Origin of the sequence: Martelella endophytica (genome assembly GCF_000960975.1) — a bacterium.
GTDB lineage: Bacteria > Pseudomonadota > Alphaproteobacteria > Rhizobiales > Rhizobiaceae > Martelella > Martelella endophytica.
The window spans coordinates 3,588,452-3,644,879 of record NZ_CP010803.1; the positions used below are offsets into that span (position 1 = coordinate 3,588,452).

54 protein-coding genes and 1 pseudogene (2 of these 55 cut by a window edge) are annotated in these 56,428 nt (G+C 62.6%); 19 read left to right on the forward strand and 36 right to left on the reverse strand.

Annotated features, from left to right (window positions below):
• Positions 1-382 carry the 3' portion of a DsbA family oxidoreductase gene (locus tag TM49_RS16455; protein ID WP_045682877.1) on the forward strand. Its footprint begins 263 nt before the window's first position, so the window shows 382 of its 645 coding nt (coding positions 264-645); its start codon lies off the left edge, out of view; its stop codon occupies positions 380-382.
• Between the two features lie 60 nt (positions 383-442).
• Here the strand turns inward: TM49_RS16455 and TM49_RS16460 are convergent, their stop codons facing one another.
• The 5 genes from TM49_RS16460 to cysG form a co-directional block, all read right to left on the reverse strand.
• On the reverse strand, positions 443-1,255 hold the full coding sequence (locus TM49_RS16460) for a ferredoxin--NADP reductase (protein WP_045682878.1): 813 nt from the start codon (positions 1,253-1,255) through the stop codon (positions 443-445).
• Positions 1,256-1,396: 141 nt separating this feature from the next.
• The gene (locus TM49_RS16465) at positions 1,397-1,900 is read right to left on the reverse strand and encodes a DUF934 domain-containing protein (RefSeq protein WP_045685366.1); all 504 of its coding nucleotides are present in this window, start codon (positions 1,898-1,900) and stop codon (positions 1,397-1,399) included.
• An 11-nt stretch (positions 1,901-1,911) separates the two neighbouring features.
• On the reverse strand, positions 1,912-3,567 hold the full coding sequence (locus TM49_RS16470; protein WP_045682879.1) for a nitrite/sulfite reductase: 1,656 nt from the start codon (positions 3,565-3,567) through the stop codon (positions 1,912-1,914).
• On the reverse strand, positions 3,568-3,885 hold the full coding sequence (locus TM49_RS16475) for a DUF2849 domain-containing protein (RefSeq protein WP_045682880.1): 318 nt from the start codon (positions 3,883-3,885) through the stop codon (positions 3,568-3,570).
• On the reverse strand, positions 3,875-5,326 hold the full coding sequence (cysG, locus tag TM49_RS16480) for a siroheme synthase CysG (RefSeq protein WP_045682881.1): 1,452 nt from the start codon (positions 5,324-5,326) through the stop codon (positions 3,875-3,877). The genes TM49_RS16475 and cysG overlap by 11 nt, the downstream gene beginning before the upstream one ends.
• Before the next feature lie 191 nt (positions 5,327-5,517).
• Here cysG and TM49_RS16485 point away from each other — a divergent pair, with 191 nt between their 5' ends.
• From TM49_RS16485 to TM49_RS16500, 4 genes are all read left to right on the forward strand, one after another.
• A complete protein-coding gene (locus tag TM49_RS16485; protein WP_045682882.1) occupies positions 5,518-6,105 on the forward strand; it encodes a nucleoside deaminase in 588 nt (195 codons plus the stop codon).
• Between the two features lie 30 nt (positions 6,106-6,135).
• Complete coding sequence (gene mazG / locus TM49_RS16490) at positions 6,136-6,972, forward strand: nucleoside triphosphate pyrophosphohydrolase (RefSeq protein ID WP_045685368.1); 837 nt, start codon at positions 6,136-6,138, stop codon at positions 6,970-6,972.
• A 101-nt stretch (positions 6,973-7,073) separates the two neighbouring features.
• The gene (locus TM49_RS16495; protein WP_045682883.1) at positions 7,074-7,460 is read left to right on the forward strand and encodes a MerR family transcriptional regulator; all 387 of its coding nucleotides are present in this window, start codon (positions 7,074-7,076) and stop codon (positions 7,458-7,460) included.
• On the forward strand, positions 7,444-7,833 hold the full coding sequence (locus TM49_RS16500) for a carboxymuconolactone decarboxylase family protein (protein ID WP_045682884.1): 390 nt from the start codon (positions 7,444-7,446) through the stop codon (positions 7,831-7,833). The genes TM49_RS16495 and TM49_RS16500 overlap by 17 nt, the downstream gene beginning before the upstream one ends.
• A 12-nt stretch (positions 7,834-7,845) precedes the next feature.
• On the opposite strand, the gene hflX is transcribed toward TM49_RS16500, so the two are convergent.
• The 8 genes from hflX to dusB all read right to left on the reverse strand — a co-directional run bounded on the left by hflX (position 7,846) and on the right by dusB (position 18,535).
• Positions 7,846-9,186, reverse strand: coding sequence for a GTPase HflX (gene hflX / locus TM49_RS16505; RefSeq protein WP_045682885.1), 1,341 nt, complete (start codon positions 9,184-9,186; stop codon positions 7,846-7,848).
• Positions 9,187-9,199: 13 nt separating this feature from the next.
• Entirely contained in the window at positions 9,200-9,442 is a 243-nt protein-coding gene (hfq, locus tag TM49_RS16510; RefSeq protein WP_045682886.1) for an RNA chaperone Hfq, read from the reverse strand.
• 158 nt (positions 9,443-9,600) lie between these two features.
• A complete protein-coding gene (trkA, locus tag TM49_RS16515; protein ID WP_045682888.1) occupies positions 9,601-10,977 on the reverse strand; it encodes a Trk system potassium transporter TrkA in 1,377 nt (458 codons plus the stop codon).
• A gap of 57 nt (positions 10,978-11,034) precedes the next feature.
• Positions 11,035-12,399 (reverse strand): nitrogen assimilation response regulator NtrX, encoded by a 1,365-nt coding sequence (ntrX, locus tag TM49_RS16520; protein WP_045682890.1) that lies wholly within the window; start codon positions 12,397-12,399, stop codon positions 11,035-11,037.
• Positions 12,389-14,653: a sensor histidine kinase NtrY-like gene (locus TM49_RS16525; RefSeq protein ID WP_045685370.1), complete on the reverse strand. Its 2,265-nt coding sequence runs from the start codon at positions 14,651-14,653 to the stop codon at positions 12,389-12,391. The genes ntrX and TM49_RS16525 overlap by 11 nt, the downstream gene beginning before the upstream one ends.
• Positions 14,654-14,920: 267 nt before the next feature.
• Positions 14,921-16,378 (reverse strand): nitrogen regulation protein NR(I), encoded by a 1,458-nt coding sequence (ntrC, locus tag TM49_RS16530; RefSeq protein WP_045682892.1) that lies wholly within the window; start codon positions 16,376-16,378, stop codon positions 14,921-14,923.
• A gap of 1 nt (position 16,379) precedes the next feature.
• Positions 16,380-17,522, reverse strand: coding sequence for a two-component system sensor histidine kinase NtrB (locus tag TM49_RS16535; RefSeq protein ID WP_045682893.1), 1,143 nt, complete (start codon positions 17,520-17,522; stop codon positions 16,380-16,382).
• Entirely contained in the window at positions 17,519-18,535 is a 1,017-nt protein-coding gene (dusB, locus tag TM49_RS16540; RefSeq protein WP_045682895.1) for a tRNA dihydrouridine synthase DusB, read from the reverse strand. The genes TM49_RS16535 and dusB overlap by 4 nt, the downstream gene beginning before the upstream one ends.
• A gap of 145 nt (positions 18,536-18,680) precedes the next feature.
• Here dusB and TM49_RS16545 point away from each other — a divergent pair, with 145 nt between their 5' ends.
• Both TM49_RS16545 and TM49_RS16550 read left to right on the forward strand, forming a co-directional pair.
• A complete protein-coding gene (locus TM49_RS16545) occupies positions 18,681-19,883 on the forward strand; it encodes a bifunctional 2-C-methyl-D-erythritol 4-phosphate cytidylyltransferase/2-C-methyl-D-erythritol 2,4-cyclodiphosphate synthase (RefSeq protein ID WP_045682897.1) in 1,203 nt (400 codons plus the stop codon).
• Positions 19,880-20,380, forward strand: coding sequence for a CinA family protein (locus TM49_RS16550; protein WP_045682898.1), 501 nt, complete (start codon positions 19,880-19,882; stop codon positions 20,378-20,380). The genes TM49_RS16545 and TM49_RS16550 overlap by 4 nt, the downstream gene beginning before the upstream one ends.
• Here TM49_RS16550 and TM49_RS16555 read toward each other — a convergent pair.
• From TM49_RS16555 to TM49_RS16615, 13 genes are all read right to left on the reverse strand, one after another.
• Complete coding sequence (locus TM49_RS16555) at positions 20,371-20,817, reverse strand: type II toxin-antitoxin system RatA family toxin (protein ID WP_045682900.1); 447 nt, start codon at positions 20,815-20,817, stop codon at positions 20,371-20,373. The genes TM49_RS16550 and TM49_RS16555 overlap by 10 nt on opposite strands.
• Before the next feature lie 9 nt (positions 20,818-20,826).
• Positions 20,827-21,390, reverse strand: coding sequence for a P-loop NTPase family protein (locus tag TM49_RS16560; RefSeq protein WP_045682902.1), 564 nt, complete (start codon positions 21,388-21,390; stop codon positions 20,827-20,829).
• A gap of 305 nt (positions 21,391-21,695) precedes the next feature.
• Complete coding sequence (lipA, locus tag TM49_RS16565) at positions 21,696-22,667, reverse strand: lipoyl synthase (RefSeq protein ID WP_045682904.1); 972 nt, start codon at positions 22,665-22,667, stop codon at positions 21,696-21,698.
• A 63-nt stretch (positions 22,668-22,730) separates the two neighbouring features.
• Positions 22,731-22,982 (reverse strand): GlsB/YeaQ/YmgE family stress response membrane protein, encoded by a 252-nt coding sequence (locus TM49_RS16570; RefSeq protein WP_045682906.1) that lies wholly within the window; start codon positions 22,980-22,982, stop codon positions 22,731-22,733.
• A gap of 67 nt (positions 22,983-23,049) precedes the next feature.
• Positions 23,050-24,495: a dihydrolipoyl dehydrogenase gene (lpdA, locus tag TM49_RS16575; RefSeq protein ID WP_045685372.1), complete on the reverse strand. Its 1,446-nt coding sequence runs from the start codon at positions 24,493-24,495 to the stop codon at positions 23,050-23,052.
• A gap of 64 nt (positions 24,496-24,559) precedes the next feature.
• Positions 24,560-24,796 carry an HP1242/YdcH family protein gene (locus tag TM49_RS16580; RefSeq protein WP_045682908.1) on the reverse strand — a complete coding sequence of 79 codons (237 nt, stop codon included), beginning with the start codon at positions 24,794-24,796 and terminating at the stop codon, positions 24,560-24,562.
• An 86-nt stretch (positions 24,797-24,882) separates the two neighbouring features.
• Positions 24,883-25,521, reverse strand: coding sequence for an SGNH/GDSL hydrolase family protein (locus TM49_RS16585; protein ID WP_045682911.1), 639 nt, complete (start codon positions 25,519-25,521; stop codon positions 24,883-24,885).
• Positions 25,522-25,538: 17 nt separating this feature from the next.
• A complete protein-coding gene (locus TM49_RS16590) occupies positions 25,539-26,918 on the reverse strand; it encodes a pyruvate dehydrogenase complex dihydrolipoamide acetyltransferase (protein ID WP_045682913.1) in 1,380 nt (459 codons plus the stop codon).
• A gap of 12 nt (positions 26,919-26,930) precedes the next feature.
• Complete coding sequence (locus TM49_RS16595) at positions 26,931-28,316, reverse strand: pyruvate dehydrogenase complex E1 component subunit beta (protein ID WP_045682915.1); 1,386 nt, start codon at positions 28,314-28,316, stop codon at positions 26,931-26,933.
• 16 nt (positions 28,317-28,332) lie between these two features.
• Positions 28,333-29,355, reverse strand: a complete 1,023-nt coding sequence (pdhA, locus tag TM49_RS16600) for a pyruvate dehydrogenase (acetyl-transferring) E1 component subunit alpha (protein WP_045682917.1) — start codon at positions 29,353-29,355, stop codon at positions 28,333-28,335.
• A 149-nt stretch (positions 29,356-29,504) separates the two neighbouring features.
• Positions 29,505-29,822, reverse strand: a complete 318-nt coding sequence (locus TM49_RS16605; protein WP_045682919.1) for an FtsB family cell division protein — start codon at positions 29,820-29,822, stop codon at positions 29,505-29,507.
• A gap of 185 nt (positions 29,823-30,007) precedes the next feature.
• Positions 30,008-31,387 (reverse strand): class II 3-deoxy-7-phosphoheptulonate synthase, encoded by a 1,380-nt coding sequence (locus TM49_RS16610; RefSeq protein ID WP_045682921.1) that lies wholly within the window; start codon positions 31,385-31,387, stop codon positions 30,008-30,010.
• A 155-nt stretch (positions 31,388-31,542) separates the two neighbouring features.
• On the reverse strand, positions 31,543-32,448 hold the full coding sequence (locus TM49_RS16615; RefSeq protein WP_045682922.1) for a LysR family transcriptional regulator: 906 nt from the start codon (positions 32,446-32,448) through the stop codon (positions 31,543-31,545).
• A gap of 147 nt (positions 32,449-32,595) precedes the next feature.
• On the opposite strand from TM49_RS16615, the gene TM49_RS23680 reads away from it, so the two are divergent.
• On the forward strand, positions 32,596-32,751 hold the full coding sequence (locus TM49_RS23680) for a hypothetical protein (protein WP_158498652.1): 156 nt from the start codon (positions 32,596-32,598) through the stop codon (positions 32,749-32,751).
• On the opposite strand, the gene gor is transcribed toward TM49_RS23680, so the two are convergent.
• The 5 genes from gor to TM49_RS16640 form a co-directional block, all read right to left on the reverse strand.
• Positions 32,748-34,136 (reverse strand): glutathione-disulfide reductase, encoded by a 1,389-nt coding sequence (gor, locus tag TM49_RS16620; protein ID WP_045682924.1) that lies wholly within the window; start codon positions 34,134-34,136, stop codon positions 32,748-32,750. The two genes, TM49_RS23680 and gor, sit on opposite strands and share 4 nt — an antisense overlap.
• 154 nt (positions 34,137-34,290) lie before the next feature.
• Positions 34,291-35,565 carry a phosphopyruvate hydratase gene (gene eno, locus TM49_RS16625; RefSeq protein ID WP_045682926.1) on the reverse strand — a complete coding sequence of 425 codons (1,275 nt, stop codon included), beginning with the start codon at positions 35,563-35,565 and terminating at the stop codon, positions 34,291-34,293.
• A 202-nt stretch (positions 35,566-35,767) separates the two neighbouring features.
• Positions 35,768-36,607 (reverse strand): 3-deoxy-8-phosphooctulonate synthase, encoded by an 840-nt coding sequence (gene kdsA / locus TM49_RS16630; RefSeq protein ID WP_045682928.1) that lies wholly within the window; start codon positions 36,605-36,607, stop codon positions 35,768-35,770.
• Position 36,608: 1 nt separating this feature from the next.
• A complete protein-coding gene (locus TM49_RS16635; protein ID WP_045685373.1) occupies positions 36,609-37,490 on the reverse strand; it encodes a VOC family protein in 882 nt (293 codons plus the stop codon).
• An 86-nt stretch (positions 37,491-37,576) separates the two neighbouring features.
• Positions 37,577-41,455: an autotransporter domain-containing protein gene (locus TM49_RS16640; protein WP_045682930.1), complete on the reverse strand. Its 3,879-nt coding sequence runs from the start codon at positions 41,453-41,455 to the stop codon at positions 37,577-37,579.
• Between the two features lie 268 nt (positions 41,456-41,723).
• On the opposite strand from TM49_RS16640, the gene TM49_RS16645 reads away from it, so the two are divergent.
• The 5 genes from TM49_RS16645 to TM49_RS16665 are packed head-to-tail and all read left to right on the forward strand — an operon-like array spanning position 41,724 to position 47,162.
• Positions 41,724-43,619 (forward strand): SurA N-terminal domain-containing protein, encoded by a 1,896-nt coding sequence (locus TM49_RS16645; protein ID WP_045682932.1) that lies wholly within the window; start codon positions 41,724-41,726, stop codon positions 43,617-43,619.
• Between the two features lie 8 nt (positions 43,620-43,627).
• Entirely contained in the window at positions 43,628-44,650 is a 1,023-nt protein-coding gene (gene trpD, locus TM49_RS16650) for an anthranilate phosphoribosyltransferase (protein ID WP_045682933.1), read from the forward strand.
• Positions 44,651-44,664: 14 nt separating this feature from the next.
• On the forward strand, positions 44,665-45,468 hold the full coding sequence (gene trpC / locus TM49_RS16655) for an indole-3-glycerol phosphate synthase TrpC (RefSeq protein ID WP_045682935.1): 804 nt from the start codon (positions 44,665-44,667) through the stop codon (positions 45,466-45,468).
• Positions 45,465-45,950 (forward strand): cyclic pyranopterin monophosphate synthase MoaC, encoded by a 486-nt coding sequence (moaC, locus tag TM49_RS16660; RefSeq protein ID WP_045682937.1) that lies wholly within the window; start codon positions 45,465-45,467, stop codon positions 45,948-45,950. Before trpC ends, moaC begins: the two co-directional genes overlap by 4 nt.
• 3 nt (positions 45,951-45,953) lie before the next feature.
• Positions 45,954-47,162: a molybdopterin molybdotransferase MoeA gene (locus TM49_RS16665; RefSeq protein ID WP_045682939.1), complete on the forward strand. Its 1,209-nt coding sequence runs from the start codon at positions 45,954-45,956 to the stop codon at positions 47,160-47,162.
• Between the two features lie 4 nt (positions 47,163-47,166).
• On the opposite strand, the gene TM49_RS16670 is transcribed toward TM49_RS16665, so the two are convergent.
• Complete coding sequence (locus tag TM49_RS16670) at positions 47,167-47,487, reverse strand: DUF1476 domain-containing protein (RefSeq protein ID WP_045682941.1); 321 nt, start codon at positions 47,485-47,487, stop codon at positions 47,167-47,169.
• Between the two features lie 253 nt (positions 47,488-47,740).
• Here TM49_RS16670 and TM49_RS16675 point away from each other — a divergent pair, with 253 nt between their 5' ends.
• The 4 genes from TM49_RS16675 (at position 47,741) to TM49_RS16690 (ending at position 50,401) form a co-directional block, all read left to right on the forward strand.
• Positions 47,741-48,505, forward strand: coding sequence for a phosphoribosylaminoimidazolesuccinocarboxamide synthase (locus tag TM49_RS16675; protein WP_045682943.1), 765 nt, complete (start codon positions 47,741-47,743; stop codon positions 48,503-48,505).
• A gap of 17 nt (positions 48,506-48,522) precedes the next feature.
• On the forward strand, positions 48,523-48,765 hold the full coding sequence (gene purS, locus TM49_RS16680) for a phosphoribosylformylglycinamidine synthase subunit PurS (protein ID WP_045682945.1): 243 nt from the start codon (positions 48,523-48,525) through the stop codon (positions 48,763-48,765).
• Positions 48,766-48,784: 19 nt separating this feature from the next.
• The gene (gene purQ, locus TM49_RS16685) at positions 48,785-49,459 is read left to right on the forward strand and encodes a phosphoribosylformylglycinamidine synthase subunit PurQ (protein ID WP_045682946.1); all 675 of its coding nucleotides are present in this window, start codon (positions 48,785-48,787) and stop codon (positions 49,457-49,459) included.
• Positions 49,460-49,813: 354 nt separating this feature from the next.
• Positions 49,814-50,401 carry an acyloxyacyl hydrolase gene (locus TM49_RS16690; protein WP_144409588.1) on the forward strand — a complete coding sequence of 196 codons (588 nt, stop codon included), beginning with the start codon at positions 49,814-49,816 and terminating at the stop codon, positions 50,399-50,401.
• 170 nt (positions 50,402-50,571) lie between these two features.
• On the opposite strand, the pseudogene clpA reads toward TM49_RS16690, so the two are convergent.
• The 3 genes and pseudogenes from clpA to TM49_RS22700 form a co-directional block, all read right to left on the reverse strand.
• Positions 50,572-52,887 (reverse strand): annotated as a pseudogene (gene clpA / locus TM49_RS16695) (ATP-dependent Clp protease ATP-binding subunit ClpA); the annotation flags it as partial.
• Between the two features lie 10 nt (positions 52,888-52,897).
• The gene (gene clpS / locus TM49_RS16700) at positions 52,898-53,251 is read right to left on the reverse strand and encodes an ATP-dependent Clp protease adapter ClpS (RefSeq protein ID WP_045682948.1); all 354 of its coding nucleotides are present in this window, start codon (positions 53,249-53,251) and stop codon (positions 52,898-52,900) included.
• Positions 53,252-53,587: 336 nt separating this feature from the next.
• Entirely contained in the window at positions 53,588-54,610 is a 1,023-nt protein-coding gene (locus TM49_RS22700; RefSeq protein ID WP_052699894.1) for an extensin-like domain-containing protein, read from the reverse strand.
• 130 nt (positions 54,611-54,740) lie between these two features.
• Here TM49_RS22700 and TM49_RS16710 point away from each other — a divergent pair, with 130 nt between their 5' ends.
• Together TM49_RS16710 and TM49_RS16715 are read left to right on the forward strand one after the other, a co-directional pair.
• The gene (locus tag TM49_RS16710) at positions 54,741-55,133 is read left to right on the forward strand and encodes an acyl-CoA thioesterase (protein WP_045682950.1); all 393 of its coding nucleotides are present in this window, start codon (positions 54,741-54,743) and stop codon (positions 55,131-55,133) included.
• Between the two features lie 2 nt (positions 55,134-55,135).
• Positions 55,136-55,987: an RDD family protein gene (locus TM49_RS16715; protein WP_045682952.1), complete on the forward strand. Its 852-nt coding sequence runs from the start codon at positions 55,136-55,138 to the stop codon at positions 55,985-55,987.
• Between the two features lie 16 nt (positions 55,988-56,003).
• Here TM49_RS16715 and TM49_RS16720 read toward each other — a convergent pair whose 3' ends face one another.
• On the reverse strand, positions 56,004-56,428 hold the final stretch of the coding sequence (locus tag TM49_RS16720) for a DUF1501 domain-containing protein (protein WP_045682954.1). It continues 745 nt past the right edge of the window; 425 of the gene's 1,170 nt are visible here — the last part of the coding sequence; its start codon lies beyond the right edge, outside the window — the gene reads right to left on this strand; its stop codon occupies positions 56,004-56,006.

Below are 56,428 nucleotides of genomic sequence, written 5' to 3' on the forward strand. Positions count from 1 at the left end.
GTTCGATTTTGCGAAGATCGCAATCCGGCCGAACACGCTCGATGCGCATCGCCTGCTGCTCTGGGCGCACACGGAGAGCATCGCCATGCAGAACAAGGTCATCGACAGGCTTTATCGTGCGAATTTCGAGGAAGGCCGCAATATCGGCGACCATGGCGTTCTTGCGGATATTGCCGCGGAAGCCGGCATGGACCGCGACATGGTCGCACGACTGCTCGCCACCGATGCGGACCGCGAGACCGTGAAGACCGAGATCGCCCACGCCCAGGACATCGGCGTCACCGGCGTGCCCTTCTTCGTGTTCAACAGCCAGTATGCGTTGAGCGGCGCCCAGCCGGTGGAAGTGATGCAGAATGCATTGCAGCAGCTTGCGGATGCCTGAGGATAGATAGCGCCCGCAACGGACATTCAGGGGGCAGGTCTTGAGCCTGCCCCGATATGCTTAGCCCACGAAGGCGCGTTCGATGACGAATTCGGACGGCTTGTTGTTTGCCCCTTCATCAAGGCCGGCTGCTTCGAGCAGCGCCTTGGTATCCTTCAGCATCTCCGTTGAGCCGCATATCATGCCACGGTCGGTTTCCGGATTGAGCGGCGGAACGCCGAGATCGGAGAAGAGCTTGCCGCTGGCTATGAGATCGGTGATGCGGCCCTGGCGCTCAAAGGATTCGCGCGTGACAGTCGCATAATGCGTCAGCTTGTCGCCGACGACTTCACTGAGGAGCTCGTCGTTGCGGATTTCGGAGACGAGGTCGAAACCATACTGCAGCTCGGCAATGTCGCGGCAGGTATGGGTCAGGATGACCTCATCGAATTTCTCATAGGTCTCCGGCTCGCGGATCAGGCTTGCGAAGGGCGCAATACCGGTTCCGGTCGAGAACATGTAGAGGCGCTTGGCCGGCGTCAGCGCGTCGAGCACCAGCGTGCCCGTCGGCTTCTTGCGCATCAGCACCGTATCACCCGGCTCGATCTTCTGGAGATGCTGGGTCAGCGGACCGCCCGGCACCTTGATCGAGAAGAATTCGAGTTCCTCGGCCCAGGACGGGCTGGCGATCGAATAGGCGCGGTAGATCGGCTTGCCGTCGACCATCAGACCGATCATCGCGAACTCGCCGGAGCGGAAGCGGAAGCCGTCCGGCCGCGTCATGGTGAAGCGGAACAACCGGTCGGTATAGTGTTTCACGCTCAGAACCGTCTCGCCGTAGACACCGGCGGGAAGGGTGGCAGCAAATTCGGCGGTCGTGGCTTGCACATTCATGTGGCGTCTCGTCCTGTCATTGTCGCGCCGGCCGGGCCAGCGTCTTCAGTCCATATGCGCATTCGCGTGCTTTAACGCCGGAGATACTACCGCGCGAGGCGAAATGCAAAGGCGTGTGGCCTCAAAACTGGGCTCTCACTATCATATTTTCGCGACGCGGCGCCAGCTATAGCCGCCGGGCGCATTTGCCGCGCGGGCAGCTGGCTGATAGTGATGGTTCACCGTCGGCAGCCGCTTTTCCTGCAGTCTGCGGATCGCGGTCGGGTTCGTCACCGCAAAACTGTCGAAACCGGTTCGAAGCATCAGCACCAGCGGATCGATCAGCACGTCGCCGACAGCCCGGAGCTCGCCGGTATAGCCCAGCCTCTCGCGCAAAAGCGTCGCCTGCGAGAAGGCCCGCCCATCGCTGAAAGCCGGAAACGTCAGCGCTATGATCTCTATACGATCAAGCAGCGGCTCGAGTTTCAGCGGATCGTCGAACGGGCCGAGCAGGACGCCGGCTCTTTCATTGCCCGGCAAACCGCTCTCAATCACTTCGGCGAAGGGGACAAGCCGACGTTCGCCCTCACTTGCCGTGCGGTCCTCGCTCTCGATCACCCAGGGATCGTCCTCGACAAAACCGGTTTCCTTCCAGATCGCAGTCATGGTCTCGTTCCTCACGCGGCCTTGGCCTTTTCGGGGTAAAGCGCATCCTTGAACGGTTGCGCGCCGAGGCGGCGATAGGCCTCGATGAATGTCTCGCCCTTGCCCGAGCGAAGCGAAAGATAGGTATCGACGATCGTCTCGACCGCATCCGTCACCTTCTCCGGCTCGAAGCCGCGACCGACAATCTCACCGATCGAGGTATTCTCGTCTGCCGAGCCGCCGAGGGTGATCTGGTAGAGTTCGGCACCCTTCTTCTCTACACCCAGAAGGCCGATATGGCCGACATGGTGGTGACCACAGGCATTGATGCAGCCCGAGATCTTGATCTTCAGCTCGCCAATTTCCGCCTGCCGCGCCGGATCGCCGAAACGGGTGGAAAGCGCCTGCGCCACCGGAATCGAGCGGGCATTGGCGAGCGCGCAATAGTCGAGCCCGGGACAGGCAATGATATCGGTGATCAGCCCGGCATTGCCGGTTTCGAGCCCGGCATCCTTCAGCGCGGCGTAGACGGCCGGCAGATCGGCACGGGCGACATGCGGCAGGACCAGATTCTGCTCGTGGCTAACGCGGATTTCGTCAAAGCCGTAACGCTCGGCAATATCGGCAACCGCCTCCATCTGGGCATCCGTCGCATCGCCCGGTATGCCGCCAATCGGCTTCAGCGAGATCGTCACCATCGCATAGTCGTTGCGCTTGTGGGCGACGGTGTTGCGGGTGAGCCATTCGATATAGTCGGCATTGGCCGTGTCGAACCGGTCCCGCTCGCGTGCCGGCAGTTCCGGCGGCGCAAAATAGGCGCGGATTGCCTCGATGTCACCCTCCGGCAGCTTCAGCTCGCCATCCTTCACCGCCTCGAACTCATGCTCGATCGACGCCTTCAGTTCCTCGATGCCGGTCTCGTGCACCAGGATCTTGATGCGGGCCTTGTACTTGTTATCACGACGTCCGTTCAGATTGTAGACGCGCAGGATCGCCGTCGCATAGGTCAGCAGGTCTTCCTCGGGCAGGAAGTCCCGCACCTTCTTGGCAATCATCGGCGTGCGCCCCTGTCCGCCGCCGACATAGACGGCAAAGCCGAGTTCACCCGCTTCGTTGCGCTTCAGGTGCAGGCCGATGTCGTGCACCTGGATGGCGGCGCGGTCGCGTTCGGCGCCGGTCACGGCGATCTTGAACTTGCGGGGCAGGAACGAAAATTCCGGGTGGATAGACGACCACTGGCGCAGGATTTCGGCGTAGGGGCGCGGGTCTGCGACTTCATCGGCAGCGGCGCCCGAAAAATGGTCGGCCGTGACATTGCGAATGCAATTGCCCGAGGTCTGGATCGCATGCATCTCGACGCTTGCGAGATCCGTCAGGATCGCCGGAATGTCCTCCAGCTTCGGCCAGTTGAACTGAATGTTCTGGCGCGTGGTGAAATGGCCATAGCCGCGGTCATACTTGCGGGCGACATGGGCGAGCATGCGCATCTGCCGCGCGTTCATCGTGCCGTAGGGCACGGCGATGCGCAGCATGTAGGCGTGGAGCTGCAGATAGACGCCGTTCATCAGGCGAAGCGGCTTGAAGGCATCCTCGGTGATTTCGCCGGATAGCCGCCGTGCGACCTGATCGGAGAACTGGGCGACGCGCTCTTTGACAAAATCGCGGTCGAACTCATCGTAGCGATACATTTACGCCTCCACAAATTCCGGTTTTGCGGCATGGTAGCCAGCCGCATAGGGGATGGTCGGGCCTTCCGCGCGGATCCGTTCGCGCAGGCGCGCCGGCCAGATGCGGCCATCGGGCCGCTCCTCGACGTCGATGATGTTGACATCGACGACCTTGTTCACGGAAAAATCACGCTTGCCGATATCCTCAAGGCTCGCAATCGCGGCATCGTGGCGCGCCACGAGCGCATGCTGCAGGTCTTCGACCCAGCGGCCATTGGCATCGAGCCAGACGGCGAGGCCATCGGTGAGACGGTTGGCGGTCAGGACCTTAGCGGACATTTGCGGCTCCCGTGATCTTTCTGGTTTCGACATTGCTGTTAAGCGCGAGCGCGCTCGACTGCTCGAGATTGGCGCCGGCGACCGCGTCGCCGATGATCACCATCACCGGGCCGGTAAGGTCTTCGCGCGCCTCAAGATGCGGCAGTTCGGAAAGGACGCCGTGGAACATGCGCCGGTTCTTGCGGCTGGCGTTCTCGACAATGGCGATCGTGGTGTCGGCGGGCACACCCGCTTCCTGCAACCGGGCACCGAGCTTGGCGGCAACGGAACGGCCCATATAGACAGCAATGGTGGCACCGCGAACCGCAAGCGCGGCCCAGTCCGGCAAGGTGTCGCCATTAAGGTCGTGGCCGGTCGTAAAAACCAGGGTCGAGGCAACGCCGCGCAGGGTCATCGGCAGGCCGAAGTCGGCCGCCGCTGCGGAGGCGGAGGTGATGCCAGGCACGACCTCGTACGATACGCCAGCAGCCCGCAGTGCCGCCATCTCCTCGCCGGCACGGCCGAAGATCAGCGGATCGCCGGATTTGAGCCGCACGACACGCTTGCCTTCTTTGGCAAGTGTCACCAGCAGATCATTGATTTCGTTCTGAGACTTCGAATGGCAGTTCTTGCGCTTGCCGACGGCGATACGTTCCGCATCGCGGCGGCCCATATCAACGACGGCCTGCGGCACGAGCGCATCATAGGCAATCACATCGGCTTCCATCAGCAGACGGTGGGCCCGGATGGTGAGCAGGTCCTCCGCACCCGGCCCGGCGCCGACGAGGGCGACATGACCGGAGACCGCCGAACCATCGGCGATGATCTCATCGGCCAGGCACTCGGCTTCGAGCAGTCGGCCCTTGTCCACGGCGTTGGCGACCGAGCCGTTGAAGAAGCGAGACCAGAAGGCGCGCCGTGCGCTACCGCGCGGGATCGTCATATCGACCTTGTCGCGCAGGCGCTCGGCAAGCCGCGCGAGCGGCCCGAGGGAACGCGGCAGGATGGTGTCAATCTGGGCTCGGATCATCTGCGCCAGCACCGGCCCTGCCCCTTCCGTGCCGATCGCCACGGCGACCGGGGGGCGGACGACAAGTGCCGGCGTATAGAAATCGCAGTCATCCTTCTGATCGACGGCGTTGACCGGCACGTTCAGCATCCGCGCGCACGCGGCAATGCGACGGTCGTGCTCGTGCTCGCCGGTTGCGGCAAAGGCCATGACGGCACCATCGAGCTGGGCGGCATCGAATGACGCTTCTACGCTGGCGAAACCGCGCTCCTCCAGGAACGAGCGGTAATCGGCCTCGAAGTCATCGGCATAGGCGATGACGGCGGCACTGGTCTTCGCCATCAGCCGCGCCTTGGCAAAGGCTTCCGCGCCCCCGCCGAAAATCGCGACCTTGCGGCCCTCGACCTTGAAAAATGCCGGAAATGCCGACAGCAATTCTTCTTTTGCGACCATTTCGGAACAGTCCTTCTCTCAATGGCGCAATGATGCCGATGTCTGACAGCACCTTGAAGAAACGAAAATGCGCGCGCGGCGACGCGGAAACATTTCATTCCTCAATTGTGCGGCCATCGCAGCAAATTTGACCGGCGCTTGCAGACCGGGCCGGCCACCATTAACGTCGGTGGACATATCGGGGGACCAACATGAGCGACAGCAAACTGACCCACCGCCTGCTGGGCGTCATCGAAAACGATATCCTGCCACTGACGCTGAGGGGCGTTTCCGGTGGCAACAAGGTGTTCGGCGCGGCAATCCTGCGCAAGGACGACTTGTCGCTTGTCATAGCAGGCACCAATGACGAGACATCGAACCCGCTCTGGCACGGCGAGGTGCACACGCTGAAGCAATTCTACGAACTGCCGGATGCCCCTCCGACGAAGGAGTTGCTGTTCCTGTCCACGCACGAACCCTGCACCATGTGCATGTCGGCGATCACCTGGGCCGGATTCGACAATTATTTCTATTTCTTCAGCCATGAGGATTCGCGCGACAGTTTCGCCATTCCGCACGACCTGAAGATCATGAAGGAACTCTATGGGCTCGAGCCCGGCGGCTACCGGCGACAGAACGCCTTCTTCACCGCCCGCTCGATCATCGACATGGCGGTTGCCGCCGATGAGCCTGAGCGCAGCGATTTTCTCCAGCGCATCGATGCCATTCGGGATCGCTATGCGCTTGCGTCGGACACCTACCAGTCGCATAAGGGCGAGACCAAGATCCCGCTTGGATGACATCTGACACGCATGCCGGAGCGCCCGCCCGTGGAACCCTCACGCGATATCGCACGCCTCATCGAAATCATGGCCGCCCTGCGCACGCCCGAGACGGGCTGCCCCTGGGACCTGAAGCAGGATTTCGAGAGCATCAAGCCGTATACGATCGAGGAGGCCTATGAAGTCGCCGACGCGATCGAGCGGCGCGATTTTGACGATCTTTGCGACGAACTGGGCGATCTCCTGCTGCAGGTGGTTTTCCATGCGCGCATGGCCGAGGAGGAAGGGCTGTTTTCCTTCGACGACGTCGTCCACGCCGTCACGTCGAAAATGATCCGGCGCCATCCCCACGTTTTCGCGCGCAACGACGCCGACACGCCGGAAGCGGTGAAACTGCAATGGGATGCAATCAAGCGTCAGGAGAAGGCGGATCGCGCCGAGCGTCGGGCCAGGGCCGGCGTCACCGAGGACTTCAAGGCCGGGCATCTCGGCTCCGTGCAGCGCTCGTTCCCGGCATTGACGGAGGCGCTGAAGCTGCAGGAGCACGCGGCACGCGTCGGCTTCGACTGGTCGGAAGCGGAACCGATCCTCGACAAGTTCGAGGAAGAGATCGGCGAGCTGCGCGAAGCGCTGCAGACCGGCAACAAGGCCGAGATCGCCGACGAGCTCGGCGATCTGATCTTCGCCGCCGTCAATCTTGGCCGTCACACCGGGACCGATCCGGAGCAGGCGCTGCGCGGCACCAATACAAAATTCCGCCGTCGCTTCAATCATATCGAGGAAAGCCTGAAGGCTTCAGGCGATACGCTGGAAGCCGCTACACTGGAGCGCATGGAAGCGCTCTGGCAGGATGCCAAGGCAATCGAACGCAAGCTCGGCGAATAATCGGCCGGCATTTTTGCTGCGCGACCCGACATTTTTTCTGTTGACTTAGAGTGCGCTCAAACACCTAGCTTCTCAGGCGTCGTGACGAAAGCAGGACGAAGATGAAGATCGGTGAACTCGCGAAACGCTCCGGGCTGTCGGCCCATACCATCCGCTATTACGAACGGATCGGTTTGCTGCCCGATACAGACCGGGATCAATCCGGTCATCGCGACTACGACGCATCGATGCTGGTCTGGATCGAATTTCTCGGCCGCCTGAAAACCACCGGGATGCCGATCCGGCAGATGCTGCGCTATGCCGCTTTGCGGCAGCAGGGCAAGGGCACGGAGCCCCAGCGTCAACAACTCCTCGAACAGCATCGCGACGCCGTGCGTCGTCATGTGCTCGAGCTGCAGTCCTGTCTGGATGTCCTCGACACCAAAATTGCCGGCTATGCCGGCGGTGACGAAAAAGAGGATCAAAGACGCAATGAACGATCAGAATGAAAGCCGCCTCGAACGCGGCAAACGCGCGCTTGCGGCGATCGACGGCGCGGCAGGGCAGAACGTTATCGACGCGCTCGAAGACATCGCACCCGATTTCTCCCGCTACATTTTCGAGTTTTCCTTCGGCGATATCTATTCCCGGCCCGGGCTGGGGCTACGCGAACGCGAGATCGCGACCGTCGCCGCACTCACCGCCATGGGCAACGCCGCGCCGCAGCTCAAGGTTCACATCGAAGCAGCACTGAACGTGGGCGTCAGCAAGGACGAGATCGTCGAGACAATGATGCAGATGGCCGTCTATGCCGGATTTCCGGCAGCCCTCAACGGGTTGTTCGCTGCAAAGGCGGTCTTTGCCGAACGCGACCTGCCCTGAAGAGCCGGCGGGTTAGCCCGCCAGCATGCTATCCAGCCGCTGCGCCTCGGTGTCCGCAAGCCGGATGTCGAGGCTCACCGAGCCATCTTCCAGATCGCGGCGTTCGTCGACCAAGGCGTGTTCGTAGAGCCATGGCAGGAGATGCAACTGTTCGGGGGCGAGCGTGATCGTCGTTTCGGTCAACACACCGGCGAGCCGGGCGGCAATCCGATCCACTAGCGCTTCGACGCCCTCGCCGGTGACGGCGGACACGGCCATCACGTCGTCGTTCGGCTCGGCCCGCGCCATCAGCGCGTCGTGGTCCTCCGGCTCCAGCAGGTCGACCTTGTTCCAGACTTCGATGATCCGCTCGTTCTGTGCCTTCTCGTCGATGCCGAGCTCGCCGAGAATGCGCAGCACGTCGCCGGACTGCGCGTCTCGGGCGGGATCGGCCATGTCGCGGACATGCAGGATCAGATCCGCCTCCAGCACCTCTTCCAGTGTTGCCCGGAAGGCAGCGACGAGGTGCGTCGGCAGGTCGGAGATGAAACCCACGGTGTCGGACAGGATGACGGTGCGGCCATGCGGCAGCTTCATCCGGCGCAAGGTCGGATCAAGCGTTGCAAACAGCATGTCCTCCGCCAGCACCCCTGCCCCGGTAATGCGATTGAACAGGGTCGACTTCCCGGCATTGGTATAGCCGACAAGCGCCACGATCGGATGCGGCACCTTCTTGCGTTTGGAACGGTGAAGCTGGCGCGTGCGAACCACCTGCTCCAGCTCACGCTCGAGCTTGGTAATCCGCTCGCGCAGAAGCCGCCGGTCCGCCTCGATCTGGGTTTCGCCCGGGCCACCCATGAAGCCACCACCACCACGCTGACGCTCAAGGTGGGTCCAGCTTCGGACAAGGCGACCGCGCTGATAGTTGAGATGCGCCAGCTCGACCTGCAGGCGGCCTTCCTTGGTGGAGGCGCGCTCGCCGAAAATCTCGAGAATGAGGCCGGTCCGGTCGATGACCTTGGCGACCCACTCCTTTTCGAGATTGCGCTGCTGAACCGGCGACAATGGATGATCGACGATCACCAGCCCGATATTGTTCTCATCGAGCAGCTCGTCGATTTCCTTGATCTTGCCGGTGCCGATGAGCGTGGCCGGCCGCGGGTCGTTGACCTGCACAATCACCGAAGCCACGACCTCGAGCCCGATGGCCCGCGCAAGGCCCTCTGCCTCCTGCTGGCGGCTTTCGGGCGCGCGCGAAGAAAGCCCCTCGCCGTCACTGCGGCGATCGGCCTTGATGACCGGAACAACGACGAGAGCCCGTGAGGAATCGCGGTTCTCGTATTCGCTTTCAGGAAAGAATGTATCGTCGGAAATGGAAAATCACCGCTTACGAAGCGCTGTCATCGCCTTCGAACATCTGAACCGGCTGGCCGGGCATGATCGTCGAAATCGCATGCTTGTAGACCAGCTGGGAGTGTCCGTCGCGGCGCAACAGAACGCAGAAATTGTCGAATGAGGTCACAACCCCGGTGAGCTTTACCCCATTGATCAGAAAAATCGTCAGGGAAATCTTCTGCTTACGAACCGTATTGAGGAAGAGATCCTGCAGATTCTGAGAACGTTCCGCCATAGCGCCGCTTCTTTCTTACTCTTGCCGGCATGTCGCCGGTTCCCACCCATAATCGTCGTCCCCGAGAACCGGCAACGCGTATTCAATAAGAGGTGGTAGCAAATCGACGGCCCTTCCGCAACGATCAAAAAAAGACGGCCACAGGCGCGCGGCTTCCCCTAGAAATACTGGATCGACACGCGGAAGAGCTGTTCGACGTGACGGACAGCCGAGGCGGCGGCAAAGAGGATCACCCGGTCATGGGCCTTGATCTTCAGATCACCGGTCGGCCGCAGCACCTCCTCGCCGCGATAGACCGCGCCGATGCGAATGCCTTCGGGAAGGTCGAGGTCCCGGAACGGCGTGCCGACCAGCGGCGATGTCGTCAGCGCCTCCGCCTCGATCACCTCTGCCTGCCCCTTCTGCACCGCGTAGACGGAGCGGATACGGCCCTTGCGCACATGCTGCAGGACGCGGGAGATCGTCACGGCCCGCGGGTTGATATAGGCGTCGATGCCCAGCGACTTGGTGACGTCGTGGAAGGACGGGTTGTTGAGGAGCGCCAGATTGGCCTTGCAGCCGAGCTGCTTGGCAATGACCGAGGCCAGGATGTTGGTCTGGTCGTTGTTGGTCAGTGCCACCATCAGGTGGGCATCCGGCACATCGGCCTGCACCATGATGTTCTGGTCGAGCGCGGAGCCCTGCAGCACGATCACGTTGCGCAGCGAATCGGACACCGCCACGGCCTTTTCGCGGTCATTCTCGATCATCTTCAGCCGGGTGCGCGGCTGCATTTCCTCGATAGACTTGGCGACGAAGAAGCCGATATTGCCACCGCCGGCAATCACGATGCGGCGGGCCTCCTGCTCCTCATGACCGAACAGCGCCAGCGTGCGGCGGATGTGCTCCTGCTCGCAGACCACATAGACGAGATCGCCGGAGAGCACCTGGTCGGTCGAATGCGGGATGATCACCTTGTCTTCGCGGTAGATGCCGGTGACCGTGGCATTGAGATCCGGGAAGAGCTGACTGAGCTGCATCAGCGGCGTGTTCAGCACCGGGCAATCGTCATTGCACTCGACGGCGAGCATGGCGATCTTCTCGTCGGCGAAACGGACGACATCGGTCGCGCCCGGGAAAGCGATACGGCGCAGCACCATCTTGCCGACCTCGACTTCCGGCGAGATCGTCACGTCGATCGGCATGTGGTCGCGCGAGAACAGGTCCGAATAGTGCGAGTGCAGGTAGCTCTGCGAGCGGATGCGGGCGATCTTGGTCGGCACGTTAAACAGCGAATGCGCGACCTGGCAGGCGACCATGTTGATCTCGTCATGCAGCGTCACGGCGATGATCATGTCGGCCTGATCGGCGCCGGCCTTCGCCAGCACGTCCGGATGCGCACCATGGCCGACATAGCCGCGCACATCGAGAAGCTCGGTGATGGCGCTGATCAACGAAGCGGACGTGTCGATGACGGAGACGTCGTTATATTCCTGGGAGAGGCGCTCGGCGATACCGAAGCCAACCTGGCCGGCGCCGCAGATAATGATTTTCATAAGGACCGCTCTTGGGGTTCAAGGGTCGTTGGTCGGCGCAATCTGACGGTTTTTTGATCAGATGCCAAGGGACTTCAACTTGCGGTGCAGCGCCGACCGCTCCATCCCGACGAATTCCGCCGTGCGCGAGATATTCCCGCCGAAGCGGTTGATCTGCGCCATCAGATAATCCCGCTCGAAGCGCTCGCGCGCCTCGCGCAGCGGCAGCGTCATGATATGGGCGTCGCCGGAGGTCTGAATCTGCGGCAGAACGTCGGAGAGGTCAGCCGGCAACAGATCGGCGCCGATCGGCGCATTGCCGGTTTCCTCGCGCGACAGGATCAGCAGACGCTCCAGATTGTTGCGGAGCTGGCGGATATTGCCCGGCCAGTCATGCGCCTGCAGGATCGCCATCGCGTCATCGCCGATCTGGCGCTGGCGGATGCCGGCCTGATCGCAGAGCTGGCGCATGATGAAATCGACGAGGAAGGGAATATCCTCGCGCCGTTCGGCAAGCCCCGGTATGCGCACCGGCACCACGGCGAGCCGGTGGTAGAGGTCCTGCCGGAAAAGCCCGTCGCCAATGCGCAGTTGCAGGTCCAGCGCCGAGGAGGAAATGATGCGGACGTCGACGCTGACGCGGCGGCTGCCGCCCACGCGTTCGAACTGCTGGTCGACCAGAACCCGCAGGATCTTCTTCTGGGTCTCAAGCGGCATCTCGCCGATCTCATCGAGATACAGCGTGCCGCGATGGGCGCGTTCGAGCGCACCGGTCTTCCGCGACCGGCCGCCGCCGGGCTCGACGCCGAAGAGCTCGATTTCCATGTTTTCCGGCGTGATTGCTGCCGCGTTCAAGGCCACGAAAGGCCCCTCGGCGCGCTGGCTGCGCTTGTGCAGCAGGCGAGCCACCACCTCCTTGCCGGAGCCGGAAGCGCCGAAGATCATCACCCGGCTGTTGGTCGGGCCGATCTTCTCCAGCGTCTGGCGAAGCTGGGAGACCAGCAGCGACGAGCCGACAAGCTCCTCGGGATCACCGCTCTTGCGCTTCAGTTCCTGAACCTCGGTCTTCAGCCGCGAGTTCTCCAGCGCCCGCTCGGCGATCAGCACCAGCCTGTCGGCCTTGAACGGCTTCTCGATGAAATCGAAGGCGCCGCGCTTGATCGAGGAAACCGCCGTTTCGATGTTGCCGTGACCGGAGATCATCACCACCGGCAGTTCGGGATAGCGGCTCTTGATCTCCTCCAGCAGCGCCAGGCCGTCGAGCCGGCTCCCCTGCATCCAGATATCGAGAAAGATCAGCCGCGGAACCCGGTCGGAGATTGCCGCAAGCGCGCTGTCGCTGTCATGAGCAACGCGGGTTTCGTGCCCCTCATCCGACAGGATACCCGAAACAATATCCCGGATGTCGGCTTCATCGTCGACGACAAGAATATCAGAGGCCATCGTTGTCTTCCCTGTCTTTTTGTTCCCGTGCGGTGTCGCCATCATGTACGTGCGGCAGTTCCACGCGGATCATCGCGCCGCGGCCGTTGGCGAAATCGGCCGGGGCATCATGCAGTTCGAGCTTGCCGCCATGCTCCTCGATGATCTTGCGCACGATCGCGAGGCCAAGCCCGGTGCCCTTCTCACGCATGGTGATATAGGGCTCGAGGATCATGTGGCGGTTTTCGACCGGCAATCCCTTGCCGTTGTCGATGAAGTCGATGATGTAGCGGTCGCGGGTCGCATCGTGGCTGGCGCGGACCAGTATCCTGCCGGGATCCTCTTGCGAATGCGGCAGAGATTCAATGGCTTCCACAGCGTTCTTGATGATGTTTCCGAAGGCCTGTCCGAGCATGCGATCGTCGAAGAGCCCCTCCAGCGGCACGTCGCCCAACTCGCGCTGGAAGCTCACGTCGGTGCGGCCCATCTCGGTCAGGAACATTGCATCGGTGATGATGGTGCGCAAATCGCCGCTTGATTTCGACGGCTTCGGCATGCGGGCAAACGAGGAGAACTCGTCGACCATCCGGCCGATATCGCCGACCTGTCGCACGATCGTGTCGGTACACTGGTCGAACACCTTGCGGTCGTCCTCATCCTCGATCTTGCGGCCGATCCGGCGCTTGATCCGCTCGGCGGAAAGCTGGATCGGTGTCAGCGGGTTCTTGATCTCGTGGGCGATACGGCGCGCCACATCGGCCCAGGCAGAGGAGCGCTGGGCGATGATGAGGTCGGTGATGTCGTCCAGTGTGATCACCCAGGAATTCGTGCCGTCGCGCGAATCCTCACGCGTGACCTGCACCGAAAGCGTCCGCTCCTTGCCATGGCGGAACAAATTGATCTGTTGGCGGAAATTTTGCCGGCTGCGGCGCATCGCGGCCGTCATCACCACGTCGAGTTCCGGCGCGACATCGCCGAGGCTCTGGCCAAGCAGCTGATCGGCGGGCGCCGCCAGCAGATCCTCGGCCGAGACGTTGACGATGGTGATCGTGCGCGTTTCGTCGACGCCGATGACGGCGGCCGTCACGCCGGAAAGCACCGCCTCGATGAAGCGGCGGCGATCGTCCACCTCGTCCTTCGCAAGCAGCACTTCGCGCTGCTGCGCCCGGATTTCGGCCACCATCTTGTTGAACGTCCCCGAAAGCCGGCCGACGTCGCCATCAATGGTGCGCACCGGCACGGCAACCTTCAGGTCCCCGGAGGCGACCTGGTCGGCTGCTCCGATCAAAAGGCGGATGGGGAGCACGATCCGGTCGGCCACGGCGATACCGGTCCAGATGGCGGCAAGCAGCACGATCAGCGCGAAGCCGAGATAAAGCACGGCGAAGGCGATCTGGATCGAGACCCGACCCTCCTCCATGGAGGAGTATTCGGAGACGTTATCCTCGATCATGTGCATCGCGCCCATGACGTTCGGATCGACGGCGCGAACGGTATAGAGGAAGCTGTCGGGAATGGCCTCCAGCGCGATGATGGCGCCGACGAGGTTGGTGTCGCCTGGCGGTATCAGCGTCGGCGTGCCGGCGGCGGCCTTTTCAAGCGCGTCCTGCGGAATGTCGGGCAGAGGCGTCTTGTCGCTCGCATCCGACTGCACGATGACGCTACCATCCTTGCGCACCAGGAACGCGCCGAGCAGCCCACGGCCACGCGCCTGTCGCGTCATCATGTCGGCAAAGCCGGTGCGGTCTAGGAAATAGAGCGAGCGGTTGCGCTCGAGATCGTTGCCCATCGACAGGGTCTGACCCTGCAGATAGCTCGCATTCTCCATCATGTAGGCCTGCGCCACATTGAGCGACGACTGCACGATGGTCTGGGTGCGCATCGCAAACCAGCGGTCAAGGCCGGCATTCAGCGTCAGCGTCGCGAAAATTGCCACCAGGATGGCCGGCGTTACGGCGACGATCGCAAACAGCAGGACGATGCGGATGTGGAGCTGTGCCGCGGCCCGTCCGCGGCTGCGCGCCTTCAGAAGGGTAACCACTTCGCGGCCGATCAGGAAGATCAGCGCCAGCACGAACAGGGAGTTTGCGGCCACAAGGCCGACCACGACGTGGCCGGTCGGTTTGATCGGTGTCAGGCCAAGCAGGACGAAAAGCGATAGGAACGCGGTCAGCAGCGCGCCGACAACAAGGAACATGCCGGGCGATCTCAGGATCGCACGCGCCCGCCCGCTGCCATAGGGCGCTTCGGGAGCACCTGTTCCATCCTCCTCCACCGGTCTCGCGCGGAAGATGTCGCTGCCTGTTTCGCTGTCCGCCGTCATAACCACCGTTCTCTTGCAGCCGGTCTGACCCTAACCCGCCGCGCGCCATGCTCCCGCCGACTCAGTCATGCGGGTGCTTTCCATCCCCTGAGGAGCATATGCAACAGAATGTGGCACAAATGCAACGGCAAGCATCGGGGCGAAAAAGGTCCCGATGCCGAAAAAGTAGATAGAGAATTGTGATTTCAATTCGCTACAGGGGTCGATTGAAGCAGAACATCAGTTCGCCGATCCCCGTGAACTGCGATAGACCGAGACGCCGAGTTCGCGAATCTTCTTGCGCAGCGTGTTGCGGTTCAATCCAAGAAGATCGGCAGCACGGATCTGATTGCCGCGCGTCGCCGTCAGTGCCGCGAGAATCAGCGGGTACTCGACCTCGTTCAGAACTCGCTCGTAGAGGCCGGGCGGCGGCAGGCTCTCGCCGAAACCGGCGAAATAGCTGCGCATGTTCTCCTCGACGGCCTGGGCGATCGTCGGCATGCCATTGCGCACCGTGGCCCCTTCGGCGGGCGCCTCCGGCTGGTCGGCCTGGAGTTCCTGCTCGACGATCTCGCGGGTGATGACCTCCTGCGGATAGAGCGCCATCAGCCGGCGCACGAGGTTTTCAAGCTCGCGGACATTGCCGGGCCAGGGATAGGCCTTCATCGCATCGAGCGCCTGCTGCTCAAAGCGCTTGCCGCCGAGCCCCTCGACCTCGCCCTCGTTGACGAAGTGCCGCACCAGATCGCCGATGTCCTCGGCACGCTCGCGCAGCGGCGGCAGGCGCAGCGGCACGACGTTGAGGCGATAGTAGAGATCCTCGCGGAACAGGCCCTGGTTGATCGACTGCTTGAGATCCTTGTTGGTGGCGGCAACGATGCGCACATCGGTGCGGATCGGCGTGCGGCCACCGACGGTTGTGTACTCGCCCTGCTGCAGCACGCGCAGCAGCCGGGTCTGGGCATCCATCGGCATGTCGCCGATTTCGTCGAGGAACAGCGTTCCGCCCTCAGCCTGTTCGAAGCGGCCGGAGGAGCGGGTCTGGGCACCGGTAAAGGCGCCCTTCTCATGACCGAACAGTTCGGATTCGATCAGGTCACGCGGAATAGCGGCCATGTTGATGGCAACGAAAGGACCGTTGCGGCGCTTGCCGTAGTCATGCAGCGCGCGCGCCACCAGTTCCTTGCCGGTACCGGATTCGCCGGTGATCATCAGCGTCAGATCGGTCTGCATCAGGCGAGCGAGGACGCGGTAGATTTCCTGCATTGCGGCGGAGCGGCCGACAAGCGGCATGCCATCCTGCATGTCGTCGCCAAGCGGCGCCGGCTTGCGCTTCGGCTCCGAAAGCGCCCGGCCGACGATGGCGATCAGTTCGGTCAGATCGAAGGGCTTCGGCAGGTAATCGTAGGCGCCCTTCTCCGACGCACGCACCGCCGTCATGAAGGTGTTCTGCGCGCTCATGACGATAACGGGCAACTCGGGCCGCGACTTCTTGATGCGCGGCAGAAGGTCGAACGCATTTTCGTCCGGCATGACCACGTCGGTCAGCACCAGATCGCCCTCGCCGGCCGAAACCCAGCGCCACAGCGTGGCGGCGTTCGAGGTGATGCGGACATCGTAACCCGCCCGGCTCAGCGCCTGGTTCAGCACCGTGCGGATGGCGGCATCGTCGTCGGCGACAAGAATGGTAGCTGTCATCTTAGTCTTTTCCTGTCTTCTGGCCGTCGGGTTCTACCGGCAGCGGCAGAACGTCCTTCGAAACCGGCATGAGAATGCGGAATGTGGTGCGTCCGCTCATGTTTTCGCACTCGATGATGCCGCCATGGGCTCCGATGATCTTCGCGACCAGCGCCAGGCCGAGGCCCGTGCCGTTGGTCTTGGTGGTAATGAACGGATCAAAGAGGTGCGGCATCAGGTCCGGCGGAACGCCCGGCCCGTTGTCCTGCACGCAGAACTCGAGCGGCAGGGAGATTTTTTCCCGCGTGCCGGCAACCGACATGCGGATGCCGGGACGATAGGCGGAGGTGAGGAAGATCTCGGCGTCCGGCCGGTCGGCGACCGCTTCGCAGGCATTCTTCACCAGATTGAGGAAGACCTGCACCATCTGGTCGCGGTTGGCGAAGATCAGCGGCAGCGAGGGGTCGTATTCCTCGGTGATCTTGATGTCGCGGGCAAAGCCGGCCTTGGCGATCGCCTTCACATGGTCGAGCACGGAGTGGATGTTGAGCGGCACACGATCAATCGGCCGCTCGTCGGAGAACACTTCCATACGATCAACGAGCGAAACGATGCGGTCGCTCTCATCACAGATCAGCCGCGTCAGCGCCCGGTCGTCGTCGCTGGCATTGGTTTCGAGGAGCTGGGCGGCCCCACGAATGCCGGAAAGCGGGTTCTTGATCTCATGGGCCAGCATCGATGCCAATCCCGTCACCGAACGGGCTGCGGCACGGTGCACGAGCTGGCGGTCGATCTTGTCGGCCATAGAGCGGACCTGGAAGACCAGCACGACGGCCCCTTCTTCACCCACCGGCGCGACGTAGATGTCGACGAGTTTCTCCTGGCCGAGCTTTGGCGAGGACAGGTCGACGCGATATTCGTTGACCGGCGCCTGACGTTCGCGCACCTGCGCGATGAGCGCCAGAAGCGGGCTGTCGAACGGGATGAAATCGGAGAGCACGCGGCGCGAAAGATGCGCGGCACTGGCGCCGAAGAACACTTCGGCCTCCCAGTTGGCATAGGAAATATGCCCGCTCTCCTCCACCAGCACGACCGGGTTCTGGATTGCGTTCAGAACCTCGATGGCAACGCCATCGGCGGATCTGCCACCCTGCGACGGTTTCATGCTGCCTTCCTTTCTTCGCCTGCGCCTTCGAGCAGACGCTCCAGCCGGGCAAGAACAAAGGCGGGATCGCGCGCCGTCATGATCTCGGCCTTGGCTGCGGCGGGCGCATCGGCGACAAGCCGGTCGATATACCAGCCGAGATGTTTGCGGGCGTGACGCACGCCCACGTCGGTTCCGTAGAAGGAAAGCATGTCCTGATAATGCTCCAGAACGATTGCGTTGATGTCTGCGCGGGTGGGCTCAACGGCGCCGGCAAGGACGCCGGCATGCCAGGGCCGGCCCTGCGTTGCCCGGCCCGTCATCACCGCCGTCACGCCGGGACGGGCCAGGAGATTGGCGGCATCCGCGCGGGTTTCGATATCGCCATTGGCGATGAAGGGGACGGAGACCTCAGCCGCGACGCGTGCGACCGCGTCCCAATCGGCGCGACCGGTGTAGAACTGCATGCGGGTGCGGCCGTGGACGGTGATCGCCTGAACGCCGGCATCCTCCGCCCGCTTCGCGAGTTCGGCCGCGTTCAGGCTGTCATGATCCCAGCCGAGCCGCATCTTCACAGTGACCGGCACCTTCACGGCGGAGACCGTTGCCGCGATGATGGCGAGCGCCGTCTCCGGTTCGCGCATCAGCGCCGAGCCGGTATAGCCACCGACCACCTTCTTGGCGGGGCAGCCCATATTGATGTCGATGATGTCAGCCCCGTTCGCCTCGGCGATGCGGGCGGCTTCGGCCATGAAATGCGGATCGCGGCCGGCAAGCTGGACCATATGCGGCCTCAGCCCGGCGCTCTTCAGCCGCGCCCAGCTTTCGGCCGTGTTGAAGGTCAGTTCGCGGCTGGCAATCATCTCGGTGACGACAAGGCCTGCGCCATAACGCCAGGCTAGCTTGCGGAACGGAAGATCGGTGACGCCGGACATCGGCGCCAGCACAACCCGGTTGCGCAGCTTGACATTGCCGATTTCGAAAGAATCCGATGGATTGGGAACTGGCAAATGACTATCTTTCATGCAGCGCATCACACTGCCCTATTTTTAGACAAGTCCCTACCCTTTGCCAAGCCATTTCGCCTATCCTTCACAAAATTTAGGCAAATGCTGGAAAATTGGTGCAAGGCGGGTAAGGTCGCGCCATCGGGAATCATACTGGGGCTCTTAACCGGTTATGTCAGCAAACGAAAGCTTCAATCCAGGCGTTGTCATCGTGGCCGCGGGCCGCGGCGAACGCGCCAGTGCGCCGGAGGAAGGGCCGAAGCAATACCGCCCCATCGGCGGTCGACCGGTCATCGCCCACACGCTTTCGGTGTTTGCCGAATGGGGCGGCGCCACGGCCGGCGTGGTCGCCGTGATCCATCCGGACGATGAGGCGCTGTTTGCGGCTGCCGTACCCGAGAATGCCGGCATCCGCATCGTCCATGGCGGGACGACGCGCCAGCAGTCTGTGCTGAACGGGCTGGAGGCGCTCGCCGAACGCAACCCCAGCCATGTCCTCATTCACGACGCGGTGCGTCCCTTCTTCGACGTTGCGCTGCTGGAACGCGTCTGTGACGGGCTGAGAGCCGGCAGCGATGCGATCCTGCCGGCCATCGCGGTTGCCGACACGTTGAAAAAGGCGGATACCGATCACATCGTCACCGAAACCGTGGCGCGCAGCGGTCTCTTTGCCGCACAGACGCCGCAGGCCTTTGCCTTTGCGCCCATTCTTGCGGCCCATCGCAGCGCCGCCGCCAGCGGCCACGCTGACTTTACCGACGACGCCGGCATTGCCGAGTGGGCGGGCATTCCGGTGAAGCTGGTCGACGGGCTCGCCGACAATGTCAAACTTACCTACCGACGGGACATCGCCATGGCCGATGAAAAGCTCACCCGCCCTGCCCTGCCGGATATCCGCACCGGCAACGGCTATGACGTCCACAAGCTGGTGCCGGGCGACGGCGTGACGCTTTGCGGGGTGTTCATGCCGCATGATATGGCACTTTCCGGCCATTCCGATGCCGATGTCGCCTTTCACGCGCTCACCGATGCCCTGCTCGCCACCTGCGGCGAAGGCGATATTGGTGATCACTTTCCGCCATCGGATCCGCAGTGGCGCGGCGCGGCCTCCAGCATCTTCCTGAAACACGCCGCAAAGATCGTCCATGACAAGGGCGGCGTCATTCTCAATGCCGATGTCAGCCTGATCGCGGAAGCGCCGAAGGTCGGGCCGCACCGCCTTGCCATGCGCCAGAACATTGCCGATTGCCTCGGGATCACGCTCGATCGCGCCTCGGTGAAGGCGACCACCAACGAAACCATCGGCTTTGTCGGCCGCCGCGAAGGCATCGCCGCCATCGCCACCGCCAGCGTCAGCTACGGGAAAATGACATGAGCATACTGGATGACGACCTCGCCGAACGCGCGCGCACGCTGATCGCACACTGCACCGAAACCGGCCAGATGATTGCCACTGCAGAGAGCTGCACCGGCGGGCTGATCGCCGCGGTGCTGACCGAGATCTCGGGGTCTTCGGCCGTGGTCGACCGCGGCTTCGTCACCTATTCCAATGAAGCGAAGATGGACATGCTGGGCGTCGACCCGGCCATTCTCGAAGAATATGGCGCCGTATCGCGCGAAACCGCTCTACAGATGGCGGCCGGCGCGCTGTGGCGTTCGAATGCCTATCTCTCCGTCGCCGTGACCGGCATTGCCGGCCCGACGGGCGGCAGCCCAGAAAAGCCCGTCGGCCTCGTCCACCTTGCCGCACGCGACCGTGCCGGTCGCCTGCACCATATCGAAAGCCGCTATGGCGACATCGGCCGCGCCGCCATTCGCCGCGCGACGGTGCGCACGGCGCTCGGCATGCTCGAAGGCCTCGCTCACGCGTAGATTTCGTCGGCGCGCTTTTCGAAGGCTTCGGCGAACTTGCGGAAAGCGCGATCGAACATCGAGCCCATCATGGCGCCGAGGATGCGGTTCTTGAATTCATAGTTGATGTAGAATTCGATCGTGCAGGCCTTGTCGCCATCGGGGCGGAAGCGCCAGCGGTTGTCGAGGAAGCGGAACGGGCCGTCGACATATTTGACGTCGATGGCATGCTCTTCCTCGTTCAGCAGAACCTGGGTGGTGAAGCTCTCGCGGATGCCCTTGTAGCCGACGGTCATGTCGGCGATCAGCAGGGTCTTGCCCTCGTTCTCGCGCTTCGAGCGCACGATGAGTGAATCGCAAAGCGGCACGAATTCGGGATAGCGCTCGACATCGGCGACGAGATCGAACATCCGCTCAGCGGAGTGGTTGACGTGTCGTGTGGTCTGAAACTCTGGCATGGTTCTGAGCTAATGTTCCTCGGCGCAAAGCGCAAGCAATTCATTGACCGCGCGGTGTGATTTCAAAAGGCAGACGGGCAGGTCCGCGCCATTCTCCTCCACCATCCGCTCCATTTTGGGCAGAGTCCTGCGGTTGAAGTTCCAGATATAGCGCAGGAAGTCGAGGTCAATGCGCTCCGGGCAACCAGGCGCCATGTCGGGCCGCACCCGGCCATAGGAGGTGGGGATGCGCTTCAGGGCGCCCCAGAGGCTGACCCGTCGTGGCGGAACAAGCCAAAGGATGAGGTCGGCGCGGGCCATCCGCGGCGGCATGGTTTCGGTGTTGTTGCCGTCAAAGATCCAGGTTTCGCCTTGCGAAAACCTCTCGACGAGGGCCCTGATCTCGGCCTTGTCGCGTATCACCCAGCCAGGAAGCCAGAAGACATCGCGATCCATGGAAATGTGAGGAAGGCCGAAACGTTCGGAGAGTTTTCGCGACAGCGTCGACTTGCCGCTGCCCGAGCAACCGAGCACCATCACCCGCCGCGCCGTCTTCAGCCGCGCGGCTGCTTCCGCGATGTCGATACGGTTCATGAAACGCCCCCTCCTCCGAGAACCGGAGCGGGGGTCTTTAGCGGTTGTCGCGGCGCGAATCAACCGCTCGCTCTGAGCGGGAATGCGCGCTCGGAGCGTTGAGAACGCCTGCCCCTCGCTCCGCCGTCATGCTCGGGCCTGTCCCGAGCATCCAAGCACGCATCAACGCGACAGGCGTATCGGACGAAACATCGTATAAAATAAGGCACACCGACGACCGCCAGCTCCGCTCGTGCTGGAAGGTGGTTAGATCCTCGGGACAAGCCCGAGGATGACGCCCGTCGAAACGGTGGAGTTGGCGATGTTTACTCGGCCGCCATCGCCAGCTTCTTCGCGCGGTTTTCGCGCAGCTGGGCAAAGTCCTCGCCGGCGTGGTGGGACGAGCGGGTCAGCGGGCTTGCCGAGACTTTCAGGAAGCCCTTGGTGTAAGCAACCGTCTCGTAGGACTTGAACTCGTCCGGCGTGACGAAGTTGACCACGCGGTGGTGCTTGCGCGTTGGCTGCAGGTACTGACCGATGGTCAGGAAGTCGACATCGGCGGTGCGCAGGTCGTCCATCAGCTGGAGCACTTCGTTGCGTTCCTCGCCGAGGCCGACCATGATGCCCGACTTGGTGAACATGTTCGGGTCGAGTTCCTTGACCCGCTGCAGAAGCCGGATCGAATGGAAATAGCGGGCGCCCGGACGCACCGTCAGGTAGTTCGACGGCACGGTTTCCAAATTGTGGTTGAAGACGTCCGGACGAGCCGCAACAACACGCTCCAGCGCGCCGGGCTTGCGCAGGAAGTCGGGCGTCAGCACCTCGATCGTGGTCGAGGGCGATGCCGCGCGGATGGCGTAGATCACCTTCTCGAAATGTTCAGCGCCACCATCTGCCAGGTCATCGCGGTCAACGGAGGTGATGACGACGTGCTGCAGACCCATCTGGCTGACAGCCTTGCCGATGTTTTCCGGTTCGTTCTGATCGAGCGCACCGGGCTTGCCGGTCGAGACGTTGCAGAAGGCGCAGGCGCGGGTGCAGATCTCGCCCATGATCATGAACGAGGCATGCTTCTTGTCCCAGCATTCGCCGACATTCGGACAGCCTGCTTCCTCGCAGACCGTGACCAGTTTGTTTTCCCGCACGATGCCGCGGGTTTCCTGGTAGCCGCGCGAAACCGGCGCCTTGACGCGGATCCAGTCCGGCTTGCGCAGGACCTCCGTATCGGGCCTGTGGGCTTTTTCGGGATGGCGCACCCGCTTGGATGCGTCGCCTGTCGTATCAAGAAGCGTAACCATCTGCCTGTCCTTGCGGACGGCCGACCCCTCTCCGGTCGGCAGTCCACTTGTTGTTTATGAGTTTCAGCGCCGGATCAGACGTCCGACCCAGATCAGGATCACAGCGCCGATGAAGCCGGCGATGAGGTAGCCGAGCCAGCCGCCCAGCACAATGCCGAAAACGCCGAGGATGGCGTTGGCAACAATGGCGCCGACGATACCGAGGATGATGTTCATGAATACGCCCATGTCGGACTTCATGAACTTTTCGGCGAGCCAGCCGGCGATGCCGCCGATGATGATGGCTGCAATCCAGCCTACACCCTGTTCTTCCATGTGATGTGTCTCCCTGCACTTCAGTTAGGGCACGGGCAATATTGCCCGCGCACCGACCATAGAGGAATCAGGCGTTCAGTGCACGCCCATAAGCATCGAGCACACTTTCCTTCATCATTTCCGACAGCGTCGGATGCGGGAAGATCGTGTGCATCAGCTCTTCCTCGGTGGTCTCGAGGTTCATGGCCACGACAAAACCCTCGATCAGCTCGGTGACTTCAGCGCCGACCATATGGGCGCCGAGCAGCTCGCCCGTCTTCTTGTCGAAGACGGTCTTGACCATGCCCTGGTCCTCACCGAGTGCAACGGCCTTGCCGTTGGCAACGAAGTTGAAGCGGCCGACGCGCACGTCATAGCCGACTTCCTTGGCCTTGGCCTCGGTGAGACCGACGGAAGCGACCTGCGGGTTGCAGTAGGTGCAGCCCGGAACCTTGCGCTTGTCGAGCGGATGGACGCCCTTCTGGCCGGCCAGTTTTTCGACGCAGATGACGGCCTCATGCTCCGCCTTGTGGGCTAGCATCGGTGGGCCGGCGACGTCGCCAATCGCATAGATGCCCTCGACATTGGTCTTGCAGTAGTCGTCAATGACGATGCAGCCGCGATCCGTCTTGATGCCGAGCTTTTCAAGGCCGATGTTTTCGATGTTGCCCTGGACGCCGACGGCCGAAATCATCCGGTCGGCGGTGATCTTCTCGACCTTGCCGTCCTTGGTCTCGACATGGGCCGTGATCGAGTCGCTGCCCTTCTCGACCTTGGCAACCTTGGCTTCAAGCATGATCTTGATGCCGCGCTTCTCAAGCCGCTTCTGGGCGAAGGTGGCGATCTCGGTATCCTCGACCGGCATCACCTGCTTCATCACCTCGACCACCGTCACCTCGACACCGAGCGAACGGTAGAACGAAGCGAATTCGATACCGATGGCGCCGGAGCCCATGACCATCAGCGACTTCGGCAGCTTGGCCGGCTTCAGAGCATCGAAATAGGTCCAGATCAGCTTGCCGTCCGGCTCGATGCCAGGCAGAGCGCGCGGACGGGCGCCGGTGGCGACGATGATGTGCTTGGCCGTGTAGGTGCCGGCGCCGAGCGCGTTCTTGGGCTTCGGACCCTGCGGCTCGACGATCTTCTTCTTCGTCTCGGAAACGGAAACCTCGCCGGGCTTCGTGAGCGTGGCTTCGCCCCAGATCACGTCGACCTTGTTCTTCTTCATCAGGAAGGCAACGCCGGAATTCATCCGCTCGGCAATGCCGCGCGAACGCTTGACGATGGCCTCCAGATCAGCCTTGACCTGACCTTCGATGACCAGCCCGTATTCCTTGGCATGATTGGTGTTGTCCAGCACTTCTGCGGAGCGCAGCAGCGCCTTGGTCGGGATGCAGCCCCAGTTGGAGCAGATGCCGGCGAGGTGTTCGCGCTCGACGACGGCGGTCTTCAGACCAAGCTGGGCAGCGCGGATGGCGGCGATATAACCGCCGGGACCGGCGCCGATGACGAGGACATCATAGTTCTGAGACACGGGGCTCATCTCCTTTACGGGGAGCCGGGCGAAACCGCCCGGCCCGCTTGGGGGATGCCGGACCTCAGGTCATCAGCATCCCGTAGATTTCATCCTTCAGAACCATCCGGCGCTTGCGCATATCTTCCATATGCAGGTCGTCCGTCGGCTCGATTTTCGCCTCCGCGCGATGGATCGCGCGGTTTATCTCGTGATAGTCGTCGAAGAGCTTCGCAAAATGCGCATCCTCGACTTTCAGCCTGTGCATCTTCTCGGCAAATTCCGGGAATTCATCGGCCAGTTCGTGCGGCGTGTTTGACATTGGATATTTCCTCCACGTTGAGTTCATATCCAAAGCTAGCCGCCGGCCGTGATCACTCCTTGATTCCTGTCAAATGCACATCAAAACTAGAGCCCGAGCATCATCCGGACCATCGGCTCAACGCCGCGTCCGATCGCCCGGGTATTTTCGGCGTCGAGATGCACGCCATCCGCCGGGCTCGCCTTTGAAACAGAGGCGGCATCGAAAAAGCCGCAGCCGAATTCGTCGGCGAGCTCGCTGTAGAAGGTCGACAGCATCTGCGACTGCTCGACGATGCCCTTCAGGAAGCCCATGCCCGTGTCGTTGGCTGTCGGCACGGCGTGCGGCGGCGCAACGACAAGGATCTCCGGGACCTGATGGTCGAACGGATAAGGATGCGAACGTATGATCTCGATCAGCCGTTTCAAGCCGTTGCGGCTCGAAAACGCGCCGCCACCGGTCCATGGCTTCAGATCGTTGGTGCCGAGCATGATGATGACGAGGTCGATCGGCGTATGGCTCGCAAGGATCGTCGGCAGAAGCCTGGCGCCGTTGCGGTCCGCTGCCGCGGTGTGATCATCATAGGCCGTGGTGCGGCCGCCAAGCGCCTCGGGGAGAACGTAAACGCCCTCCCCCAGAGCCTTTTGCAGCACCATCGGCCAACGGTCCTCGTGGGCATGCCGGTTCTGTCCGATCGGGTCATGCCCGAAGGTCAGACTGTCGCCATAGCAAAGAACCGTCTTCATGGCCGTTCACTCCGTGATCAGACGAGCATCGACATCGGGCTTTCGATATAGCCCTTGAACGCGGCCAGAACTTCGGCAGCCAGCGCACCGTCCACGCAGCGGTGGTCGGTCGAAAGCGTCACCGACATGACCGTCGCGATCGTCAGTTCGTCGTTCTTGACCACCGGTCGCTTCTCGCCCGCGCCAACGGCGAGGATCGAGGCGTGCGGCGGGTTCACGACGGCGGCGAAGTCCTTGACGCCCATCATGCCCATGTTGGAAACAGCCGTCGTTCCGCCCTGATATTCGGCGGGCTTCAGCTTCTTTTCCTTGGCGCGCTTGCCCAAGTCCTTCATCTCGTTGGAGATGACGGAGAGCGGCTTTTCCTCGGCCTTGCGGATGATCGGGGTGATCAGACCGCCCGGGATCGAGACGGCAACGCCGACATCGACATGCTTGTGCACGACCATGTTGCTTTCCGTCCAGGAGACGTTAGCGGTCGGGACATCGCGGAGCGCAAGCGCCATGGCCTTGATGACCATGTCGTTGACCGAGAGCTTGTAGACCGGCTTATCGTCCTTGACCGGCGCAGCCTTGTTGAGCTGGCTGCGGAGTGCCAGAAGCGCGTCGAGCTCGCAGTCCACCGTCACATAGAAGTGCGGGATGGTCTGCTTGGATTCGACCAGACGCTTGGCGATCGTCTTGCGCATGCCGTCATGCGGCACAAGCTCGTAGGAGCCTTCCTCGAACAGCTTCAGCACGGCATCGTCGGATGCGGGCTTGGCGATCGGGGCGACATCCTCGGCCTTGGCGGCTTCCGGCTTGGCAGCGGGTGCAGCCTTGCCGACGCCCTCGCTCTGAGCCTTCTCGATATCGCGCTTGACGATGCGGCCATGCGGGCCGGAACCGGAAAGCGCCGTCAGGTCGAGACCGGCTTCCTTGGCGAGACGACGGGCGAGCGGCGAGGCGAAGATGCGCTCGCCATCGGCCTTCGGAACGGCCGGAGCCTTCGGTTCCGGAACCGGCGTATCGGAAGACGGAATGCCGCCCTTGGCGACTTTGTCGCCGGTGCTTTCGGAAGCGGGCTTTTCGGCCTTGGGCTCTTCCTTCGGGGCTTCGGACGTGGAAGGTGCGTCGCCGCCTTCGGCCGCCTTGGCGGCCTCGGCTGCATCCTCGCCTTCCTCGGCAAGGATCGCGATCAGGGCATTGACCGCAACACCTTCCGTGCCGGCGGGCACGACGATCTTGGCAACGGTGCCTTCATCGACGGCTTCGACTTCCATCGTCGCCTTGTCGGTTTCGATCTCGGCAATCACGTCGCCGGCCGAAATGCTGTCGCCTTCCTTGACCAGCCACTTGGAAAGATTGCCCTCTTCCATGGTCGGCGAAAGCGCCGGCATCGTAATCTTGATGGGCATCTATCGGCTCCCTTACTTGTAGCAGACGGCCTTGACCGCATCGATGACTTCACCAACGTTCGGCAAAGCGAGCTTTTCGAGGTTGGCGGCGTAGGGCATCGGAACGTCCTTACCGGCGATCGTCATGATCGGCGCATCGAGGTAATCGAAGGCCTGCTGCATGACGCGCGTGGCGATCTCGGTCCCGACGGAGGACTGCGGGAAGCCTTCCTCGACGGTGACCAGACGACCGGTCTTCTTCACCGATTCGACGATGGTGGGCAGATCCATCGGGCGGATGGTGCGCAGGTCGATGATCTCGACATCGATGCCTTCTTCGGCAAGCTTCTCGGCCGCTTCGATGGCATAGGTCATGCCGATGCCGAAGGAGACGAGCGTCGCATCCTTGCCCTTGCGGTGGATGCGGGCCTTGCCGATCGGCAGCACGAAATCATCGAGCTTCGGCACTTCGAACTTGTGACTGTAGAGGATTTCGTTTTCGAGGAAGATGATCGGGTTCGGATCGCGGATCGCAGCCTTCAGCAGGCCCTTGGCGTCGGCAGCCGTGTAAGGCATGACGACCTTGAGACCCGGAATGTGGCTGTACCAGGCGGCGTAGCACTGCGAATGCTGCGCTGCAACGCGAGCGGCAGCGCCGTTCGGGCCGCGGAACACGATCGAGCTCTCCATCTGGCCGCCGGACATGTAGTGCGTCTTGGCGGCGGAGTTGATGATCTGGTCCATCGCCTGCATGGCGAAGTTGAAGGTCATGAACTCGACGATCGGCTTCAGGCCGGCAAGTGCCGCACCGATGCCAACACCGGTAAAGCCATGCTCGGTGATCGGCGTGTCGACGACGCGCTTCGGACCGAACTCCTGCAGGAGACCCTGGGTGATCTTGTAGGCGCCCTGATACTCGGCGACTTCCTCGCCCATGACGAAGACATCGCCATCGGAGCGCATTTCTTCCGCCATGGCGTCACGCAGTGCTTCACGCACCGTCATCGTCACCATTTCCGTGCCTTCCGGAATATCCGGATCGGAAGCGACCTCCTCGGCCTTGGGCTCTGCCGGAACCGGCTTCGGATCGGCCTTGGGCTTTTCTTCCTCGGAGACTTCCGGGGCGGCCGCCTTCTCGGGGGCTGCGGCGGAAGCGTCGATATCGTCGGCGCTTTCGCCCTCTTCCAGGAGAACGGCGATCGGCGTGTTGACCTTGACGCCCTCGGAGCCCTCGGCAACGAGGATCTTTCCGATCGTGCCCTCGTCGACGGCTTCGACTTCCATCGTCGCCTTGTCGGTTTCGATCTCGGCGATCACGTCACCGGCGACGACACTGTCGCCTTCTTTCTTCAGCCACTTCGAAAGGTTACCCTCTTCCATCGTCGGAGAGAGGGCCGGCATGAGAATATTGGTAGGCATGTTATCCCTCCCCGTCTTAGCGCAGGATATCGGTGTAGAGCTCGGAAACATCCGGCTCCGGATCGGTCTGGGCGAAGTCGGCGGCATCGGAGATGATGGTGCGGACATCCTTGTCGACGGCCTTCAGCTCATCCTCGGTCGCCCACTTCCTGTCCAGAAGCCGCTGCCGGACCTGCTCGATCGGGTCATGCTCGGAGCGCATCTTCTGCACTTCGTCCTTGCTGCGATACTTCGCCGGATCGGACATCGAGTGACCGCGATAGCGATAGGTCTGCATATCGAGGATGATCGGTCCCTTGCCGGAACGGGCATAGCTCTCGGCCTCTTCGGCGGCGGCCATCACGGCGCGCACATCCATGCCGTCGACCTGGATGCCCGGAATGCCAAACGAGGCGCCGCGCTTGGAGAAGTCGGTTTCGGCGGACGAGCGCGACACCGAGGTGCCCATGGCATAACGGTTGTTCTCGATCACGAACACGACCGGCAGTTTCCAGAGCTGGGCCATGTTGTAGGTCTCGTAAACCTGGCCCTGGTTGGAAGCACCGTCTCCGTAATAGACGACGGAAACCTTGTCATCGCCGCGATACTGGTTGGCGAAGGCGAGGCCGGCGCCGAGCGGCACCTGCGCGCCGACGATACCGTGACCGCCGTAGAACGCCTTCTCCTTGGAGAACATGTGCATCGAGCCGCCCTTGCCCTTGGAATAACCGGACTGGCGACCGGTGAGCTCGGCCATGACACCGCGGGCTTCCATGCCGGTGGCAAGCATGTGGCCGTGGTCACGATAGCTGGTGATGATCTGGTCACCATCCTTCAGTGCCATCTGCATGCCGACAACGACAGCTTCCTGGCCGATGTAAAGGTGACAGAAACCGCCGATGAAGCCCATGCCATAAAGCTGGCCGGCTTTCTCTTCGAAACGGCGAATCATCAGCATTTCGCGGAGCGCATGCATTTCCTGATCGCGATCGAACTCGACGATCCGGCTGTTATCTTCTTTTTTTGGGGTTTTCCGTGAAGCGGACGCTTGCGACGCCATCAAGGCCTCCTTTTGAAGGAAAGACGTGGAATTGGCAGTCACAATAGGCAGTTTTGTGCGGCACGGCAATGCTAGATTTACCGCAATTCAATGTTAATTATAGTATTGATATATATCACGAAAATTGCAGTTAACGTGATTTCGGTTTATTAGAGGTTTCTGTCAAAAATAACGATTTCGTCGGGCTTCAGGAGGTTCAGCGCATAACGCGCCCGCTCATCCAGCGCATCCTTCATCAGCGAGCCGTCGGACAGTCGCTTGACGCGCTGCTCCAGCGCCTCGCGCTCGGCCACCAGCTTGTCGAGACGACGCTGGTTCAGCTCCTTGTGAGCCTCGAAACGCTTCGCAGCATTCAGGCCATAATCGCCGTGAATCGAATGATAGACAAAATAGCTGAGAAAGCACGCCGCGATAGCGGGAACGACCAGACGGCCGTAGATTCTCGATTTATGATGGCGGGTCCACATGGAGCGATCCGGAAAGCAACGCAATACACTTTCCCGACACTAGCGGGCGAACCTTAACCAAGGCTAAATCACGCTGCGACAAGCCTGTGAAACAGCGATGAAATTGCTATTTCTTGCATTAAAAGCATTGCGGGATCGGCCGTCATTCTGGACGACCGATCCCGCCTCATCTTCCGGAACAAAGATCAGCCGTTGATGGCGAGCTTCTTTTCCTCGTACGCCGTCTTCATCCGCTCGGCGAGCAGGAAGGCAAGTTCGAGCGCCTGATCGGCGTTGAGCCGCGGGTCGCAATGCGTGTGGTAACGGTCGTGCAGGTCCTCGCCGGTCAGCGCCCAGGCGCCGCCGGTGCACTCGGTCACGTCCTTGCCGGTCATCTCGATATGGATGCCGCCGGGATAGCTGCCCTCTGCGCGGTGGATCTGGAAGAAGCTCTCGACCTCCGACAGGATCCGTTCGAACGGCCTTGTCTTGTAGGAATTGAGCGTGATCGTGTTGCCATGCATCGGATCGCAGGACCAGACCACCTTCTTGCCCTCGCGCTCGACGGCACGGATCAGGCGCGGCAGGTGATCGGCGACCTTGTCGTGGCCGAAACGGCAGATCAGCGTCAGACGGCCGGCCTCGTTTTCCGGATTCAGCGCGTCGATCAGGCGTAGCAGATCGTCTTCGGCCAGCGACGGGCCGCATTTGAGACCGAGCGGGTTCTTGATGCCGCGGGCGTATTCGATATGGGCGTGATCGGCCTGGCGGGTGCGGTCGCCGATCCAGATCATGTGGCCCGACGTCGCATACCAGTCGCCGGAGGTCGAATCGACGCGGGTCAGCGCCTCCTCATAGCCAAGCAGCAGCGCCTCGTGGCTGGTGAAGAAATCGGTCTCCGACAGCGCATGATTGTTTTCCGCGCGAATGCCGATCGCGCGCATGAAAGACATCGTCTCCGACAGCCGGTCTGCGAGCGCCTGATAGCGTTCGCCCTGCGGGCTGTCCTTGACGAAACCGAGCATCCACTGATGCACATTCTCGAGGTTGGCATATCCGCCCATCGCGAAAGCGCGCAGAAGGTTCAGCGTCGCGGCCGACTGGCGGTAGGCCATCAGCTGGCGCTGCGGATCGGGAATGCGGGCTTCCTCGGTGAAATCGATGCCGTTGATGATGTCGCCGCGATAGCTCGGCAGCGTCACACCGTCGATCGTCTCGTTCGGGTTGGAGCGCGGCTTGGCGAACTGGCCGGCAATGCGGCCGACCTTGACCACCGGCTGCTGGGCGCCGAAGGTCAGCACCACCGCCATCTGCAGGAAGGCGCGGAAGAAATCGCGAATGGTGTCGGCGCCGTGCTCGGCAAAGCTTTCGGCGCAGTCCCCGCCCTGAAGCAGGAAGCCGCGGCCCTCGGCCACCTCGCCCAGCGCCCGCTTCAGGCGACGCGCCTCGCCGGCAAACACCAGCGGCGGATAGGTTGCGAGTGCGGCCTCGGCTTCGGCGAGCTTCGCCTGATCCGGATAGTCCGGGACCTGAAGGATGGGCTTCTTGCGCCAGCTTCCGGGGGTCCAGTTTTTCGCGCTATTCATCTGTCGTCACCTGTCCGGGAAACGCTGTCTTCACCACTTGGTTGAGGCAAACGCTCCAGCTTTTTGTTTTTTCATGCCCTTCCACGATCACAGACCGGGAATGGGCCAAAGCGCCCGGTTTTCGGCCGGCCCGCTTTACTCCCTTGTGCGCGCGCTTATAGACGTTTCTGGCTTTTTTGTATAGCCGCGAAGGCGGTGACGGGTGCAATGCCGCAAAGCCGCTGTTCGTGCTGCTTCAGCAGGGCCGCGATGCGATCCATCACCGTGCGAACCTCGCTCCGGTGGCGCTCGTCATCATGAGCAACGATGAAGACCGGATGCGTAACCTCGCCGATCACCCCGCCCTCCCGCTTCAGCCGCGGATCGGCATCGCCAAGATAGACCGGCAGGATGCCGCGTCCGGCGCCGTTGGCGATTAGCGATGGCATGAGTTCGCGATCGCTGGTCCAGGTGAAGATGCCGGCCTCATGATGCTCGAAGACGTATCGGTCGGCGGCCGTCCGCGCCATCTCCGTGCCGAGCGAAATCCACGGCAGGTCGTCACCGGGCGCGCTGGCTGCGGCACGGTAAATCGTATAGGCAAGCCGCCCGGCGGGGCGGACGGCGAGATTGCCACTCTTCGGCCGCTCGAACATCAGCGCGATATCCGTGCCCCTGCGGGAAAGCCCGGCGGGTTCTTCCAGCATGCTGCAGCAAAGTCGGTAGGGGTCTGAGACATCCCGCAAATGTCCGGCGTTTTCGGCGACGAAGGGGGCGAGCCAGCGTTCCGCAGCGGTCGTGACGATCGGCAGGGCGAAGGCATTTCCGTGCCATTCGGAAATACCATTGGCCACCGCCTGCATTGCCTTGACCCGCTCGAACAGGATCTCGCCATCATGGGCAAGCTGATAGCCCCTGTGGGAGCGCAGGAACAGCGTGCGCCCGAGCGTGCGTTCCAGCGCCAGCATGCGCCGGCCGATCGTCGGCGGGGAAATGCCGGTGCGCTGTGCGGCGCCCGCAAGCCCGCCGGTCTCCGCCACCACGTAAAAGAGCTGCAGGTCGTCCCAGCTTGCCTCGGCCATCGGCGTTCTCCGTATCAAACCCCGATTTTATACCGGCAAAGCAACCGCACAAGAAGCGTTCACGGATGAAAGAGGCGTTTCATCCGCGCGTCTACAGACAGGTTTCCCCCGCGCCTAACTTCCGGTCACGAAACCTGGAGAAAGACCATGCTTGACTGGATCACCCTGACCATCGTCGCCCGGCAGAACCGGCACCCGCGCCATCCCCTTGCAGATCCGCTGGAGGCGGAGGAGTGGCGCGGCCACCAATGGGCCGCAAACCTCTTCACCCGCCTTCTCAAGGGAAAGCGGAAAGGTGACTAGACCCGCTCGCCGTTCTTCACCCGATAGCTCGGCTGGTACATGGTCACCAGTTCCTCCGACGCTGTGGGGTGAACGGCCATGGTGCGATCGAAATCATCCTTCGTGCATCCGCCCTTCAGCGCGATACCCAGGAGCTGGGCCATTTCGCCGGCATCATGGCCGAGGATATGGGCGCCGACCACCTTGCGGTCGGCCGCATTGACGATCAGCTTCATCACCGTGCGCTCGTCGCGACCGGAAAGGGTCGCCTTCATCGGCCGGAACTTCGCGAGGTAAACCTCGAGCTCTTCATAGCGTTCGGCCGCGACATCCTCCGGCAGGCCAACCGTGCCGATTTCCGGCTGGGAGAACACAGCCGTCGCGATCAGGTCATGATCCGGCTTCGTCGGATTGTTCTTGTACTCGGTCTCGATGAAGCACATAGCCTCGTGGATCGCGACCGGGGTGAGCTGGACCCGGTCGGTGACATCGCCAAGTGCCCAGATGTAATCGACATTGGTGCGCGAGTAGTCGTCGACGACGATCGCGCCCTTCGCATCCAGCTCGACGCCAACCGATTCGAGACCGAGGCCCTTTGTGTTGGGTAGCCGCCCGAGCGCCATCATCACCTTGTCGACATTGAAGACGTCACCGTTGTGGGTCACCGCCTTCAGCCGGCCATCCGCTGCCTCGGCAACGTCAACGATCGTATCGCGGCAGACGACGCGGATACCCTTCTTTTCCATGGCTTCACGCAGGTTGGTGCGCATGTCCATGTCGAAGCCGCGGAGAATCTCCTCGCCGCGATAGATCAGCGTGGTCTCGACCCCGAGACCGGCAAAGATGTTGGCGAACTCGACGGCGATGTAGCCGCCGCCGGTGATCGCGATCGACTTCGGCAGTTCTTCCAGATGGAAGGCCTCGTTGGAGGAGATGCAGAGCTCGGATCCCGGCATTTCCGGGTGCGGATTGGGACGCCCGCCGACCGCGATCAGGATCTTCTCGGCTGTCACCTCCCGACCGGAGGAAAGCAGGCGCACGCGATGTTCGCCGGCAAGTTCGGCCCGGGTTTCCAGAATTTCCGCGCCGTTGTTCTCCAGGCCCTTGCGATAGAGCCCTTCGAGACGGGCAATCTCCTTGTCCTTGGCGGCGATCAGCGCCGGCCAGGAGAAGCTGCTTTCGCCAACCGTCCAGCCATAGCCTGCCGCGTCCTCGAAGTGTTCGGGATACTGCGAAGCATAGACGAAGAGCTTCTTCGGCACGCAACCGCGAATGACGCAGGTGCCGCCGAAGCGGTATTCCTCGGCGATAGCGACCTTTTTGCCCATGCTTGCGGCCAGGCGCGCGGCGCGCACACCGCCGGATCCGCCGCCGATCACGAAGAGGTCGTAGTCATACTGGGTCATGGGCGCGGTTCCTTGTCTTGGGACTTGGTTCGGGGCTTATCCTGGGAGGATTCGGATCGGGCTCATGTATATGGCGTCTTGCGCACAAAAATAAAGCCCGCGGTGCGACACCGCGGGCTCTTTGTCGAAATGGCTTTCGACCGGCTGACCGGGCTCAGCCCTTCAGGATCGAACGGCCGGCGAAGACGGCCTGGGCGCCGAGCTCTTCCTCGATGCGGATGAGCTGGTTGTACTTGGCCAGACGGTCAGAGCGCGACAGCGAACCGGTCTTGATCTGGCCGCAGTTGGTGGCAACCGCGAGATCGGCGATCGTCGCGTCTTCGGTTTCGCCGGAGCGGTGCGACATGACGCTGGTGTAACCGGCCTTGTGGGCGGTCTCGACGGCGTCGAGCGTTTCGGTCAGCGAGCCGATCTGGTTGACCTTGACGAGCAGCGAGTTGCCGACGCCCATCTTGATGCCGTCCTTCAGGCGCTGGGTGTTGGTGACGAACAGGTCGTCGCCGACGAGCTGGCACTTGCCGCCGATCAGCGAAGTCAGTTCCTTCCAGCCGTCCCAGTCGTCTTCGGCGAGGCCATCTTCGATCGAGAAGATCGGGTAGCGGCCGATCAGATCGGCGAGATAGGCGGCCATTTCGCCCGAATCGAAGGTCTTGCCTTCGCCTTCCATGACGTACTTGCCGTCCTTGTAGAATTCGGTCGAGGCGGCATCCATGGCGAGGTAGACGTCGTCGCCCGGCTTGTAGCCGGCCTTTTCGATCGACTTCATGACGAAATCGAGCGCCGAGGTGGTGCTTTCCAGAGCCGGTGCGAAACCGCCCTCGTCACCGATCGCAGTGTTGTAGCCACCGGCCGAAAGCTCTTTCTTCAGCGTGTGGAAGATTTCCGAGCCCATGCGAACGGCATCGCGCATTGTCTCGGCGCCGATCGGCATGATCATGAATTCCTGGAAGTCGATCGGGTTGTCGGCATGTTCGCCGCCATTGATGATGTTCATCATCGGAACCGGCAGGAGGTGGGCGAAGGTGCCGCCGACATAACGGTAGAGCGGCAGGCCGGAGGCGGTGGCAGCAGCCTTGGCGGTCGCCAGCGAAACGCCGAGAATGGCGTTGGCGCCGAGGCGGCCCTTGTTGTGGGTGCCGTCGAGCTCGATCATGGTCTGATCGATTTCCATCTGGTTTTCGGCATCCATGCCGACGACGGCTTCGAGGATTTCGGTATTGACGGCGTTGACGGCCTTCTCGACACCCTTGCCGAGATAGCGGGAGCCGCCATCGCGCAGCTCGACAGCCTCGTGGGCGCCGGTCGAGGCACCCGAGGGCACGGCGGCGCGGCCAATGGTGCCGTCTTCCAGATACACATCAACCTCGACCGTGGGATTGCCACGGCTGTCGAGAATTTCACGGGCGAGAATGTCGGTGATTGTCGTCATGTTTGCCTACCTGTCGACTTGTTATTGAATGAACCGCATTGCAGCGGTGAAACGGTCACGCTTTTATTCGCGGCCTTGGGCATCCGCGCGCTTCCAGCGAGATTGCATAATGCAGTTGTTCCACCAGTACTATGACGAATGAAAGATTTTTGACGAGAGCTCCCGAAAAACGCGTAGTGTCCGTCGGCAATTCAGCCGGACTTTACCTGTCCTTTGCAATGGCGTCAAAAGCCAAGAGCTTGTCCAGAAGCCTGGGCATGTCCTTCAGCGGTACCATGTTGGGGCCGTCGGAAGGGGCATTGTCCGGGTCCTGATGGGTTTCGATGAAAACGCCGGCAACGCCGACGGCGACGGCCGCCCGTGCCAGCGTTTCGACGAATTCGCGCTGACCGCCGGTAGAACCGCCCTGCCCGCCCGGCTGTTGCACCGAATGGGTGGCATCGAAGATCACCGGCGCACCGGTCGAGGCCATGATCGGCAGCGAGCGCATGTCGGAGACGAGCGTGTTATAGCCGAAGGAGGCGCCGCGCTCGCACAGCAACACGTTCGGATTGCCGCTGTCGACGATCTTGGCAAGCACGTTCTTCATGTCCCAGGGTGCAAGGAACTGTCCCTTCTTGACGTTGATCACCCGTCCGGTCTTCGCAGCCGCGATCAGAAGATCGGTCTGGCGCGACAGAAAGGCCGGGATCTGCAGAACATCGACGACGGTTGCAACCTCGGCGCACTGTTCCTCGGTGTGGATGTCGCTCAGCACCGGAAAGCCGAATTCCTTCTTCAGGTCTGCGAAGATCTCCAGCGATTTGTCGAGGCCCATGCCGCGCTCGGCCTTCAGCGAGGTGCGGTTGGCCTTGTCGAAGGAGGATTTGTAGACGAGCCCGATGCCGGCCGCCTTGCAGAGTTCGACAAGCGCGCCGGCCATCATGAAGGCATGATCGCGGCTTTCCATCTGGCAGGGCCCTGCGATCAGCGACAGCTTGCCGCTGTTTGAAAAGCTCACCTTCTGCGCGCCCTCTCCGGCCGTTACAGTCGTGTTGGTCATCTCATGCTTCCTTGAAAATAAAGGTGGCGCCCTGCCCCGGCGCTGGCGGAACCCGAAGGGAATCATCCGCCCGGCGATGGGCAACGCCGTTCTGTTCCAGCATTTCGGCCAGCGCCGCAAGATCGCTCGCCTCGAAAACGATCGCGCGGGCGAAAAGGCCACGTCCCGGCGGCGGCGGCACGATGCCGAGCCTTTCATGCAGATAGTCGTGGGAAAACACGGAGAGCGAAGCGCCCGGGCCGCTCACCGTGACGCCATGCGGATGGATATCCACATCGCCGCCTCCGGCCAAGCCGGTGACAAGCGGCTCGAAATCCATCGGATTGGTCTCGCCCAAGACCACTTCGGCGATCCCCGTGACGCCATTGCCGTGGCCGAGCAAGGCTTCGGGCGGCGACAGCGGCTGCTCGCGTTCGCAGGTGAAGAAGAACAGGTCCGGCGCGCGCAGATCGGCGGCAAAGGCAAGCCGGAAGCTTGCTGTCGCCTCGCTGCCATCCGCCCCCCTGAAGGCCCGCGAAAACGAAAAAAGCTCGCCTGCGGCAATACCGGTATCGGTGAACGCGGCATGGTCGGCGGCCGCGTCGTCGCTCTTGAAGGCGAGCGCGGAGAGCCCGTTATCGCCCTGGCGGAAGCGGAAGGCCCGATCGCGTCGGACGAATTCGCCGGTCTGGTGCTTGTAGAGCTCGAGGTCTGCGATGCCAAGCGGCTCGAGATAGGTGCCATCGGCGAAGTAGACGCAGGCGTTTTCCGTGCCGAAGGGATGGCGGGCATCGGGCGCGACGCTGAAGCCGAGCGCGGCAAGCCTGAGCCGCGCCGTCATCAGGTCGACGACCGGCAGGACGAGATGGTCAAGCCGACGCTCGGCGCGCTTCGTGAGAGACATGGCGGGCACCTCCTGTTCGGCGCTCTTGATGGCACGGAAACCCGGCGACAATCAAGCAAAGAGCGGCCGTCAAGCGGCGGCATGCTTTACCAGATGTAGCGCAGCTTGGCCGAAGCGACGAGCGCGCTGTAACCAGAGCCCCATTCACCGTAGGCATTGAGCGACAGATCGGTCTGCGTCGAAAGCTGGATGCGCGCGCCGACATTCGCCGCCACGGCGCTGCCCTTCGGGGCATTCGAGGTGATGGTGAAGCCATAGCCCGGCAGCGACAGGAAGCTGGCGCTGGCATCACCGCCCGAACCGTAGCGATAGACATAGGAGACGCGTGAATTGAGCGAGAAGCGCCGCGCATAGTCGCCCGCGGCCGTATCGAAGCCGAGGCCGGCCTCGACAGTGCCGCGGAAGATATCCGCCCCGGAATAGGCGAGCGCCGACTGGCCGGTGCCTGAGACGACATCCTCGCGATAGCCGGGGGCATGCGTGTAGACGATGCTGGCGCCGGCAAACGGAATGACGGCGAGGCCGCCATTGACGATGCGACCGCCGGCCTCCAGCCGGGCGCCGACCGTGGTCGTGTTGTAATCGCCCTTCAGCCTGTCGACGGCATCCTCGAAGGCGACCGTGCGCTCGGTCTCCATGCTGTCGAAGCCTACGCCGAGGGCTGCAAGGCCGTAGATCCCTTCCTTGGTCTGGCCGACGGCATTGATCGCCGCGCGCAGCCCCTGATCGGTTGCCTTGCCATCCTGATCGGTCTGGTCATAGGTCGACGACCCGCCGCCGAAGACGAAGCCGACAGCATTGGTGTCATCCAACCGGGCGAGATAGCCGCCCTCGAAACTGTTGCCGCGGATATCCGCGCCCGAATTGCCGGCGGCCGCATCGCCATCGACGCTCGCCGTCTGGCCGGAATATTCAAGCCATGCCGCATTGCGCGGATTGAACGGGCCGAGCAGCGAACCGCGACCGGCATAGGCCCAGTCCCAGCGAACCGGCTGGCGGCCGGGCGTGGAATAGTCGTAGCGGGCGGTATTGCCGACAGTCCAATAGGAAAGCGCCGGAACGCTGCCCGCAGACGGCAGAGCATTGCCCTTCTTCTGCGCAGCGGTGTCCTTTTCCTCGCGCTCGATCGCGCGCCAGCCGGCAAGCAGACGGCTCGGATTGGTGGCGCGCTGCAGAAAGTCCTGCATGCCGATGCTGGCGGTCATCGTGCCGTTGATGCCGAGCTCGCCGCCCAGGGTCGTCATCGCCGCTTCATAGGCCTGACCTTCCTGCAGCATGCCGGCTGAAAGCGTGCCGTAGAGCGGAACACCATCGTTGAACGCCTTTACCAGTTGCTGGTTCACGCCGTAGCCGAGCCGGGAGAAATGAAAGTCTCCGCCCACATAGGCGAGAGAGAGGTAAAGGTTGTTGTCCTCTTCAGAGAGCGTTCCGCGGAACTGCGACGGCAGGTCGCCCGCCTCCTGCTGGAACGAACCGCTGATCTCGTTGGCGGTCAGCAGCGTGTAGGACTTCTTGAGCACGCCGCCCTTGTCGAAATCGAGCGCGATCGTGGTGTCGTCGAATGCGACTTCGCCGGTCACGACGGCCGGCTCCTGAACCGCATTGATGACCGCCACATAGGTCGCGGCGGCCTCGAAATCGAGATCGCCATCGACAGTGATCGAACCGTTCTCGTCGCCGGAGCGGAAGAAGCCACCGGTGCGGATCAACGTATCGCCGATCGTGCCCGATCCGCCGACCGCCGCGCCAGAGGCAACATCGATCGTTGCACCGCGCAGATCGCCGTCGACCAGAAGCGCGCCGGCATTGACATTGGCCGCCCCGGAGAAGGCGCTGCTGTCCGCCGTCAGGGTCAGGTCGCCATCGCCTTCCTTCACCAAGGTTCCGTCACCGGAAATCGTGCCGCGGAAGTCGAAGTCGTCGGAACGCGCGAAGGCCAGCGTGCCGGAAACGGCGACATCGCCGCCGAGCGTTCCGGTCGTGCCACCGTTGCCAATCTGTAGGCTGGCGCCGGAAAGGATCGCGGTCGTGCCGTTGTTGGTATTGTCGGCCGTCAGCACCGTGTTGCCGTTGGCGACGATGATGCTGCCCGTGCCGCTAATGACCGACGAGAACAGATAGTCGCTGTCCGTGTGGTTGAAGACGATGGTGCCGCCGCCGGCGCCGAGATTGATGGTCGTGCTGTCGAGCGTGCCGGCCGCAGTCGCCGCATCGCCAAGGGCCGCACCGATATTGAGCGTACCGGTCGACCCGCTGCCAGAAGCGAGCGCCAGACTGTCGGTCGAGACGACACCGCCATTTGCCAGCGTCAGCGTGCCGTTGCCGCCCGCGCCGACAACGAGATCGCCATTGATGTCCCAGAGGCTACTGCTGCCGCTGACCGAAACAGCGCCGGTCGAGCCGGCGGCCGCGGCGACGGTGCTCGCCGTGCTTATAACCTTGCCGCCATCTTCGATCGCAAGCGTGCCCGTGCCGCTTGCCGCCACCGTCAGGCCGCCGTCGATGGTCCATATGGAGCCTGCATCGCTGACGGTGACGGTACCCGTGCCCGTCGCGCCGTCGCCGAGAACGGTCGTGTGATTGTTGACGATGCCACCGTTGGTGATCGACATTTCGCCGGTGCCATCGGCGCCCACAGTGAGGTTGGAGGTGTTTTCCCAGGTGCCGCCGCTGGTGATCAGCGCCGTGCCGTTGCTGCCGGCATCGCGGCCGATGATGCCGCCATTCGATTGCAGCCTGCCACCGCCGGCGATGTCGAGTTCGCCCGTGCCGAGTGCTGCGACCGTCATGCGGTTGGTGAGCGTGACGCTGCTGCCCGACCCGGAAATCGACAGCGTGCCGTCGCCCGTGGCATTGACGCCAAGGATCGAATGGTCGGCGGTGATCGAGCCGCCCGAGGTGACGTCGATCTCGCCGGTACCGGAGACGCCGGCCCGCAATGTCGCGGAAAGCTGGAGCTTGGAGCCCGAGCCGCTGACCGTTGCGGTTCCGCTACCAGTCTCGGCCTGGCCAACCAGAAGATTGCTCGAATTCATCGTCGCACCGTCGAGGACGGAAAGCGAACCCGTTCCGCCCGCGCCGCCAAGCGCGATCGTGTCGTAGACGTTCCATTCCGAACCGGCGCCGGTGAGGACTGCATTGCCGTTGGAACCACTGGCGGCGCCGATGGTGAGATTGGTGTTGTTCGCCTTCGCCCCGCTTTCGACCCGCACGGTGCCCGTGCCCGAGAGGCCAAGCACGACATCGCCATAGCCGTTCCACTCCGAGCCGGAACCGGAGATGACGATGGTGCCGTTACCCGTGGCGGCTTGTCCGATCCAGGCGTCGTTCGATTCGAGCTTGCCACCGTTGGTGACCGTGATTGTGCCAGTGCCGGCATTGCCGACATAGAGACCATTGGCATCCGCGCCCCAGAATTTCAGGATCGAACCGCTGCCCGAAATGTTCACCGTGCCCGTTGAGCCCGCCGCATTGCCGACTATGCCGGACTGGATATTGCTCGAGGCACCGGCCTCCATGTTGAGCGTTCCGGTTCCGCTGCCGCCGACGACGAGCTGGACCGGTAGGTTCATCTCGGCGCCTGATCCCGACATCGTCAGGGTACCGTTTCCGGTCGCGGTGCTGCCAAGCACGACCTGATTGCCGTTGATCGAGGCGTAGGCCGTCATCGCCCCGGTACCGGTATTGCCGACAACCAGCTGGTTCAGGTACTCGGTTCCCCGGGTCGCTGGCAGGACCGGCGAAACGGAGGCGGAGTCGACATAGGCATTGTCGTTGTTGTGCGGCTCGCGAGTGGAAGGCACACCGCCGACATCCCAGTTGCCGGCAGTGAACCAGTCGTTCGAGATCGCGCCCGTCCACTCATAGTCTTCGGCCAAGGCCGGTGCGGCGAGCAGCAGGACAATGGCCGACGAACCCAGGAAACCGGTCCGCACGGACATGCGCTTCGACGACTTGGCACTCATGAAACAACCCCACTCCACGCAATACACTTCGGCTCTGAGGAGCCGGCGCGGAGCGGCGACGCTAACCGCGCGTTAACAACGTTTTTGCGGCGAAGACCTTAAGAACCCCTTGCAATCCCACGCTGTGGCCGGAACCTTCGAATTATGGTTAACCATCGGTTGACGGCGCGACGCATTGGGGGGTAACGCCGTAGCGGAGCCGAGGCGACTTCAATTCGGTGCAAACTTCGTCTAAGAAGCTTCCACGAAACGGCCAGACAGGAAAGACATGCTCGAGACATTGCGTAAAGGCGCCCAGACCTGGGTTGCGAAACTTCTGATGATCGTCCTCATCGTCTCGTTCGGCGTCTGGGGCGCTTCGAGCGCGCTCATGTCCGGCAATTCCGACGTGGTGGTCCGCGTCGGCAGCGAGACCGTGTCGGCCAACGAATTCCGGCTGGCCTACCAGCGTCAGCTCAACCAGATGCAGAACCAGTTCGGCCGTCGCCTCACCGGCGAGGAAGCCCGCATGCTCGGCGCCGACCAGCAGGTCTATGCCCAGCTCGTCGCCGGCGCTTCGCTCGATCAGCTCGCCGACAACATGAATCTCGGTCTTTCCGAAGACCGGCTCGCCGACCTGATTGCCCAGGACCCGGCCTTCCAGAACGCCAATGGTCGATTCGACCGCCAGCGCTTTCAGCAGCTTCTCCGCAATGTCGGCATGAACGAGGACGATTACGTCGCCGAGCGCAGCAAGGTCGCCGTGCGCGGCCAGATCGTCGACGGCATGGCCGATGGTTTCGAGGCGCCGGAAACGCTGATGGACGCGATTCGCGAATATCGCAGCCAGTCGCGTGTGGTCGATTACATCGTCCTCAGCAACGCCTTCATCGACCCGATCAAGACGCCGGGCGATGATGTCCTGAAGCCCTGGTTCGAGCAGCGCCAGGCCGCCTACCGGGCCCCCGAATATCGCAAGTTCTCCTATGTGACGCTGAACCCGGCCGATATCGCCGATCCCGGTTCGGTCGCCGACAGCGCCGTGCGCGACGATTACGAAGCGCGTGTCGCGAACTATACGACGCCTGAGCAGCGCACCATTCAGCAATTGACCTTCACCAACCAGGCTGATGCCGAAGCCGCCGCCCAGGCGCTGAAGGATGGCACCAAGACCTTCGACCAGCTTCTCGCCGATCAGGGCAAGACCAGCGCCGACGTCTCGCTCGGCACCTATGCCAAGGGTCAGTTCCCCGACCAGACGATCGACGATGCCGCGTTCTCCATTGCCGAAAGCGGCGGCACCAGCGGTGTCGTGCAGGGCAATTTCGGCCCCGTCATCATCCGTGTCACGGCGATCGAGCCGGAATCGGTCCGGCCCTTCGACGAGGTGAAGGACCAGATCCGCCAGGAGCTTGCCGAACGGCAAGCCGCAGACGACATCCTGAATGTCGAAGATCAGTATGAAGACCAGCGCGCCGGCGGCGCGACCATGGCGGACGCCGCCCAGAGCCTCGGCCTCAAGGCGGTGACCGTTGATGCTGTCGATGCCAACGGCCGTGACATGGATGGCAACCCGGTCGAAGATCTGCCGCTGGGCACGCAGCTCGTCTCCGCCGTCTTCGACAGCGAGACCGGCGTCGAGAATCTGCCGCTGAATCTCGATGACGGCGGTGTCGTCTGGTACGAGGTCGAAGATGTCACGGCAGCACGGGACCGCACCTTCGACGAGGTCAGCAGCCAGGTTGCCGCCGACTGGGCCGCCGAACGCCAACGCCAGGCGCTTGCTGAAAAAGCCGATGAGGTGAAGAAGCGCGTCGAGGACGGCGCAACGCTTCAGGAGATCGCCGAGGAGTTTGCGATCCCGGTCGAGACGAGCCCGTCGATCACCCGCGCCTCGCAGAACGATTCGCTCGGCCCCGAAGCCATCGCAGCGGCCTTTAGCGGCCCGCTTGGCACCGTCGCCACCGCGCCGCTTTCAAGCGGTTCCGAACAGGTCGTCCTCAAGGTCGCAAGCGTCACCAACCCGACTGGCACGCTCACCACCAGCGGCGACGAACAGGCGATCAGCGCAATCGCCAAATCGGCGGGTGACGATATCCTCGACGAGATGATCAACAAGCTGCAAAGCGAATACGGCGTCTCGATCAACCAGACGCTCGCACAGCAGGCCATCAACCTGCAGTAGAGGAAGCCATGTCCGAACTGAAGCCGTTCATCACCAGGGTCGCCGCCCGCCAGTCGCTCACAGTCGACGAATCGCGCGAGGCCTTCGACATCCTGATGTCCGGCGAGGCAACGCCTTCGCAGATCGGCGGCTTCCTGATGGCGCTTCGGGTCAAGGGCGAGACCGTCGACGAGATCGTCGGCGCGGTCGCGACGATGCGAGCCAAGATGCTGCCCGTCAAGGCGCCGGCCGATGCCGTCGATATCGTCGGAACGGGCGGCGATGGCGCCGGTACCTACAACATCTCGACGCTCGCCGCCATCATCACCGCAGGGGCGGGCGTCACCGTCGCCAAGCACGGAAACCGGGCGCTGAGCTCGAAGTCCGGAACCGCTGACAGCCTCTCGGAGCTTGGCGTCGAACTCGACATCGCGCCAAATGTCATCGAAGCCTGCATCGCCGAAGCCGGCATCGGCTTCATGTTCGCGCAGAAGCATCATGCCGCCATGCGCCACGTTGGCCCGTCGCGCGTCGAGCTTGGTACCCGCACCATCTTCAATCTACTCGGCCCGCTGTCCAATCCGGCAGGCGTCAAGCGCCAGCTTCTCGGCGTGTTTTCGCCCGACTGGCTGACGCCACTTGCGGAAGTGCTGCGCGATCTCGGCTCCGAGCATGTCTGGGTGGTTCACGGCCAGGGCCTGGATGAAATCACGACCACCGGTGAGACGAATATCATCGAACTCGAGGGTGGCCAGATTCGTTCGTTCACTCTGAAACCCGCCGATTTCGGCGTCGACCAGGTCGAGCTTTCGGCGCTGCAGGGCGGCGACGGCAAGGTCAATGCCGCAGCACTGCGCAAGGTGCTTTCCGGCGCCCACAACGCCTACCGTGATGTCGCGCTCGCCAATGCCGCCGCCGCGCTGATGATCGCCGGCAAGGGCGAAACGCTGACCGATGCGATGCGGATTGCGACCGAGGCGCTGGAGAGTGGCAATGCGGCGCTTGCGCTCGACCGGCTGGTCGCCGTGTCCAATGCTTCGGACGATGCATAAGGAAAGACTTCCAAATGACTGATATCCTTCGAAAGATAGAGGCCTACAAGCGCGAGGAAATCGCTGCCGCCAAGGCGCGGGTGTCGCTCGATGAGCTGAAGGCGCGGATCGTCGATCAGGAGCCGCCGCGGGGCTTTCACAAGGCGCTTGCCGGGCGCAAGGCGGAAGGCCGGCTGGGCCTCATCGCCGAGATCAAGAAGGCGAGCCCGTCGAAGGGCCTGATCCGCCCCGATTTCGATCCCCCGGCCTTTGCCAAGGCCTATGAGGAGGGCGGCGCTGCCTGTCTCTCCGTGCTCACCGATACGCCGAGCTTCATGGGCGCGCCGGAATTCCTCTCCGCCGCCCGCAATGCCTGCGCGCTGCCGGCGCTGCGCAAGGATTTCATGTTCGAGCCCTACCAGGTCTATGAAGCTCGCGCGTGGGGCGCCGACTGCATCCTGATCATCATGGCGAGCCTTTCCGACGACGAGGCCGAATTGCTGCAGGACACCGCGTTCGCGCTCGACATGGACGTGCTGATCGAGGTGCATGACGAGGCCGAATGCGCGCGGGCGCTGAAGCTCTCATCGCCGCTGATCGGCATCAACAACCGCAACCTGCGCACCTTCGAGGTGTCGCTGGAAACCAGTGAACGCCTGGCAGGCATGATCCCGGCGGACAGGCTGAACGTCAGCGAAAGCGGTGTCTTCACCCATTCGGATTGCGAGAGACTGGCCAGGATCGGCATCAGCACCTTCCTTGTCGGCGAGAGCCTGATGCGCAAGAACGATATCGCTGCCGCAACCCGGGAACTTCTGACCGGCCAGGCCGCGGCATGAGCAAGGGGCTCACCCATATCGGCCAGAGCGGCGAGGCCCGCATGGTCGACGTCGGTACCAAGGACGAGACGAAGCGTAGTGCAACCGCCGAAGGCCACGTCCGGATGAAGCCGGAGACGCTCGCCCTGATCGAGGCGGGCAACGCCAAGAAGGGCGACGTGATCGCGACCGCCCGGCTTGCCGGCATCATGGGCGCCAAGCAGACGGCGAGCCTGATACCGCTCTGCCATCCCCTGATGCTGACAAAGATTGCCGTCGATATCGTCCCGGACGCCAACCTGCCCGGCCTCCGTGTAACGGCAATCGCCGCGCTCACCGGCCGCACCGGCGTCGAGATGGAGGCGCTGACGGCGGTGTCCGTCGCCTGCCTCACCATCTATGACATGGCCAAGGCCGCCGACCGCGAGATGGAAATCGGCGCGATCCGCCTCGTCGAGAAATCCGGTGGCGCAAGCGGCGATTATCGACGCGACGCGGAGTAGACCATGCCCTCGTCGCCGCTCATCCCCGTCGAAGATGCGCGCCGCATCCTGCTGGAGCGCGCGCAACCGGTCGCCGACGCCGAAGTGCTGCCGCTTGCGGACGCGCAGGGGCGCGTCCTGGCGGAGGATGTTGCGGCTCGCATCACCCAGCCGCCGTTCGATGCCTCGGCCATGGATGGCTACGCCGTCATCGCGGATGATGCGACCGGCCCCGTGCGCCGTCTGATCGGGGTCGCTGCGGCCGGCGATATGCCATCGGTCCGCGTCACGCCCGGAACGGCCATGCGGATCTTCACCGGAGCGCCGATACCCGAGGGCGCCGATACTGTTGTGATCCAGGAAAATACCGAGCCCGCCGGCGAGGATCGTGTGCGGCTGGTTCAGGTGCCCGCCGCAGGCGCCAACATCCGTCGCGCCGGTCAGGACTTTGCCGAGGGCGGGCTGCTCCTGCGAAAGGGCGCCCTGCTCGATCCGCGCACGCTGTCGCTTGCTGCGGCCGGCGGTCACGGCACGCTTTCCGCCCATCGTCGCCCGCGGGTTGCTGTGCTGGCGACCGGTGACGAACTCGTTCCGCCCGGCACACTCCCCGGCCCCGGCCAGATCTCCGCATCCGGCGGCATCGCCATCGAAGCCCTTGCGCGCGAAAACGGCGCCGAGGTGATCTCGCTCGGCATCGCCCGCGACAATGAAGACGAACTGCGCACGGCGATTAGAGCAGCGAAGGACGCCGATGTGCTGATCACCATCGGCGGCGCCTCAGTCGGCGATCGCGACCTGATCCGGCCGGTGCTGGCCAGCCTCGGCGTGGAACTCGATTTCTGGAAGATCGCGATGCGGCCCGGCAAACCGCTGATGGTCGGCCGACTTGGCGCCATGACCGTGCTCGGCCTTCCGGGCAACCCGGTCTCGAGCTTCGTCTGCGGCCTCATCTTCGTCGAGCCGCTCATCCGGCGGCTGGCCGGTCTGCCCGAGCGCAAGCGCACCGATGTCGCGCGTCTCGGTGTGGCGCTCGCTGCGGACGGACCGCGGCTTCACTACATGCGCGCCCGGTTCACCGACGAGGCCCAGACCGTGGTTGAGCCCTGCGAAAGCCAGGACTCGGCGCTGCTGGCGACGCTCGCCGAGGCCGAGTGTCTGATTGCCCGGCCGCCGCATGCGGATGAAGCTGCGGCAGGAGAAACCGTCGAGGTTCTCCGTCTCGATCCGCGCTGATCCTTCAGAGAACCTCGGTCTGCTGACTTGCCGCCTGCATGAAGGCGTGCATCTTCAGCTGCACGGTCTCCTCATCGATCGCAACACCGGCAGCCGCAAAGTCCCGCATCAGCTTGCGCAGCACGTCGGCATCGCCGGCCTTCGAGAAATCCGCCGCGATCACCTCGCTCGCATAAACGTCAAGATCATCGCGGCCGATCAGGCTCGCTGCCCAGGCGGCCAGCATACGGTTGCGCCGGGCGATCGTGCGAAACCGTGTCGCCTCCTGCATCGCAAAAGCCGCCTCGAACGCCCGCTCGCGTTCCGTGAACACACCTTCCGCCATTCCGACCTCCTTTCAAGTTCCTCCAACTTTCAAGATGTGCGCGAAGATGACATTTGAAAAGAACGGAATTAAACAAATTTAATTCCAGACTTAAAAAACTTCGTGTTTCGGGTTGCTTTTGGTCAAACGACTGCCGCATTAGCGTTGAAAAGCTCGTCGTTTCGATTGAGAAAGGCGCGCAACTTCGCTATTGCACGCTAATGAACATGTTTTGCGCGGCCCATGCCGCCGCGCCAACCTGATGAGAACACCAATGAACCGTCGTCGCCGGGTTTACGAAGGCAAGGGCAAGATCCTCTATGAAGGGCCCGAGCCGGGAACCCTGATCCAGTTCTTCAAGGACGATGGCGCAGCGCAACCCGGAGCCGATGCCGACGTGGTCGACGGCAAGGGCGTGCTCAACAACCGGATTTCCGAATATGTGTTCGGCCATCTGAACGCCATCGGCATTCCCACGCATTTCATCCGCCGGCTGAACATGCGCGAGCAGCTTGTGCGCGAGGTCGAGATGATCCCGCTGATCGTCACGGTCCGCAATGTCGCCGCCGGTTCGCTGTCGCGCCGCCTCGGCATCGAGGAAGGTGCGCCGCTGCCGCGCTCGATCGTCGAATTCAGCCTGAACTCGGATGAACTCGACAATCCGCTGGTGACCGAAGAGCACATCACCGCCTTCGGCTGGGCAGCCCCGCCGGAACTTGACGACATGATGGCGCTCGCCATCCGCATCAACGACTTCCTGACCGGCCTGTTTCTCGGCGCCGGCATGCAGCTCGTCGATTTCCGTTTCGAGTGCGGCAGGCTTTACGAAGGCGATATGATGCGCATCATCCTCGCCGACGAGATCTCGCCCGACTCCTGTCGCCTGCTCGACCTGCCGACGCACGAGCGTCTGAACTTCGACAGCGGGAATGGCGAGCGCGGTTCGCTGGCCGGCGGTTATTCCGAAGTCGCCCGTCGCCTCGGCATCATCAATGAAAACGAGCCCGCCCGCGCCGCGGGACCGGTCCTGGTCAAATAGAGCTGAAGGAAGAAGCTGTGATTAACGCACGTGTCATCGTCACCCTGAAGAACGGCGTCCTCGATCCGCAGGGCAAGGCCATCGAAGGCGCGCTGCATGGCCTCGGCTTCGCCGGCCTTTCCAGCGCCCGCCAGGGCAAGGTTTTCGACCTCGTGCTCGACACCGACGATCGCGAGAAGGCCGAGGCCGATGCTGCCGCCATGTGCGAGAAGCTTCTGGCCAACATGGTCATCGAAAACTATGTGATCGAACTGCAGTGAACCGGCAAGGATTGGCCCGATGAAAACCGCCCTCCTCCAGCTTCCCGGCCTCAACCGCGACCGCGACATGTTTGCCGCGATCAGCCAGATCTCTGGCCAGGACCCGGTCACCGTCTGGCAGACCGAAACGACGTTGCCGGATGTCGACCTGATCGTCATCCCGGGCGGTTTTTCCTATGGTGACTACCTGCGCTGCGGCGCGATTGCCGCCCGCATGCCGGTGATGCGCGCTGTCGCCGAAAAGGCCGCTGCCGGCGTTCGCGTCATCGGGGTCTGCAACGGCTTCCAGATCCTGCTCGAGGCCGGACTTCTGCCCGGCGCGCTGATGCGCAATGCCTCGCTGAAGTTCGTCTGCCGCGAAGTGAAGCTTCAGGTCACCAATAACCGCACCGCTTTCTCGAGCCTCTATCGCGAAAACGAGATCATCCGCTGCCCGGTCGCACACCACGATGGCAACTATTTCGCTGATGCCGAAACCCTCGCATCGATCGAAGGCAAGGGCCAGGTCGTGTTCCGCTATGCGGACGGCACCAATCCGAACGGCTCGGTCAACGACATTGCCGGCATCGTCAATGAAGCCGGCAACGTGCTCGGCATGATGCCGCATCCGGAAAACCTGATCGAACCGGCCCATGGCGGAACCGATGGCCGGCGGCTGTTCGAATCGGCGCTCGAAATCGCAGGCGTCGCCTGAGGCGGCATTACCGCTATTCGCCGTGCCTGTGTCCCCATGGCGCGGCGTTTTGCCTTGCGACACGCAAACATCCTGTTGAGGCCCACACACGACCGACTGCGTCTGTCGGTTGTCGCCTTACTGCGTAATCGCCCGTAGGCCAAGCGCCAGAGTTGCGCCGCAACGCAAGTCCGTAGCTACATGATATATTCCTAAAATTACAGATAATTGCATCTCGCAATTTTTTTTTCGCGACGGCGGAATTAATCATATGATTAATGTTGACCGCGAGCCGCAAATCAGCTCTTTTCGTCTCAATCAAACAAAAGAATCCTGCTCCGCACAGCCGTGCAAGGAGCTGTGCGGAAGGCGCCGATGATAGCAGGCATTGCATACAGAAGCCTTGCGGCCTGCGTGGCCGTAGCGGCGTTCGCCACGGTCGCGTCTGCGGCCGATACCACCGAGACAACCTCCGCCCCGACGCGACGGCATATCATTGATGAAGCGCGGTTCGAGGTGTCGGGATCGCTCGGTACCAAGTCCGATTTCGAAAGCGGCGTGTTCCTGACGCCCAGCCTGTTCTTCGATCCGTTCGGCAGCGAGGGCCGCCAGGGTTTCGACAAGGCCTTCCATCCACGCCTGTTCCTCAGTGCCAACCTCTCGGTGGCCGGCGAGGCCGATCAGCTCATGGGTGGCTTCAGCTGGAAATTCCCGCTCCTCGGGCCGACCTTCGTCGATCTCGGCGTCGGCGGCGCGCTCACCGATGCAAGCCTTAAGGACGGCGGCGACCGCGGTCCCGGCGTCGGCTCGCACCTGCTCTTCCACGAGTACCTGACCTTCGGCGTCAATCTTGACGAACGCTGGAGCCTGACGACCACCATCAGGCACTCGTCAAACGCCGACTTCGCCTCCCCCAACAGCGGCCTCACCTACGGTGGCATTGGCGTCGGCCGCAAGTTCTGAACCTTTGTCGCGCCGCCGACGAAGCTCTGACTTGAACATACGAAAACGCCGGGGCATGACCCCGGCGTTTTCTTGTCTTCTGCGTAGGCTGGCGCCGATCAGGAATCGGCAGCGGACTTGCGCTTCTTGCCCTTGCCACCGCTCTTCGGACTGTCGGAACGCAGCTCGCTCGGCTTGACCGGAGTCGTGTCCGGGATCGCCTCGAGAGTCAGTTCCGGCTTGCCGTCCTTCTCGGCGACATCGACGCGGACCACACCACCCTTCTTCAGCTTGCCGAACAGGATCTCGTTGGCGAGCGGCTTCTTGATGTGCTCCTGGATGACGCGTGACAGCGGCCGTGCACCCATCTTCTCGTCGTAGCCGCGCTCGGCCAGCCATTCGATCGCCTTGTCCTCCAGTTCGAAGGTGACGTTGCGTTCGGAGAGCTGCGATTCGAGCTGCATGACGAACTTCTGGACAACCTGATGGATGACCTCGGTCGGCAGCGGCGCGAACGGGATGATCGCATCGAGACGGTTGCGGAACTCCGGCGTGAAGATGCGGTTGAGCGCTTCCTCGTCTTCACCGGTGCGCCGCGACGACCCGAAGCCGATCGCCGACTTCGACATTTCCGATGCGCCCGCATTGGTCGTCATGATCAGGATGACATTGCGGAAGTCGATCTTCTTGCCGTTGTGGTCGGTCAGCGAGCCATGATCCATCACCTGCAACAGGATGTTGTAGATGTCAGGATGCGCCTTCTCGATCTCGTCGAGGAGCACGACGCAATGCGGATGCTGATCGACGCCATCGGTCAGGAGACCGCCCTGGTCGAAGCCGACATAGCCGGGAGGCGCACCGAGCAGACGCGAGACCGTGTGCCGCTCCATGTATTCCGACATGTCGAAGCGCAGAAGCTCGACGCCAAGCGAGGAAGCAAGCTGCTTCGACACCTCGGTCTTGCCGACACCCGTGGGGCCGGAGAAGATGTAGGAGCCGATCGGCTTGTTGGGCTCGCGAAGCCCGGCACGCGCCAGCTTGATCGAAGTCGACAGCGCATCGATGGCCTTGTCCTGGCCATAGACCACCGAGCGAAGCTCCTGCTCCAGATTGGCGAGCACCTGCTCGTCGTCCTTGGAGACGGTCTTCGGCGGGATCCGGGCCATCGTAGCGATCGTCGCCTCGATCTCACGTTCGGTGATCATCTTGCGACGGCGCGAGACCGGCAGCAGCATCTGGGCCGCACCGCTTTCATCGATCACGTCGATGGCCTTGTCGGGCAGCTTGCGATCGGTGATGTAGCGCGCGGACAGTTCCACCGCCGCCTTGATGGCGTCGTTGGTGTAGCGCAGGTTGTGGTATTCCTCGAAATAGGGCTTCAGGCCCTTCATGATCTCGATGGCATCGTCCACGGACGGCTCATTGACATCGATCTTCTGGAACCGGCGCACCAGAGCGCGGTCCTTTTCGAAGAACTGGCGGTATTCCTTGTAGGTCGTCGAACCGATGCAACGGATCGCACCGGAGGAAAGCGCCGGCTTCAACAGGTTCGAGGCATCCATGGCCCCGCCCGATGTCGCACCCGCACCGATCACAGTGTGGATCTCGTCGATGAAGAGGACAGCGCCCTCATACTCTTCGAGTTCCTTGACGACCTGCTTCAGCCGCTCCTCGAAATCGCCGCGGTAGCGGGTCCCGGCAAGCAGCGTGCCCATGTCGAGCGAGAAGATGGTCGCATCGATGAGCGCTTCCGGCACCTTGCCTTCGACGATCCGCTTGGCAAGGCCTTCGGCGATCGCAGTCTTGCCGACGCCGGGATCACCGACATAGAGCGGGTTGTTCTTCGAACGGCGGCACAGGACCTGGATGGTGCGGTTCACCTCGGCGTCACGACCGATCAGCGGATCGATCCGGCCACTCAGCGCCTTCTCGTTGAGATTGACGCAGTAGGCCTTCAGGGCATCCGGCTGCTTGCGGCCGCTGTCCTCTGTGTCACGCTGGGCATTGGCCTCCGTCTCCTCGCTGTCGCCATTGACACCGCGCGGCGTGCGGGTTTCCGAAGAGCCCGGGCGCTTGCCGATGCCATGGGAGATGTAGTTGACGGCATCGTAGCGGGTCATCTCCTGCTGCTGCAGGAAATAGGCGGCATGGCTTTCGCGCTCGGCGAAGATGGCGACGAGCACATTGGCCCCGGTCACTTCTTCGCGACCGGAGGACTGGACATGGATCACCGCCCGCTGGATGACGCGCTGGAAGCCGGAGGTTGGCTTCGAATCCTCGTCATAGCCGGTGATCAGGTTTGCGAGTTCGGTATCGACATATTCAACGACGGTCTTGCGCAGGGCATCGAGGTCGACGTTGCAGGCGCCCATCACGGCGGCCGCATCGGCGTCGTCGATCAGTGCCAGGAGCAGGTGCTCCAGCGTGGCGTATTCGTGGTGGCGGTCGTTTGCATAGGTCAGAGCCTGATGCAGCGCCTTTTCGAGACTGGGAGAAAATGTTGGCACGATCAGATCCTCACTTCTTTTCCATGACACATTGCAATGGATGCTGATGCTGGCGCGCAAAATCCATTACCTGGGTAACCTTGGTTTCGGCCACCTCGTAGGTAAAAACCCCGCATTCCCCGACGCCGTTGTTATGGACATTGAGCATGATGCGGGTCGCCGCCTCGCGATCCTTCTGAAAAAAACGTTCCAGTATGTGGATCACAAACTCCATTGGTGTGTAGTCATCATTCAACAGGAGAACCCGGTAGAGGCTGGGTTTCTTGGTCTTGGGCTTGGTGCGCGTAATCACCGCCGTTGAGCGGTTCGGATTTTCACCCTTCTTGTCGGGATCATTCTGCATCCGGATCGACTTCGCGATCATTACATTCAACTCCATTCGTCCTTCTGGTCGTCCGACGCGTCCCGTCAGGCCCTCTTTTTCATATCTGTTTGTACCGAGTCCGTTTCAAGCTCCCTACGACTGAGGTCAATCTTAATGCCGATGTTCCGGGCTTGTCATTAAGAAAATAATCGACTGAAAAGCGCTGATGGCTCCCTGCCCCTCCGTCGGAGAAGGACCTGGATTACATCTGCCAAGGTTGGGGTTGGAAGAGAGAGAACTGCGTACAAAAGTGGACAGCGCGGATATAGGTGCCCGGCCGGCGCCGTTCAACCCACGCCCCGACATTCGCCGGAAACGGTCTCGCGCGAAAGCGTCCTACTTGCAGTAGGACTTGCCCGATTTCCGCTGCATCAGGTCGAAATGAAAGTGATCGTCATGCTTGGGATAGCCGGGTCCGAGCACCGTCGAAAAATAAGAGCAACTGCTCGCACGGATCGATTTCATCAGGCCCTTTTCGCGGAAGGCAAAGAATCCCTGCGAACCGACGTCGATGGTATGGCCGTTGTTGAGGGTGATGCCGCCAACGTCGATCGCGTTGCCGGTTGAATGCTCGGACCAGCGCCCGGTATTGCGACCATTGTTCATCGCGCGGCAGGAATAGCCGCCCATCGTGTTCACCGACTTCACGCCGGTGAGGTAGCGCACCCGCACGGCCGGCGCCACGTCATCCTCCATCCACTGGGCAAAGGCGAGCGCGGTCTCGCAGTTCACGGTGACATCGGGGGAAACGTTGATGCCGCCGCGCAGCGACTGGATTTTCACCGGATAGGCGATACCGCAATGCGAGCCGCTGGCAATGGCCGCGACTTCGGAAAACGTCACGCCCATGTCGTTCAGCTGGCTGCGGCACTGGCGTTCGGCAAAGGGCAGAAGCCCCGGCACACCGGGAAGCCGCGACTGTCTCGGCGCGCCGCCAGGATCGGCAAGCGGCAGCAGCGAAGCAGTTTCGATCGGATCGATACCGGGATCGTCGGTTGGCGCAGCGGGCGGCGAGAGTGCCGTCTCCGTGGATACGGGCGTTGTTTGCGGCACGGGCTTGGTGGCTGTTTGCGAGGGCTTGTCCGCCGGCGCGAAGCCAAGATAGTCGTCGATCGACGTCCCGGAGGCCGGCACCGTCTCGGCGATCAGCTGTTCGATGGAGGGCTCGTCCGCGGGCTTGGCGGCCGCGACCTGCGTCGCTCCCTGTTCCGTCTCTTCGCTGCGGGTCACAACCGGGGCCGACTTGTCGGCCGTATCGATCGAGAACGAGGTCATCAGACCGCCGATCGAGCAGCTGGCAAGCGCCACGGAAAGAGCTGAAATGGAGGCTGCATGCCGCAGGGAGGAAATTTTCGCCATACCGGACCGCATTCGAGTTCAACACGCCGGATGAATAAACCAGACAAGAGTAAACAAATGCTTTTGACATTGCGCGATATCGAGGCACGACTAGACTAGCGAGCGAATCCGCAGGTGATAGGGAGCTGCAATGACTGCAAATGATACCCCGACGGGCACGCTGACCATGCGCACCGTGGCGATGCCGGCCAACGCCAACCCGGCCGGCGATATCTTCGGGGGCTGGGTGATGTCGCAGATGGACCTTGCAGCCTTCGTGGCCGCCTCCGAGCGCGCACGCATGCGCACGGTGACGGCTGCCGTCAATTCGATGGCATTCGAAAAGCCGGTCAAGATCGGCGACACGCTCTGCGTCTACACGACGTTCCAGAGGGTCGGCCGGACATCGATGACGCTCCACGTCGAAGCCTGGGTCCACCGGCACGACATGCCAGCGCGCGAGAAGGTGACAGAAGCCGAATTCGTGATGGTGGCGATGGACGATGACGGTCGGCCGGCACCGGTTCCGCAGGAAGCCGTGTAAAAATGCGCACCGAAGACACTGCGGTCACTGCCCGCCCCCCACGCCTGTTCCTGCGGCGATTTGCGGCCCTCATCATCGACAGCCTCGCCTACATCATTCTCTTTACCTTCCTGATGGCCGTGCTTGCCATGGCGGTGCCATCGCTGAAGGCCGTCCTGCCGAGCCCCCTGCTCTATTCCCGCGTCTGCAGCAGCGAGACGGCCGATCTGCCGGCCTTCGCCGAAATTCAGGCGGCCTGGCAGACGGACAATCCGCGGACCAGCCAGCTCTGCACGGTGGAAAGCTTCTATCTGCCGGCAAAACAGTTCGCGGTGGTGACGGAAAGCCGCGAGGATAGCGGCGGCTCCACCTATACCCGCTCGCTGACCGTCGCGCTGGATGCGGACGGCAACGCGATCTTCCCCAATCCGGTCATCGCCAAGGTGATCTCGACGCTGCGGATCCTGTTGTTTCCGCTCGTTCTGGCGTTGGCCATGATCGGGTTCGGGCAGACACCCGGCAAGCGGCTGATGTCGCTGGTGGTCACCAAGGCGCCGCTGGCGAAAGAACCGGTCCCGCTGTCGCCGGCCGGTTCGGTCATTCGCGAATATGCGAAGTTCTGGCCGGTCTGCGCCAATGCGTTGATCCAGCTCGCGATCGCCGTCGGTGCGCCGCGCATCACCGATGTCGCCGGTGCAGTCTCGGCACTGGAAGCCTTTGGCGGTGTCGGCGACCGTACACTCGTCGACGCGCTGGTGCTCAACGCGGCGACGTTTTTCGTACTCTTCGTCTGGTGGGTGTGGCCGCTCGCCTTATGGCGCGGCCGGATGCTCTATGATGGCTTCATCCGCTGCTACGTGGTGCTGCGCGACTGACGGCGGAGCCTGGCGCTCAAGCCCGAACGAAAGCGGACGAGGCCGAGAAGTCGAGGCCGGGGAAGACGCTGCCGGTCAGCGCCGCAGCACCGAGCCCGAACTGGCGGTAGAGCATCGCCGCCGCCACTTCGCGGATATCGCCGGTCGGCATCAGGTCGCGGTCCTCGTAGAGCGCGCCATCCGCAACGCCCGGCCAGGTGCCCATGACCCGGCCACCCGGATAACCGCCGCCGGCGACCACGGCGCAGCCGCCCGTGCCGTGGTCGGTACCGCCCGTACCGTTCTGGCGCGCCGTGCGGCCGAATTCGGTCATGGCCAGCACCACCGTGTTGCTCCAGGCCTTCGGCCCCATTTCGGCCTTCAGCGTCAGGATCGCCTTCGACAGGCTGCCGGCCGAGCGGTTGAACAGCCCCTTCTGGTCCGCATGCGTATCCCAGCCGT

What these genes read in the sequence shown, in the direction of transcription:
- clpS (WP_045682948.1), bottom strand. Translation starts at nt 53,251, where the DNA reads ATGATCGCGAAGTCGATCCGGATGCAGAATGATCCCGACAAGAAGGGT.
- TM49_RS16460 (WP_045682878.1), bottom strand. Translation starts at nt 1,255, where the DNA reads ATGAATGTGCAAGCCACGACCGCCGAATTTGCTGCCACCCTTCCCGCC.
- TM49_RS16570 (WP_045682906.1), bottom strand. Translation starts at nt 22,982, where the DNA reads ATGGAAGAACAGGGTGTAGGCTGGATTGCAGCCATCATCATCGGCGGC.
- lipA (WP_045682904.1), bottom strand. Translation starts at nt 22,667, where the DNA reads ATGGTTACGCTTCTTGATACGACAGGCGACGCATCCAAGCGGGTGCGC.
- TM49_RS16580 (WP_045682908.1), bottom strand. Translation starts at nt 24,796, where the DNA reads ATGTCAAACACGCCGCACGAACTGGCCGATGAATTCCCGGAATTTGCC.
- gor (WP_045682924.1), bottom strand. Translation starts at nt 34,136, where the DNA reads ATGACCCAGTATGACTACGACCTCTTCGTGATCGGCGGCGGATCCGGC.
- trpC (WP_045682935.1), top strand. Translation starts at nt 44,665, where the DNA reads ATGACTGATATCCTTCGAAAGATAGAGGCCTACAAGCGCGAGGAAATC.
- purQ (WP_045682946.1), top strand. Translation starts at nt 48,785, where the DNA reads ATGAAAACCGCCCTCCTCCAGCTTCCCGGCCTCAACCGCGACCGCGAC.
- TM49_RS16690 (WP_144409588.1), top strand. Translation starts at nt 49,814, where the DNA reads ATGATAGCAGGCATTGCATACAGAAGCCTTGCGGCCTGCGTGGCCGTA.
- TM49_RS16665 (WP_045682939.1), top strand. Translation starts at nt 45,954, where the DNA reads ATGCCCTCGTCGCCGCTCATCCCCGTCGAAGATGCGCGCCGCATCCTG.
- TM49_RS23680 (WP_158498652.1), top strand. Translation starts at nt 32,596, where the DNA reads ATGCTTGACTGGATCACCCTGACCATCGTCGCCCGGCAGAACCGGCAC.
- TM49_RS16615 (WP_045682922.1), bottom strand. Translation starts at nt 32,448, where the DNA reads ATGGCCGAGGCAAGCTGGGACGACCTGCAGCTCTTTTACGTGGTGGCG.
- pdhA (WP_045682917.1), bottom strand. Translation starts at nt 29,355, where the DNA reads ATGGCGTCGCAAGCGTCCGCTTCACGGAAAACCCCAAAAAAAGAAGAT.
- TM49_RS16635 (WP_045685373.1), bottom strand. Translation starts at nt 37,490, where the DNA reads ATGTCTCTCACGAAGCGCGCCGAGCGTCGGCTTGACCATCTCGTCCTG.
- dusB (WP_045682895.1), bottom strand. Translation starts at nt 18,535, where the DNA reads ATGCGCTGCATGAAAGATAGTCATTTGCCAGTTCCCAATCCATCGGAT.
- kdsA (WP_045682928.1), bottom strand. Translation starts at nt 36,607, where the DNA reads ATGACCAACACGACTGTAACGGCCGGAGAGGGCGCGCAGAAGGTGAGC.
- eno (WP_045682926.1), bottom strand. Translation starts at nt 35,565, where the DNA reads ATGACGACAATCACCGACATTCTCGCCCGTGAAATTCTCGACAGCCGT.
- moaC (WP_045682937.1), top strand. Translation starts at nt 45,465, where the DNA reads ATGAGCAAGGGGCTCACCCATATCGGCCAGAGCGGCGAGGCCCGCATG.
- TM49_RS22700 (WP_052699894.1), bottom strand. Translation starts at nt 54,610, where the DNA reads ATGGCGAAAATTTCCTCCCTGCGGCATGCAGCCTCCATTTCAGCTCTT.
- TM49_RS16605 (WP_045682919.1), bottom strand. Translation starts at nt 29,822, where the DNA reads ATGTGGACCCGCCATCATAAATCGAGAATCTACGGCCGTCTGGTCGTT.
- TM49_RS16535 (WP_045682893.1), bottom strand. Translation starts at nt 17,522, where the DNA reads ATGAAACCGTCGCAGGGTGGCAGATCCGCCGATGGCGTTGCCATCGAG.
- TM49_RS16610 (WP_045682921.1), bottom strand. Translation starts at nt 31,387, where the DNA reads ATGAATAGCGCGAAAAACTGGACCCCCGGAAGCTGGCGCAAGAAGCCC.
- TM49_RS16670 (WP_045682941.1), bottom strand. Translation starts at nt 47,487, where the DNA reads ATGGCGGAAGGTGTGTTCACGGAACGCGAGCGGGCGTTCGAGGCGGCT.
- TM49_RS16710 (WP_045682950.1), top strand. Translation starts at nt 54,741, where the DNA reads ATGACTGCAAATGATACCCCGACGGGCACGCTGACCATGCGCACCGTG.
- TM49_RS16470 (WP_045682879.1), bottom strand. Translation starts at nt 3,567, where the DNA reads ATGTATCGCTACGATGAGTTCGACCGCGATTTTGTCAAAGAGCGCGTC.
- trpD (WP_045682933.1), top strand. Translation starts at nt 43,628, where the DNA reads ATGTCCGAACTGAAGCCGTTCATCACCAGGGTCGCCGCCCGCCAGTCG.
- TM49_RS16675 (WP_045682943.1), top strand. Translation starts at nt 47,741, where the DNA reads ATGAACCGTCGTCGCCGGGTTTACGAAGGCAAGGGCAAGATCCTCTAT.
- ntrX (WP_045682890.1), bottom strand. Translation starts at nt 12,399, where the DNA reads ATGGCCTCTGATATTCTTGTCGTCGACGATGAAGCCGACATCCGGGAT.
- cysG (WP_045682881.1), bottom strand. Translation starts at nt 5,326, where the DNA reads ATGGTCGCAAAAGAAGAATTGCTGTCGGCATTTCCGGCATTTTTCAAG.
- TM49_RS16465 (WP_045685366.1), bottom strand. Translation starts at nt 1,900, where the DNA reads ATGACTGCGATCTGGAAGGAAACCGGTTTTGTCGAGGACGATCCCTGG.
- TM49_RS16560 (WP_045682902.1), bottom strand. Translation starts at nt 21,390, where the DNA reads ATGAACCGTATCGACATCGCGGAAGCAGCCGCGCGGCTGAAGACGGCG.
- TM49_RS16585 (WP_045682911.1), bottom strand. Translation starts at nt 25,521, where the DNA reads ATGAAGACGGTTCTTTGCTATGGCGACAGTCTGACCTTCGGGCATGAC.
- TM49_RS16645 (WP_045682932.1), top strand. Translation starts at nt 41,724, where the DNA reads ATGCTCGAGACATTGCGTAAAGGCGCCCAGACCTGGGTTGCGAAACTT.
- hfq (WP_045682886.1), bottom strand. Translation starts at nt 9,442, where the DNA reads ATGGCGGAACGTTCTCAGAATCTGCAGGATCTCTTCCTCAATACGGTT.
- TM49_RS16550 (WP_045682898.1), top strand. Translation starts at nt 19,880, where the DNA reads ATGAGCATACTGGATGACGACCTCGCCGAACGCGCGCGCACGCTGATC.
- TM49_RS16640 (WP_045682930.1), bottom strand. Translation starts at nt 41,455, where the DNA reads ATGAGTGCCAAGTCGTCGAAGCGCATGTCCGTGCGGACCGGTTTCCTG.
- TM49_RS16485 (WP_045682882.1), top strand. Translation starts at nt 5,518, where the DNA reads ATGAGCGACAGCAAACTGACCCACCGCCTGCTGGGCGTCATCGAAAAC.
- TM49_RS16545 (WP_045682897.1), top strand. Translation starts at nt 18,681, where the DNA reads ATGTCAGCAAACGAAAGCTTCAATCCAGGCGTTGTCATCGTGGCCGCG.
- trkA (WP_045682888.1), bottom strand. Translation starts at nt 10,977, where the DNA reads ATGAAAATCATTATCTGCGGCGCCGGCCAGGTTGGCTTCGGTATCGCC.
- TM49_RS16590 (WP_045682913.1), bottom strand. Translation starts at nt 26,918, where the DNA reads ATGCCCATCAAGATTACGATGCCGGCGCTTTCGCCGACCATGGAAGAG.
- TM49_RS16595 (WP_045682915.1), bottom strand. Translation starts at nt 28,316, where the DNA reads ATGCCTACCAATATTCTCATGCCGGCCCTCTCTCCGACGATGGAAGAG.
- TM49_RS16475 (WP_045682880.1), bottom strand. Translation starts at nt 3,885, where the DNA reads ATGTCCGCTAAGGTCCTGACCGCCAACCGTCTCACCGATGGCCTCGCC.
- TM49_RS16555 (WP_045682900.1), bottom strand. Translation starts at nt 20,817, where the DNA reads ATGCCAGAGTTTCAGACCACACGACACGTCAACCACTCCGCTGAGCGG.
- TM49_RS16715 (WP_045682952.1), top strand. Translation starts at nt 55,136, where the DNA reads ATGCGCACCGAAGACACTGCGGTCACTGCCCGCCCCCCACGCCTGTTC.
- TM49_RS16500 (WP_045682884.1), top strand. Translation starts at nt 7,444, where the DNA reads ATGAACGATCAGAATGAAAGCCGCCTCGAACGCGGCAAACGCGCGCTT.
- ntrC (WP_045682892.1), bottom strand. Translation starts at nt 16,378, where the DNA reads ATGACAGCTACCATTCTTGTCGCCGACGACGATGCCGCCATCCGCACG.
- TM49_RS16495 (WP_045682883.1), top strand. Translation starts at nt 7,074, where the DNA reads ATGAAGATCGGTGAACTCGCGAAACGCTCCGGGCTGTCGGCCCATACC.